42 protein-coding genes, 1 rRNA gene and 1 pseudogene (1 of these 44 running past the window's edge) are annotated in these 43,035 nt (G+C 74.6%); 18 read left to right on the forward strand and 26 right to left on the reverse strand.

The window, feature by feature from the left end; translation table 11 throughout:
* From AC5L34_RS26950 to AC5L34_RS26965, 4 genes are all read right to left on the reverse strand, one after another.
* Positions 1 to 94 carry the beginning of a hypothetical protein gene (locus tag AC5L34_RS26950; RefSeq protein ID WP_441177888.1) on the reverse strand. The gene continues 350 nt to the left of window position 1, outside the view, so only the first 94 of its 444 coding nucleotides appear in the window; its start codon is at positions 92 to 94; the stop codon falls past the left edge of the window.
* A gap of 54 nt (positions 95 to 148) precedes the next feature.
* Positions 149 to 946 (reverse strand): sugar phosphate isomerase/epimerase family protein, encoded by a 798-nt coding sequence (locus tag AC5L34_RS26955; protein WP_494827594.1) that lies wholly within the window; start codon positions 944 to 946, stop codon positions 149 to 151.
* A gap of 65 nt (positions 947 to 1,011) precedes the next feature.
* Complete coding sequence (locus tag AC5L34_RS26960; protein WP_494827538.1) at positions 1,012 to 2,166, reverse strand: dihydrodipicolinate synthase family protein; 1,155 nt, start codon at positions 2,164 to 2,166, stop codon at positions 1,012 to 1,014.
* Positions 2,167 to 2,222: 56 nt separating this feature from the next.
* Positions 2,223 to 3,374 carry a Gfo/Idh/MocA family protein gene (locus AC5L34_RS26965; protein ID WP_494827540.1) on the reverse strand — a complete coding sequence of 384 codons (1,152 nt, stop codon included), beginning with the start codon at positions 3,372 to 3,374 and terminating at the stop codon, positions 2,223 to 2,225.
* A gap of 275 nt (positions 3,375 to 3,649) precedes the next feature.
* Here AC5L34_RS26965 and AC5L34_RS26970 point away from each other — a divergent pair, with 275 nt between their 5' ends.
* Both AC5L34_RS26970 and AC5L34_RS26975 read left to right on the forward strand, forming a co-directional pair.
* Positions 3,650 to 4,714 carry a LacI family DNA-binding transcriptional regulator gene (locus AC5L34_RS26970; protein ID WP_494827542.1) on the forward strand — a complete coding sequence of 355 codons (1,065 nt, stop codon included), beginning with the start codon at positions 3,650 to 3,652 and terminating at the stop codon, positions 4,712 to 4,714.
* A 443-nt stretch (positions 4,715 to 5,157) separates the two neighbouring features.
* Positions 5,158 to 5,568: a helix-turn-helix domain-containing protein gene (locus AC5L34_RS26975; RefSeq protein ID WP_494827544.1), complete on the forward strand. Its 411-nt coding sequence runs from the start codon at positions 5,158 to 5,160 to the stop codon at positions 5,566 to 5,568.
* A gap of 18 nt (positions 5,569 to 5,586) precedes the next feature.
* Here the strand turns inward: AC5L34_RS26975 and AC5L34_RS26980 are convergent, their stop codons facing one another.
* Positions 5,587 to 6,198: a phosphatase PAP2 family protein gene (locus AC5L34_RS26980; protein WP_357720398.1), complete on the reverse strand. Its 612-nt coding sequence runs from the start codon at positions 6,196 to 6,198 to the stop codon at positions 5,587 to 5,589.
* 258 nt (positions 6,199 to 6,456) lie between these two features.
* Here AC5L34_RS26980 and AC5L34_RS26985 point away from each other — a divergent pair, with 258 nt between their 5' ends.
* Together AC5L34_RS26985 and AC5L34_RS26990 are read left to right on the forward strand one after the other, a co-directional pair.
* Positions 6,457 to 6,939, forward strand: coding sequence for a hypothetical protein (locus AC5L34_RS26985; RefSeq protein ID WP_494827546.1), 483 nt, complete (start codon positions 6,457 to 6,459; stop codon positions 6,937 to 6,939).
* 13 nt (positions 6,940 to 6,952) lie between these two features.
* Entirely contained in the window at positions 6,953 to 8,185 is a 1,233-nt protein-coding gene (locus AC5L34_RS26990; protein WP_494827547.1) for an MAB_1171c family putative transporter, read from the forward strand.
* 6 nt (positions 8,186 to 8,191) lie between these two features.
* Here AC5L34_RS26990 and AC5L34_RS26995 read toward each other — a convergent pair whose 3' ends face one another.
* The gene (locus AC5L34_RS26995) at positions 8,192 to 9,442 is read right to left on the reverse strand and encodes a hypothetical protein (RefSeq protein ID WP_494827548.1); all 1,251 of its coding nucleotides are present in this window, start codon (positions 9,440 to 9,442) and stop codon (positions 8,192 to 8,194) included.
* Between the two features lie 289 nt (positions 9,443 to 9,731).
* Here AC5L34_RS26995 and AC5L34_RS27000 point away from each other — a divergent pair, with 289 nt between their 5' ends.
* Positions 9,732 to 11,291: an NAD(P)/FAD-dependent oxidoreductase gene (locus AC5L34_RS27000; RefSeq protein ID WP_494827550.1), complete on the forward strand. Its 1,560-nt coding sequence runs from the start codon at positions 9,732 to 9,734 to the stop codon at positions 11,289 to 11,291.
* Between the two features lie 170 nt (positions 11,292 to 11,461).
* On the opposite strand, the gene AC5L34_RS27005 is transcribed toward AC5L34_RS27000, so the two are convergent.
* The 3 genes from AC5L34_RS27005 to AC5L34_RS27015 are packed head-to-tail and all read right to left on the reverse strand — an operon-like array spanning position 11,462 to position 13,476.
* A complete protein-coding gene (locus tag AC5L34_RS27005) occupies positions 11,462 to 12,706 on the reverse strand; it encodes an RNA polymerase sigma factor (protein WP_494827552.1) in 1,245 nt (414 codons plus the stop codon).
* Positions 12,703 to 13,089, reverse strand: a complete 387-nt coding sequence (locus AC5L34_RS27010; protein WP_494827553.1) for a YciI family protein — start codon at positions 13,087 to 13,089, stop codon at positions 12,703 to 12,705. The genes AC5L34_RS27005 and AC5L34_RS27010 overlap by 4 nt, the downstream gene beginning before the upstream one ends.
* Before the next feature lie 24 nt (positions 13,090 to 13,113).
* Positions 13,114 to 13,476, reverse strand: coding sequence for a YciI family protein (locus AC5L34_RS27015; protein WP_441177878.1), 363 nt, complete (start codon positions 13,474 to 13,476; stop codon positions 13,114 to 13,116).
* A gap of 242 nt (positions 13,477 to 13,718) precedes the next feature.
* Between AC5L34_RS27015 and AC5L34_RS27020 the strand changes: the two genes are divergently transcribed.
* Positions 13,719 to 14,006, forward strand: coding sequence for a hypothetical protein (locus tag AC5L34_RS27020; RefSeq protein ID WP_231926050.1), 288 nt, complete (start codon positions 13,719 to 13,721; stop codon positions 14,004 to 14,006).
* A gap of 147 nt (positions 14,007 to 14,153) precedes the next feature.
* On the opposite strand, the gene AC5L34_RS27025 is transcribed toward AC5L34_RS27020, so the two are convergent.
* Complete coding sequence (locus AC5L34_RS27025; RefSeq protein WP_494827556.1) at positions 14,154 to 14,594, reverse strand: hypothetical protein; 441 nt, start codon at positions 14,592 to 14,594, stop codon at positions 14,154 to 14,156.
* Between the two features lie 226 nt (positions 14,595 to 14,820).
* Between AC5L34_RS27025 and AC5L34_RS27030 the strand changes: the two genes are divergently transcribed.
* The gene (locus AC5L34_RS27030) at positions 14,821 to 15,219 is read left to right on the forward strand and encodes an MmcQ/YjbR family DNA-binding protein (protein WP_494827557.1); all 399 of its coding nucleotides are present in this window, start codon (positions 14,821 to 14,823) and stop codon (positions 15,217 to 15,219) included.
* Positions 15,220 to 15,403: 184 nt separating this feature from the next.
* Here AC5L34_RS27030 and AC5L34_RS27035 read toward each other — a convergent pair whose 3' ends face one another.
* Positions 15,404 to 15,970 carry a hypothetical protein gene (locus tag AC5L34_RS27035; RefSeq protein ID WP_494827559.1) on the reverse strand — a complete coding sequence of 189 codons (567 nt, stop codon included), beginning with the start codon at positions 15,968 to 15,970 and terminating at the stop codon, positions 15,404 to 15,406.
* Positions 15,971 to 16,136: 166 nt separating this feature from the next.
* Here AC5L34_RS27035 and AC5L34_RS27040 point away from each other — a divergent pair, with 166 nt between their 5' ends.
* Positions 16,137 to 16,622, forward strand: a complete 486-nt coding sequence (locus AC5L34_RS27040; RefSeq protein WP_494827561.1) for a GNAT family N-acetyltransferase — start codon at positions 16,137 to 16,139, stop codon at positions 16,620 to 16,622.
* A 62-nt stretch (positions 16,623 to 16,684) separates the two neighbouring features.
* On the opposite strand, the gene AC5L34_RS27045 is transcribed toward AC5L34_RS27040, so the two are convergent.
* On the reverse strand, positions 16,685 to 17,530 hold the full coding sequence (locus tag AC5L34_RS27045; protein WP_494827562.1) for a siderophore-interacting protein: 846 nt from the start codon (positions 17,528 to 17,530) through the stop codon (positions 16,685 to 16,687).
* Complete coding sequence (locus AC5L34_RS27050) at positions 17,527 to 18,564, reverse strand: ABC transporter substrate-binding protein (RefSeq protein WP_494827564.1); 1,038 nt, start codon at positions 18,562 to 18,564, stop codon at positions 17,527 to 17,529. Before AC5L34_RS27050 ends, AC5L34_RS27045 begins: the two co-directional genes overlap by 4 nt.
* A 90-nt stretch (positions 18,565 to 18,654) precedes the next feature.
* On the opposite strand from AC5L34_RS27050, the gene AC5L34_RS27055 reads away from it, so the two are divergent.
* The 4 genes from AC5L34_RS27055 to AC5L34_RS27070 all read left to right on the forward strand — a co-directional run bounded on the left by AC5L34_RS27055 (position 18,655) and on the right by AC5L34_RS27070 (position 22,286).
* Positions 18,655 to 19,731, forward strand: coding sequence for a FecCD family ABC transporter permease (locus AC5L34_RS27055; protein WP_494827595.1), 1,077 nt, complete (start codon positions 18,655 to 18,657; stop codon positions 19,729 to 19,731).
* Positions 19,728 to 20,756, forward strand: coding sequence for a FecCD family ABC transporter permease (locus AC5L34_RS27060; protein WP_494827566.1), 1,029 nt, complete (start codon positions 19,728 to 19,730; stop codon positions 20,754 to 20,756). Before AC5L34_RS27055 ends, AC5L34_RS27060 begins: the two co-directional genes overlap by 4 nt.
* A gap of 47 nt (positions 20,757 to 20,803) precedes the next feature.
* On the forward strand, positions 20,804 to 21,631 hold the full coding sequence (locus tag AC5L34_RS27065; RefSeq protein WP_441177870.1) for an ABC transporter ATP-binding protein: 828 nt from the start codon (positions 20,804 to 20,806) through the stop codon (positions 21,629 to 21,631).
* 88 nt (positions 21,632 to 21,719) lie between these two features.
* Entirely contained in the window at positions 21,720 to 22,286 is a 567-nt protein-coding gene (locus AC5L34_RS27070) for a GNAT family N-acetyltransferase (protein ID WP_441177869.1), read from the forward strand.
* Between the two features lie 73 nt (positions 22,287 to 22,359).
* On the opposite strand, the gene AC5L34_RS27075 is transcribed toward AC5L34_RS27070, so the two are convergent.
* A complete protein-coding gene (locus tag AC5L34_RS27075) occupies positions 22,360 to 26,862 on the reverse strand; it encodes a HAMP domain-containing protein (RefSeq protein ID WP_494827596.1) in 4,503 nt (1,500 codons plus the stop codon).
* A gap of 353 nt (positions 26,863 to 27,215) precedes the next feature.
* Here AC5L34_RS27075 and AC5L34_RS27080 point away from each other — a divergent pair, with 353 nt between their 5' ends.
* Positions 27,216 to 28,331 carry an FUSC family protein gene (locus AC5L34_RS27080; RefSeq protein WP_494827568.1) on the forward strand — a complete coding sequence of 372 codons (1,116 nt, stop codon included), beginning with the start codon at positions 27,216 to 27,218 and terminating at the stop codon, positions 28,329 to 28,331.
* On the opposite strand, the gene AC5L34_RS27085 is transcribed toward AC5L34_RS27080, so the two are convergent.
* From AC5L34_RS27085 to AC5L34_RS27115, 7 genes are read right to left on the reverse strand one after another with little or no spacing between them, the layout of a single operon-like run.
* Positions 28,298 to 28,990, reverse strand: a complete 693-nt coding sequence (locus tag AC5L34_RS27085; RefSeq protein ID WP_494827570.1) for a RibD family protein — start codon at positions 28,988 to 28,990, stop codon at positions 28,298 to 28,300. The two genes, AC5L34_RS27080 and AC5L34_RS27085, sit on opposite strands and share 34 nt — an antisense overlap.
* The gene (locus AC5L34_RS27090; protein ID WP_494827572.1) at positions 28,983 to 29,639 is read right to left on the reverse strand and encodes a GTP cyclohydrolase II; all 657 of its coding nucleotides are present in this window, start codon (positions 29,637 to 29,639) and stop codon (positions 28,983 to 28,985) included. Before AC5L34_RS27090 ends, AC5L34_RS27085 begins: the two co-directional genes overlap by 8 nt.
* A gap of 11 nt (positions 29,640 to 29,650) precedes the next feature.
* On the reverse strand, positions 29,651 to 30,586 hold the full coding sequence (locus AC5L34_RS27095; RefSeq protein ID WP_494827574.1) for a lysylphosphatidylglycerol synthase domain-containing protein: 936 nt from the start codon (positions 30,584 to 30,586) through the stop codon (positions 29,651 to 29,653).
* Between the two features lie 58 nt (positions 30,587 to 30,644).
* A complete protein-coding gene (locus AC5L34_RS27100; protein WP_494827575.1) occupies positions 30,645 to 31,469 on the reverse strand; it encodes an SAM-dependent methyltransferase in 825 nt (274 codons plus the stop codon).
* The gene (locus AC5L34_RS27105) at positions 31,466 to 32,503 is read right to left on the reverse strand and encodes a glycosyltransferase family 4 protein (RefSeq protein ID WP_494827577.1); all 1,038 of its coding nucleotides are present in this window, start codon (positions 32,501 to 32,503) and stop codon (positions 31,466 to 31,468) included. The genes AC5L34_RS27100 and AC5L34_RS27105 overlap by 4 nt, the downstream gene beginning before the upstream one ends.
* Entirely contained in the window at positions 32,504 to 32,902 is a 399-nt protein-coding gene (locus AC5L34_RS27110; RefSeq protein ID WP_494827579.1) for a 6-pyruvoyl trahydropterin synthase family protein, read from the reverse strand. It lies immediately after the preceding gene.
* Positions 32,903 to 32,905: 3 nt separating this feature from the next.
* A complete protein-coding gene (locus AC5L34_RS27115) occupies positions 32,906 to 33,886 on the reverse strand; it encodes a zinc-dependent alcohol dehydrogenase (protein WP_441177861.1) in 981 nt (326 codons plus the stop codon).
* Between the two features lie 56 nt (positions 33,887 to 33,942).
* Here AC5L34_RS27115 and AC5L34_RS27120 point away from each other — a divergent pair.
* Positions 33,943 to 36,523: pseudogene (locus AC5L34_RS27120) on the forward strand (CDP-alcohol phosphatidyltransferase family protein).
* Positions 36,524 to 36,640: 117 nt separating this feature from the next.
* On the opposite strand, the gene AC5L34_RS27125 reads toward AC5L34_RS27120, so the two are convergent.
* The 3 genes from AC5L34_RS27125 to AC5L34_RS27135 all read right to left on the reverse strand — a co-directional run bounded on the left by AC5L34_RS27125 (position 36,641) and on the right by AC5L34_RS27135 (position 39,338).
* Positions 36,641 to 37,246, reverse strand: a complete 606-nt coding sequence (locus AC5L34_RS27125; RefSeq protein ID WP_494827597.1) for a GerMN domain-containing protein — start codon at positions 37,244 to 37,246, stop codon at positions 36,641 to 36,643.
* A gap of 65 nt (positions 37,247 to 37,311) precedes the next feature.
* Positions 37,312 to 38,667, reverse strand: coding sequence for a sensor histidine kinase (locus AC5L34_RS27130; RefSeq protein WP_441177858.1), 1,356 nt, complete (start codon positions 38,665 to 38,667; stop codon positions 37,312 to 37,314).
* A complete protein-coding gene (locus AC5L34_RS27135) occupies positions 38,664 to 39,338 on the reverse strand; it encodes a response regulator transcription factor (RefSeq protein WP_088999853.1) in 675 nt (224 codons plus the stop codon). Before AC5L34_RS27135 ends, AC5L34_RS27130 begins: the two co-directional genes overlap by 4 nt.
* A gap of 174 nt (positions 39,339 to 39,512) precedes the next feature.
* Here AC5L34_RS27135 and AC5L34_RS27140 point away from each other — a divergent pair, with 174 nt between their 5' ends.
* Genes AC5L34_RS27140 through AC5L34_RS27150 form a run of 3 tightly spaced genes read left to right on the forward strand, consistent with a single transcriptional unit; the run spans position 39,513 to position 40,886 of the window.
* Complete coding sequence (locus tag AC5L34_RS27140) at positions 39,513 to 39,887, forward strand: GlsB/YeaQ/YmgE family stress response membrane protein (protein ID WP_441177857.1); 375 nt, start codon at positions 39,513 to 39,515, stop codon at positions 39,885 to 39,887.
* On the forward strand, positions 39,884 to 40,540 hold the full coding sequence (locus AC5L34_RS27145; protein WP_494827582.1) for an STAS domain-containing protein: 657 nt from the start codon (positions 39,884 to 39,886) through the stop codon (positions 40,538 to 40,540). The genes AC5L34_RS27140 and AC5L34_RS27145 overlap by 4 nt, the downstream gene beginning before the upstream one ends.
* A 46-nt stretch (positions 40,541 to 40,586) precedes the next feature.
* On the forward strand, positions 40,587 to 40,886 hold the full coding sequence (locus tag AC5L34_RS27150) for a BON domain-containing protein (protein ID WP_494827584.1): 300 nt from the start codon (positions 40,587 to 40,589) through the stop codon (positions 40,884 to 40,886).
* 56 nt (positions 40,887 to 40,942) lie between these two features.
* Here AC5L34_RS27150 and AC5L34_RS27155 read toward each other — a convergent pair whose 3' ends face one another.
* Positions 40,943 to 41,692: a DNA-formamidopyrimidine glycosylase family protein gene (locus tag AC5L34_RS27155; RefSeq protein WP_494827586.1), complete on the reverse strand. Its 750-nt coding sequence runs from the start codon at positions 41,690 to 41,692 to the stop codon at positions 40,943 to 40,945.
* Positions 41,693 to 41,775: 83 nt separating this feature from the next.
* On the opposite strand from AC5L34_RS27155, the gene AC5L34_RS27160 reads away from it, so the two are divergent.
* The gene (locus AC5L34_RS27160; RefSeq protein WP_494827587.1) at positions 41,776 to 42,852 is read left to right on the forward strand and encodes a spore photoproduct lyase family protein; all 1,077 of its coding nucleotides are present in this window, start codon (positions 41,776 to 41,778) and stop codon (positions 42,850 to 42,852) included.
* 108 nt (positions 42,853 to 42,960) lie between these two features.
* Here the strand turns inward: AC5L34_RS27160 and rrf are convergent.
* A 5S ribosomal RNA gene (rrf, locus tag AC5L34_RS27165) occupies positions 42,961 to 43,035 on the reverse strand; the annotation flags it as partial.

The following is a 43,035-nucleotide window of genomic DNA, read 5'->3' on the forward strand; positions in this document are numbered from 1 at the left end:
CGCGGGCGAGGCGGTCGGCCAGGTCGCTGCTGTCCGCGTTGCCCTTGACGAGCCACGCGCCGAGGTCGTCGAGGTGTACCCGTCGGTCGGTCACCTCCTCATCCTCGCCCGGATCCCGGCCGGCCGCCCGACCGGCCGGGACCCGTCGTCAGGCGACGTGGCGCAGGTATCCCGCGACCGAGGCGTCCAGCACCTCCCGCCCCGGCCGTTCCCACACCTCGGCCGAGAAGACCTCCACCTCGACCGGCCCGGAGTAGCCGGCCGCGTCGACGGCCTCCCGCAGCCGGCGCAGCTCGATGCAGCCGTCACCGGGCAGGGCCCGGCCGAGCAGCACCCCCTCGGGCAGCGGCGTCACCCAGTCGCACACCTGGAACGCGGCGATCCGCGCCCCGGCCCGGGCGATCTGCGCGTACACGGTGTCGTCCCACCACACGTGGTAGGCGTCGACGACGACCCCGACCACGCCCGGGTCGAACCGTTCGGCGATGTCGAGCGCCTGGCCGAGGGTGGACACCACGCAGCGGTCGGCGCAGAACATCGGGTGCAGCGGCTCGATCGCCAGCGTCACCCCCGCCGCGGCGGCGTGCGGCGCCAGCTCGGCGATCGCGTCGGCCACCCGGCGGCGGGCGCCGTCGACGTCCCGGCTGCCCGCCGGCAGACCGCCGGAGACCAGCACGAGAACCGAGGTGCCGAGGGTGGCGGCCTCCTCGATGGCCCGCAGGTTCTCCTCCCGCCAGCCGTCGGCGGTGAAGAAGCCGCCCCGGCACAGGGACGTGACCTCGAGGCCGGCGTCGCGGACCAGCTTCGCGGCGCGCGCCAGCCCGTACGCGGCGACCGGCTCCCGCCACAGCCCGATGCCCGGCACGCCGGCGGCCACGCAGCCGGCGACCACCTCGGGCAGCGGCCAGTGCTGCGACGTGGCCTGGTTGAACGAGAACCGTTCCAGCCCACTCACTGGGCCGCCTTCCGTTCGCGAATGCGGGGCTCGCAGGACCGGCTCACTCCTCGCGCTCACTGGTCCACCCCCGCCACGGCGAACAGCGCCCGGGCACGGGCCGCCGCCAGCTCCGCGTCGGGCAGCAGCCCGGCGGCGTCGGCGAGGGTGAGCAGGGTGCCCAGGTGCGCCGGCGAGCGCCCGGACTGGGCCCCACCGACCATCGTGAAGTGGTCCTGGTGCCCGGCCAGCCAGGCCAGGAAGACGATGCCCGTCTTGTAGTGCCAGGTGGGGGCCGCGAAGATGTGCCGGGCCAGGGGCACCGTCGGCGCGAAGACCGCGTCGTACGACGCCAGGTCCCCCCGGTCCAGCGCCGCGAGCGCCGCGGCGGCGGCCGGCGCGATCGCCGCGAACACCCCGAGCAGCGCGTCGGAGTGTCCGCCCGCGTCGCCCCGGATCAGCTCCGGGTAGTGGAAGTCGTCGCCCGTGTAGAGGCGCACCCCGGCCGGCAGCCGGCGGCGCAACGCCACCTCGCGGTCGGCGTCCAGCAGGGAGACCTTGATCCCGTCCACCCGGGTGTCGTGGGCCTTGATCAGCTCAACCACGGCGTCGGCGGCCGCGTCGAGGTCGGTCGAGCCCCAGTAGCCCGCCAGCGCCGGATCGAACATCGGACCGAGCCAGTGCAGCACCACCGGCTCGTCGGCGGCGGTCAGCAGCTCGTCGTACACCCGCAGGTAGTCCTCCGGGCCCCGGGCGGCGGCGGCCAGGTGACGGCTGCACATCAGCACCGGGCGGGCACCGGCGGCCCGCACGTCGTCGAGCTGCTCGCGGTAGGCGCGGGCGACCTCGGCCAGACCGGCCGGACCAGGCGGGAGCTGGTCCGTGCCGACCCCGGCGACGATCCGCCCGCCCACCGCGCGGGCCTCGGCGGCGCTGCGTCGGATCAGCTCGCGCGTGGCCGGGTAGTCCAGGCCCATGCCGCGCTGCGCCGTGTCCATCGCCTCGGCGACCCCGAAGCCGTACGACCACAGGTGGTGCCGGAAGGCCAGGGTGCGCTCCCAGTCGAGCACCGCCGGGGCGCCCGGCACGTTCTCGGCCGTCGGATCGGCCACCACGTGCGCGGCGGCGTACGCGATCCGGCTGGTCGGCGGCCCGGCGGGGCGCGGGAAGCCGGCGCCCCCGCGCAGCCGGTACCGCCGCCCGCCGGGAAGCACCACGTCGGCCGCGCTCACGGGTCCGCCTTCCGTTCGCGGCTGCGGGGCTCGCAACCCCGGCTCACTCCTCGCGTTCACAGGTCCAGCTCCGGGATGTCCAGCCGGGCCCCCTCGCGCGCCGAGCGCAGGCCCAGCTCCGCGAGCTGCACGCCGCGCGCGCCGGCCAGGAAGTCCCACGGGAACGGCTCGCCGGCCACGACGTGCCGCAGGAACGCCTCCCACTGCACCTTGAAGCCGTTGTCGAACTCCTCGTTGTCCGGCACCTCCGTCCACTGCGACCGGAACGCCTCGGTGACCGGCAGGTCGGGGTTCCACACCGGCTTCGGGGTGACCGCCCGGTGCTGCACCCGGCAGCCGCGCAGCCCCGCCACAGCGCTGCCCTCGGTGCCGTCGACCTGGAACTCGACCAGCTCGTCGCGGTGCACCCGTACGCACCACGAGGAGTTGAGCTGCGCGACCACGCCGCCGTCGAGCTCGAAGATGCCGTACGCGGCGTCGTCGGCGGTCGCCGGGTAGGTGCGGCCCGCCTCGTCGACGCGCTGCGGCACGTGCGTGGCGGTGACGCAGCTGACCGTGCGTACCCGGCCGAAGAGTTCCTCCAGCACGTACTGCCAGTGCGGGAACATGTCCACGACGATGCCGCCGCCGTCCTCGGCGCGGTAGTTCCAGGACGGGCGCTGGGCCGGCTGCCAGTCGCCCTCGAAGACCCAGTAGCCGAACTCGCCGCGCACCGACAGGATCCGGCCAAAGAAGCCGCCGTCGATGAGCCGCTTGAGCTTGCGCAGCCCGGGCAGGAAGAGCTTGTCCTGCACCACCCCGGTACGCACCCCGGCGGCGCGCGCCGCCCGGGCCAGGTCGAGGGCGCCCTCGGTGTCCTCGGCCAGCGGCTTCTCGGTGTAGACGTGCTTGCCGGCCTCCAGCGCCCGGCGGATCGCCTTCTCCCGCTGCTGGGTGACCTGGGCGTCGAAGTAGATCTCGACATCGTCGCGGGCCAGGGCGGCGCTCAGGTCGGTCGTCCAGTCGGTCAGGCCGTGCCGCTCGGCGATCTCGCGGAGCCTGGTCTCGTTGCGCCCCACCAGGACGGGCTCGGGCCAGATGGACGTGCCGTCGGTCAGGGGCACGCCGCCCTGCTCGCGGATGGCGAGCAGGGAGCGCACCAGGTGCTGCCGGTAGCCCATCCGGCCGGTGACGCCGTTGACGATGATCCCTATCGACCTGCGGGTCATGGTGTTCCTTCCCTCCGCGGGCGCCGCCGAGCGGCGGGCGACGACCTGTGCCACGCCTGCTCCGCCGCGGGAGGTCCCCGACGGCACATCTCAGGCAAGCGCTTTCCTGGGCAGCGTAGGGAACGCCTCCCGCCTCAGGCAAGGGGCCGTACGGCCCCGTCGCGCGGCGGGCGCCGCCGCCGGGGCGCCGGGGCGGGCAAGGGCTTTCGCTGCGGTACGGTGACGGGTGGCCGGCACCCGGGCACGGCCGTCGAGAAGCGACCGAGGGGGCGGCTGTGGCGACCCTGTCCGACGTGGCCCGGCGGGCGGGGGTCTCGCCCGCGACCGCCTCCCGGGTGATCAACGGCAGCAGCAAGCCCGTCACCGAGGAACTCCGCGAGCGCGTGCTGCGCGCCGTCGCCGAGTTGCAGTACGTGCCCAACGCACACGCCCAACTGCTGGCCCGCTCGCACCGCGTCGCGGTGGGCGTCATCGTGCACGACGTCTCCGACCCGTACTTCGCCGAGATCACCCGGGGCCTGCAACGGGTCGCCACCGACCAGGGGCGGCTGCTGACGATCTGCAACAGCTACCGCGACCCCGACCGCGAGCTGGAGTACGTCGAGCTGCTGCGCGGCCAGCAGGTCGCCGCCATCATCCTGGCCGGCTCGGGCTACCACGACGCCACCTTCACCCGCCTGCTCAACGAGAAGCTCGCCGCGTACGAGGCGACCGGCGGACGGGTCGCGGTCATCGGCCGGCACGAGCACTCCGGCGACGCCGTGATGCCGGACAACCGCGCCGGCGGCCGGCTCGTCGGCGCGGAACTGTACGAGCTGGGGCACCGGGAGATCGGGGTGGTGGCGGGGCCGGCGGTGCTGACCACGACCACCGACCGGCTCACCGGGCTACGGGAGTCCCTCGCCGCGCACGGACTGAGCCTGCCCGAGCACCGCGTACGCCACGCCGAGTTCGACCGCGACGGCGGCGTCGCGGCCACCGCCGCCCTGCTGGACGCGGATCCGGGGCTGACCGCCATCGTCGCGCTCAACGACTCGATGGCCATCGGCGCGCTGGCGCTGTTGCGCGCCCGGTCGGTCCCGGTGCCCCGGCAGGTGTCCGTGATCGGCTTCGACGACATGCCGATCGCCCGGGACGTCACCCCGGCGCTGACCACCGTCCGGCTGCCCCTGGTCGAGATGGGGGCCCGCGCGATGTCGCTGGCGCTCGACCCGGGGGCGGCGGCGCCCCGCGTCGAGGTGCTGCCCGCCGAGGTGGTGCGCCGGGACAGCACCGGGCCGGCCCCCGAGGTCACCCCGGTCCGCCCACGGGCGGCCGGATCCGGCGCGTCAGCCGGCTGACGCCCCTCCGGCCGCCGACGGCCGACCGGCCACCGTGGACACCTGTGGTCGGTGGCCCCGGGCGTGGGCGCCCGGGGCCACCTGGCGCCAGGCCGCTCGGAGGGACGGCCCCCCGGATGCGCGCGGCCGTACCGGCTGCGGCCCCCCTGCCGGCTGCTTCTCGGCGTGCGGTGAGGTGCGCGCCCTGAGCGGCTTGCGCATCCCCCGATTCCGTCCCCCCGTGCCGCGCCTGGCGGTCATCGGCCGACGCGCCGGCGCGGAGTCGACACGTGCCGGCGGGTGATCTGTCACACACTATGGTTGTCCGCTACGGTGTCACTGCCACAACAGTGGTCGGCGTGGTCAGTCAAGCACGGTCCGCCACGGCCCGCAACCATTGTGGCGGCGCTGCGGCGTCCAACCACTATGGTGGGCGCCCTCGGGTCGGAGCAGGAGGGGTGGTCATGGCCGACGGCAGCAAGGCCAACGGATCGACGTCCTTCGCCGACCGGCTGCGGCACCTGTTCGAGACGCATCGCCGGCCCGGCGGCGACAAGCCCTTCTCGCCGGACGAGGTCGCCAGGGCCACGGGGCTCTCGACGAGCTACGTCAACTACCTGCTGAGCGGGGAGCGGGACAATCCCACCCGGTCGGCGATCCAGCAGCTCGCCAACTTCTTCCGGGTGCCCCCGGGCTACTTCTTCGACACGGTGGCCGCGGACGGCGAGGGCGAGGGCGACCCCGACCTGGAGACGATCACCGTCCTGGCGCGCCGGATGCCACCGGGGGCGCCCAGGGCGAGCCTGCGCGCCATCGTGGAGCAGGTCGCGGCGCTGGAGGCACGCAACAAGACCACGGGGCGGGGCCGGGCGTAGGCGGGCTCCCGCCACCGGTCACCGCAGCAGGAGGAACGTGGGGGCCGCGATGAGCGTCCCCACGACGGTGCCGGCGGCCACCTGTCCGACGGTGTGGTCGCGCAGGCGCACCCGCGACCAGCCGACCAGCGCCACCACGGGCGCCGAGGCGAGCAGCGCCGGTCCGAACTCGATCACCAGCACGGCCGCCGCGCCCGCCGCCACGGCCGCGTGGATGCTGAGCTTCCACGCCAGGTTGACCACGGTCACGGCGAGGCCGAGGGCGAACATGACGACGACCATCGCCAGGACGGGGCGGGGGGCGCCGAAACCGATCATCACGGCGAGGCCCACCAGCACGGACAACAGCCCGTACGCCAGCGGCCGCCGGCGCTGTTCCCGGCGCCTGATGTGGTGGTCGGTCAGCCGGCCCCGGCGTACGCCCCACCAGATCAGGCTGTTGGGGATGATCGAGCAGAACAGGGAGCCGACCAGGGCCCAGGCGAGGCCCACCCCGACAGGCGACGCGCCGTGCAGGCCCACGACGACGGGCATCAGCGCGGCCAGCAGCGCCGGGGCGAAGACCTCGGTGGCGGCCCGGGCGAGCCACCTGCTGGTGCGGCGGTCGGGGCGGTCGATGACGTCGTGCACGGCCCACATTCTGCCGACCGCCCCGGACAGCGGGCACACCGCGGGCGCGACCTGTCACGCTCCGCCCCGCTCGGGCGTCACAGTGTCGTCGCGCTTGGCTATGCTGCCCGCACCTGTGCCGTCGCGGCCGGCACGAGCGTCGACCGTCCGGGGTGGACGCGGCGGGGCGGGTGACACGACACGGGGGTCTCTCGGGCTGGCGGCCCGGCGGGAGGGTGATGGCAGGCGATGTGGCACCGGCGGCGTCGGAGACAGCGGTTGTTGCGCCAGCTCGACGTGGACCTGCCGACGCCGCTGACGGTGCGGGGCCTGGTCTCCGCGCTCGAGACCACGCGCGGCCGGCGCATCCAACTCGCCGCGATGAGCGTCGACGGGCGGGCCGGGCCCTGCGGGCTGTGGGTGGCGACGTCCGGGACCGACTACGTCCTGTTCAGCCGCGACGCGCCGCCCGTGCTGCGCGTCCAGACGATCCTGCACGAGCTGATGCACATCGCCCTGCGGCACACCGCGCGGGCGGTGACGTCCGGGCCGCCCGGCGGGACGGGTGAGACGGCGGCTGCGCACGGGATGCTCGCCCGCTCCCCGGCCACGTTCGACGAGCAGCAGGAGCACGACGCGGAGTTGCTGGCGACGTACCTGGGGGCACGGCTCGACGGCGGCGGCGAGGCCGTGGCCTTCGACGAACTGGGCGGCGTCACGGCCGCCGTCATGCACCGCATCGCCGCGACGTTGACGGACTAGGCGGGAGATCCGCATGCTCGTCACGGTCGGTCATCTGGTCGCCGCATTCGTCGCCGCGGTGGCGTTCCTGGTGAAGCTGAGGGCGTTGGGCCGAGACCCGGCGAACCCCAGGATCCTGGCGAGCGCGGGGATCTGCCTGGGGATGGGGGTGGCCGTCACCGCCGGGTGGGCCCCGGTGCACAGCCTGATCGACCGCGTCTCGGGCGAACCCAACCTCGCCAAGCTGGTGGAGCACGGCTCGGCGCTGCTCGCCGCGGCGGCGATCCAGTTCCTCTTCCTGCACCTGGGCGACCCGGGGCGGGCACGCCGGCTGATGGCGCGGCGAGGCGTGTTCCTCGCCGTCGCGTTCGGCGTGATGGTCGCGGCGTTCTCGCGGGCCGACTTCCCCGAGTCCGAGCCCCTGCACTTCGCCGAGCGGTACGGCGACCTGCCTCCGGTCGGCGTCTACATGCTCGCGTTCCTGACCTGCCTCGGAGTGACGGTCGTGGACATCCTGCGGGTGTCCGCCGGATACGCGCGCTACGCCGGCGCCCGGCTGAGGACCAGCATGCGGCTGCTCAGTGCCGGTGCGGCCTTCGGTGCGGGGTTCGTCGCGCACAAGGCCCTGTTCATCTGCCTCAAGCTGGCCGGGGTGGCGCCACCGTGGCCCGAGCCGGCCGCGACGCAGACGCTGATCATGCTGTCGGTGTCGCTGATCGGGGCCAGCTTCGTGCTGGCGACGGTACGCAAGGCGGCCGACGGCGTCCGCGCCTGGCCGCGCAGGTACGCGACGCACCGCGACCTGCACGCGCTGTGGTACCTGCTGTACCGGGCGATGCCGACCATCGCCCTGCATCCCCCGCGCCGACCGGAGGCCGACTCCCGGTGGGCGTGGCGCCTGGGCGAACGGCTCTACCGCCGCTGCGTCGAGATCAGCGACGGCCTGCGTACGTTGGGCCCGCTCGACGAGTCCGTGGCGGGCGCGGCCCGGCAGCGGGCGGTGGCGGCCGGCTGGAGCCGCGAGCGTGCCGACGCCGCCGGCGACGCCGCGGCCATCCTGGTGGCACTACGGCGCTTCGCCTCGGGGGCGACGGCGACGCAAGAGGTCGATCCGGCCCTGGAGTCCCAGAGCATGGCGGTCGCACAGGCCGACGTGCAGGCCGACGCGAGTCGGCTGGCGCTGGTCTCGACCGCGCTGTCCGAGGAGCTGGTGCGCGCGGTCGCCGCCCGTACGCTGGACGCCCCGGCGGGCGGGCAGCAGGCGTAGGCGGGCTCAGATGATGAAGTGGGTCCAGTAGGCGAGCCAGGTGACGAAGAGCGCGCCCTGCAGCAGGGCCAGGGCGGCGGTCAGCCAGGCGTCGGCGCCGGCGTGGCGGGCCCAGCGGGCCAGCACGAGGCCGACCGGGAAGACGGCGATCAGGTAGCGCAGCAGGCTCTTGTACACCGGCGGCCCCATCGACAGCGGCACCATGACCATGGTCAGCCCGTACACGAGGTAGGGCAGCCCGAGCCGGCGGGCGCCCGCGACCAGCACCACCAGCACCAGCACGGCGACCCACACCCGCAGGGCGTCGCGGGACGGGCTGTCGGTGAGGCCGTGCCAGAGCACCGCCAGCGGGTTCTGCACGCGGATGCCCCAGCCCTTCTCCTGGGCGTGCTTGTAGGCGAACCAGTCGCCGCTCTGCCACCGGCAGAACGCCATGAAGGTCAGCCAGCCGGCGGGTAGCAGCGCCAGCGGCCAGCCCGCGCGCACGTACCCCCACCAGGCGCGCGGGCCCAGCCGGTAGCCGTGCTGGCGCAGCAGCACCAGGGCCAGCGGGAGCACGACGAAGAACCCGACCGAACGACTCAGGGCCAGGAAGAAGCCGACCACGCCCACGAGCAGCCAGCGCCGCCGCTCGGCGTAGTGGAAGGTCGCGAGCGCGAGACAGAGGAACAGCGACTCGGTCAGCGCCGCCTGGAAGAGGAACCCGGCCGGCAGCAGGACCAGGTAGCGGACGAACCGGCGGGCGGCGGCGTCGTCGCCGAGCAGCCGCTCGCCCAGCCGGTGGGCGTAGAAGAGCATCAGCAGGAACGCGACGTTGGCCACGAGCAGCAGCGCCAGCGCGGTGTCCCCGCCCAGCAGCGGGGCCAGCGGGCGGGCCAGGAACGGATAGAGCAGGGGGAAGCCGAAGTCGCGCCACGGCTCGTCGAGCGGAAGCTGCGCCAGGTGGTCGTAGAGGAAGGAGTCCCAGGCGAACCAGAGCGCGAGCGCGCGGTGCCCGGAGATCGCGCGCTGCTGCTCGCGCATCGTCGTTTCGTCCGGCGGGGGCGCCCAGGGCACCTCGTCGAAGGCGCTCAGCGCGAGCACCCCGACGGCGCTGAGCACGATCTTCGTGCCGAGGAAGACGCCGACGACGTACAGCCAGGGCGCCGGCACCCGCCCGGCGGCCCGCGCCGCCGCCCGGCGCAGGTCGAGCCCGCGCGCGGCCAGCCGGACGGACACCGCGCGCCACCGGCCCGAGACGGCCTGCCCACTGTCCATCACGCGTCTCCCGATCCGGCCGTCCGACCCGGTGCCACATCCCCGTTCCGGCCCCGTTGACACGTCGCCGCGACCGCGCGCCCGTCAACGAGGCGGCGGGGCGGCGGGACGACGGGACGACGGGACGACGCGGGAACGCACGGCGACGCGGCGCCCGCCGTCGCCGTGAGCCGGGCCGGATCGCCGCCGACGGTCCGGCTGGCGGGGACGGACGGGAATCCGGGGTGAATTCCGGCCGCCGCCGGGTAAGCGGGCCGCCTCCGGGAGGCGGAAGCAGGGGGCGACAGGCATGGGCGAGGAACGCGGCACGGTGGTCATCGGCGCGGGGCCGGCGGGCCTGACCGCGGCGTACGAGTTGCTGCGGCGGGACAGCCCGGTGCGGGTGTTCGAGGCCGACGAGGTGGTGGGCGGGATCAGCCGCACCGTCGAGCGCGACGGGTGGCGCTTCGACATCGGCGGGCACCGGTTCTTCACGAAGGTGGCCCGGGTCGAGGAGTTCTGGCACGAGATCCTGCCCGACGAGGACTTCCTGCTGCGGCCCCGGATGAGCCGGATCTACTACCGGGGGGCCCTGTTCGACTACCCGCTGAGCGCGGCGAACGCCCTGCGCAACCTCGGCGTACGGGAGGCCGTGCTGTGCATGGGCTCGTACGCGCGGGCCCGGCTGCGCCCGCCGAAGGACCAGTCGCACTTCGAGGGCTGGGTCTCGGCCCGGTTCGGCTGGCGGCTGTACTCGATGTTCTTCAAGACGTACACCGAGAAGGTCTGGGGGATGCCGGCCGACCGGTTGCAGGCCGACTGGGCCGCGCAGCGGATCAAGAACCTGTCGCTGGCGAAGGCCGTGCGCAACGCGGTGCTGCCCCGGCGCAACCGCAAGGACGTGACGAGCCTGATCGAGGAGTTCCAGTACCCGAAGCTCGGCCCCGGCATGATGTGGGAGCGCTGCGCCGAGGAGGTCAGCCGGCGCGGCGGCCGGGTGGAGACCGGCACCTGGGTCACCGCCGTGCACCGGGACCTGGAGCGGCGCCGGGCCGTCGCCGTGACCGTCGACGGGGCCGGCGGGCGGCGCACCGAGCCGGCCGCGCACGTCGTCTCCTCGATGCCGATCTCCGAGCTGGTCGCCGCGCTGCGCCCGGCGGCCCCGCCGGAGGTGCTGGCCGCGGCCGCCGACCTGCGGTACCGGGACTTCCTGACGGTCGCGCTGGTGGTGCCGGCGGAGTTCTCGTTCCCCGACAACTGGATCTACGTGCACGACCCGGCGGTGAAGGTCGGCCGGATCCAGAACTTCGGCTCCTGGTCGCCGCACCTGGTCAAGGACGGGCGCACCTGCCTGGGCCTGGAGTACTTCGTGTTCGAGGACGACGAGACCTGGCGTACGCCGGACGCCGAGCTGGTCGCCGCCGCGACGGCCGAGCTGGAGCGGCTCGGCCTGGTCCGGCCGGGGGTGGTCGAGGCCGGGTACGTGGTGCGGATGCCGAAGGCGTATCCGGTCTACGACGAGCGCTACCAGCACAACGTGGACGTGATCCGGGACTGGCTGGCGCGCGAGGTGCCGAACGTGCACCCGGTGGGTCGCAACGGCATGCACCGCTACAACAACCAGGACCACTCGATGCTGACGGCGATGCTCACCGCCGAGAACATCGCCTGCGGCACCCGGCACGACGTGTGGTCGGTCAACGTGGAGCAGGACTACCACGAGGAGTCGAGCCACGACGGCGACGGCCACCGGGGCACCGGCCGGGACGCGCCCGTCGTACCGGCCCGGCCCGCCGTTCCGGTCGGCACGACGCTCGACGGCACCGGCAGCGCCCGGCCCGAACGGCCGGCCCACGTGCGCCTCGGCTGAGCCGCCGACTGCGCGTTCGGCACCGTCGGCGGATGCCGCGGTCGGCGCCAGTTGCGGCAGGTGGAACGGACCCCACGGCGCGTCCGACGGCACGCGGTCGCCGGTCGTCCTGGCGTCATGCGGGCCGGGTCGCGTGGTCGGTGCGCGAACGGGCTGGCTCCACGTGGCGGTCAGCCGGCGAGCTGGTCGCGGCGGCGGGTGAGGTAGGCCCGCTCGGCGGGGTTACCGGCGAGACCGATGGCCCGGTCGTACGCGGTCCGCGACTCGCCGCCACGCCCGAGTCGCCGTAGCAGGTCGGCGCGCGCGGCGTGGAAGGCGTGGTAGCCGTCGAGGACGGCGGCGAGTCGGTCGATCTCGGCGAGCCCGACCCCGGGGCCGTCGACCTCGGCGACCGCGACCGCCCGGTTGAGCCGCACGATCGGTGAGGGGTCGAGCAGCGACATGCGGCCGTAGAGGGCGACGATGGTGGACCAGTCGGTGTCTCGGGCGGACGGGGCGTCGGTGTGGACCGCGTTGATCGCGGCCTGCAGTTGGTAGCGCCCGGGTGGGTCGCCACCGGTCGCCACCGCCTCGACCCGCTCGCGGAGAAGGGCGTTGCCCTCGGCGATGAGGGTGCGGTCCCAGGCGCCGCGGTCCTGCTCGGCGAGGATCACCAGCTCCCCGGTGCGGGACACGCGCGCCGGCCGTCGGGCGTCGGTGAGCAGCATCAGGGCGAGCAGGCCGGCCACCTCCCCGTCGTCCGGGAGGAGGGTCCGGAGCAGGCGGCCGAGGCGGATCGCCTCGTCGGTGAGGTCGACGCGCACCGGGGCGTCCCCCTCGCTGGCGAGATAGCCCTCGTTGAAGACGAGGTAGACGACGGCGAGGACGCCGGCGAGGCGCTCGCGGATGTCGTCGGCCGAGGGCACCCGGTAGGGGATGTGCGCCGCCTTGATCTTCGCCTTGGCGCGGGTGATCCGTCGCGCCAGGGTGGTCTCCTGCACCAGGAAGGCGCGGGCGATCTCGGGCACGGTGAGGCCGCCGAGCAGACGCAGGGTGAGCGCGACCCGGGCCTCCACCGCGAGCGCGGGATGGCAGCAGGTGAAGATCAGTCGGAGCCGGTCGTCCTCGACCGGGCCGGTCGGCTCAGCAGGGGTGTCGTCGTACACGATCCGGGCCGCCTGGTGTTTGGCGTCGCGCTGTGACTCGCGACGGAGCCGGTCGATCGCCTTGCGGGTCGCGGTGGTGGCGAGCCACCCGCCGGGATTGGACGGTACGCCCTCGCGCGGCCACCGCTCCGCGGCCGCCACGAACGCTTCGGCCGTCGCCTCCTCGGCGACGTCGAGATCGCCGAAACGACGCGCGAGGCCGGCGACCACCCGCGCCCACTCCTCGTGGTGGGCACGGGTGATCGCCTGCTCGACGGTGAGAACGGTCATGGCTCCAGCAGCGCTCGGACGGATCCCCCGCTTCGGAAGGGACGCACCTCGACCGTACCGCGGCACGCTCTCGACCCCTCGGCGGCGAGGGCCAGGGCCACGTCGAGGTCGGCCGCCTCGATGACCCAGAAGCCGTCGAGGTGCTCCCTCGTCTCCAGGTAGGGCCCGTCGGTGAGGACCAGCTTCTCACCCTGACCGTCGACCGTGGTGGCGGTCGTCGCGGGCGCCAGGCCGTCGGTGAAGACGAGGTGACCGTCCCGCCGGAGCCTCTCGTCGAAGGCGCCGGTGTCGGCGAACGCCTGCGGCACGGCCTCCTGGGAGGGGTGGGCGCCGAACTCGGTGCGCTCGGCCGGTCCGTAGACGGACAGTAGGTATCTGGGCACCACGCTCACTTCTCCCCGGAGCCGTTACGCCGGGCGCGCCCCGGGGCCTCGGAACCGGTGCACCTCCTGTGGCCAGTCGAGCGCGGTCGCGAGCCTGCCGGCCCAGTATCGCGCCGCCTCGTCGTCGGGCACGTCCACGACGGCGAAGCCGCCGAGGTGCTCCTTGGTCTCGACGTACGGGCCGTCGGTGAAGACGGGCTTGCCGTCGACCGATTCGACGCTGCACACCGCGGTGGACCGGTCGAGCCCCCCGTTGCTGAAGAGCAGGACGCCCTCGGCCTGCATCTCCCCCATCACGGCCCAGCTGGCCTTGCTCTTCTCGCGAATCTCCTCCGCCGTGTGTTCGGGCACCCACTCGTCGTTGAAGGTGATCAGGTACTCCGTCATGGTCGTCTCCTCTCGGTCCCGGACGAGGGCCTTGCCCGGCTCCTCGTGTCCGGCGGCCCAGCCGGCCGCCGCACACTGGTTCCACGAACGGCCACGCCTCGATACGACACCATCTTCGGAGAAATCGAGGTCCAGGAGGCGACACGAGGGTGGGACGAGGTCACGGTCGTTTCGAAGCCGTTCGCGTTACCCGGCGGTTGTGGTGGCGCGAACGGGCACGGTCCGGGATAGCCTTGTCGCATATGGCTACCTATCGCAGCGCCTCAGTGCTCCTCTCCTCCGACGGCACCCGGACCCCCGGCACCGCCGCACTCTTCGCCGAGCCTGCCCGCAGGGGCGGGACCCCGCCGTGGGCAGGCGACTTCCGACCCGCCAACAGCGCCGGCAACGGCCCCAAGAACGCGGTCGGGAAGACCTTCACGTTGGAACTGCCCGACGGCAGCACCGGCAAGGTCGTGGTCCAGGGCCTCAAGAGTGGAAAGGGAGGCGTCGTGCTGGCGTTGATGGGCGAGGACGCACCCCCCTTCTGACCAGAGACTGATCGCCGCCGACGCCACCGGCTGGAGACGGCCGGCACGCGCGGTGCGCAGCAGCGCTGGTGGCGGCTCGGGCCCCGGGCTGCCGGACACCTACGGATGGCCCCTGGCCGGCGACGACACGCCGACCAGGGGCACCGGTCAGCGACGGCCAGTGGCCAGGGCGACGAGGTACTGTCCGCCGCCCGCGTCGACGCTCGCGGTCACCGGCAGCCCGGGGACCAGCCGGGAGAACCGGTCGACCAGCCAGTCCGCCGCCTCCTGAGCGTCCTTCCTGCTCGGACAGCGAGCGACCAGCTCGCGGCCGCCCTTGCGTTCGAGTCGCTCGGCGACGGTGATCAGTGGCGCGGGCTCCACCACGTGCAGATGATCCGGCCAGGCGATGACCACCTTCACAGCGCCCTTGCGGGTGTTGCAGGCCCGGTGCGCGAGTCGCTCGGCGACCTTGGCCTTCCTGTCGGCGGTACGGCTGTCGACGCTGGGACCACGCGGGTCGTTCACCGACATGTCGGGGTCGACCGGCTCGTCGCACACCCAGCATCGCCAACCGTCACGGCTCGCGACGTCATCGAGGAGACTCATCCGAGCAAACTAGCCTGTCAGCCGCCGGCCAACGCCGACCACGGCGGCGGCTAGCCCCGCCGGTCCGGCAGGAGCGGCCTCGCGCACGCCGTGTTCTCCAGGGTCTTCAGTGTGCCCGGGAGGCAGCACAGCACGACGGGGCAGGCCCTCGACCGAATGACCAGATCTGACGCGAAGCGCGTGGTGCAGGGCGCCGTGGCCGCCCAGGATGTGCTTACCTTCTGACATGCCGCATCCCATCATGTTCGACGAGGCAGACCCGCTCCTGGGCCGGTTGCGGACGCTCGCCCTGGCCTTTCCCGACGCGGCCGAGAAGGTCTCCCATGGGCGTCCCGCCTTCTACACCACCAAAGTCTTCGCCTACTACGGGGGTTCGGTGAAGGTCGACGGCGTCAATCAACAGCACGAACAATCGATGATCGTCCTGGTTGACCCCGACGAGCGCGCAGCGCTGCTGGCGGAAGACCGTTGCTTCGTACCGGCCTACCTGGGCGCCTATGGGTGGGTCGGGGTGGACCTGACCGATGGCATCGGCTGGGACGAGGTCAGCGAGCTACTCGACGCAAGCTACCGACGTACGGCCGGGGCACGCAGGATCGCGCTGCTCGACTCCCGGCGGCCCTGAGCACCCCGCAGCTGCTCGGCAGCTCAGTCGAAGGCACCGAGAGCGTCCACCCGCGCCATGCTTCGGATGGTGGGACCCGATTCTGTCACCCTGATCGCCCTTGATCCGGTGCCCGCACATGCCGTCGATCGTGCGCAAAGGGCTGTCGGTGAGTCGTCAGCAGCAGACAGTGGTTGCAGCCCCATCAGGCGGGCTGGGAGTCCCACCATCGCGGCGGGTCGACGAGCGAAGCGTCCGGATCGAGGAAGCTGAAGGGGACAGCGAGATCGTGCGCCACCGCCGAGCCCTTGTGCGTCGCTTCGGCGGCTGCCGGCATGTGTGGACCAGTACCGGTGAACGTCGGCGCGTCGCGACCGTCAACGAACGTCAGCTCCTGCTCGTCGAACTGCGGGTGGCGCGCGCTGGGCCGGTGCACGATGGCAAGGAGGAGTACGCCCCACCTCGCCGTATCACCGTCCCACAGTGCCTCGATCGCCACGACCGGGTCGGTGATGGTTCTGGCCTGCTCGATGAGCCGCGACGCCGGCACGGGCGGTGACGGAGGGTCCACCCGGCCCAGCGCCATGAGCTCGCAGCCACGTTCCTCCACGACGTTCAACGCATCAGGGATCGAAACCGGGCCTGCGGGACCGGCTCCCTCCCGCACCAGTTTCACCGCGCTGACCTTGCTGCGTCGACAGATCAAGTCGTCGACCCCCGCACGGACCTGCTCAGGTAGAGCCGCCCAGATTCGATCGTTGTCACCGGTCACATCGGCCATCGTGCACGACGTGGGCTCGGTGCCGGCGACCGACAACCCCCCGGCCCGTCCACCCGCGTGTCAGACCCGGGCTTGCACCTCAACAAGCTATCGGATCTGCCGCGATCCGCGCGTAAATGCTTCGCCGCCGTGCCGTGGCGCCCCTAGCATCCGCCGGGTGTTGATCCGCGAGTTCCAGGAGCCCGACTGGCCCCAGGTGTGGCCGATCGTCCACGAGGTGGTCCGGGCGCGGGAGACCTTCCCCTACGACCCGGAGCTGACCGCCGAGCAGGCGTACGGCATGTGGGTGGAGGCCGCGCCCGGGCGGACGGTGGTCGCGGTCGACGGCGACGCGGTGCTGGGCACCGCGAAGATGGGCACCAACCGCCCCGGGCCGGGCTCGCACGTCGCCACCGCGAGCTTCATGGTGGCGCGCGCGGCGCGGGGGCGCGGCGTGGGGACCGCGCTGTGCCGGCACGCCGTCGACTGGGCCCGCGAGCGGGGGTACGCCGGCATGCAGTTCAACGCGGTCGTGGCGAGCAACGTCACCGCCATGGAGCTGTACCGGCGGGAGGGGTTCGCCGTGGTGGGCACCGTGCCCGGCGCGTTCCGCCATCCCACCCTCGGTCGGGTGGGCCTGCACGTCATGTACCGGGAGTTCTGACCGGCACGACCGACGCCGGATCCCACCCCGGCGGGGCGGGATCCGGCACGCGACGGCGTCGGTCAGGCGGCGGCCTTGACGGCGGCCTCGGCGCGCAGGTCCTCCTCGGAGGCGCCCCGGCGCCAGTAGCCGGAGAAGGTGACGTGGCGACGGTCCAGGCCGCGCTCGCCCACGAGGTGCCGGCGCACCGAGCGCACCATCGAGGACTCGCCGGCGATCCAGGCGTACGGGGTGGCGGTGGGCAGCCGGGCGGCGCGCACCGCGTCGGCCAGCAGGGTGCTGCCGGGGGCGGTGGCGCCCCGCACGAGCCAGCGCACCTCGGCCCGCGCCTCGGTGGGCAGCTCCTGGATGTCCCCCGCGTCGGGGACCTCGATCCAGGCCCGCACCGGGGTGCCGGCCGGCAGCCAGGCCAGGATGCCGGCGGCGGCCGGCAGCCCCGTCTCGTCGGCCACCAGCAGGACCGAGTCGGTGCCGACCGGCGGGCGGAAGCAGACGCTGCGGTTGTCGTGCACGGCGGGGCCGAGCAGCACCACCCGGTCGCCCGGCAGGGCGTGCCGCGCCCAGCGGGAGGCGGGGCCGGTGTCGCCGTGGCTGACGAAGTCGATGTCCACCTCGGCCAGCTCGGGCCGCTGCTCCCGGATGGTGTACGAGCGCATCACCGCGCGCACGTCGGGGTCCATGGCCCGGTAGGCGCCGAACCAGTCCTCCCCCGCCGCGACGGGCAGCACCGGCTCCGGCTGGCCGGGGTGCGGCAGAAACAGCGAGACGCTCTGGTCCCGGCCGCCGCCAGCGAAGTCGGCCAGCTCGGGGCCGCCGAACGTGACCCGGACCAGGGACGCGCCGACACGGCGGGCGCCGACGACCTGCGCGGCGAAGAGGCGGTACTGCACGGCGACGGCGGTGGTCACGAGGTGACCTTCTTCGCGCCCTTGATGGCGGTGGCCAGGTTCTCCAGCAGCGGCGCCGCGCCGGCGTACGAGAAGCGGGGCACCGCGTCCCAGGCGGCGACCTGGTTGGCCTTGACCGCCGGCAGCTGCTGCCAGGTCGGCTTGGCGGCCAGGTCCTTGGGCTGAAGGGCGGTGCTGCGGTTGTCGAGCAGGAGCAGGTCGGCCGGGAACTTGCCCGCGTTCTCCCAGCTCAGCGCCTCGAAGTAGTCGCCGGCCTCCAGCTTGGTGGGGACGACGATGTCGACGCCCAGCTCGGCGAAGTACATCAGGTCGGTGCTGACCTTGGGGTTGGAGGCGTAGAACAGGTCGGGGCTGCCGGAGCAGGCGAGCACCTTGATGCCCGGGTTCGCCTTGACCGCCTGGCGGACCGACTCGGCGGCGGCCTCGAAGCGGACCTTGGCGTCGGTGACCTTCTTGGCGGACAGGTCGGCGCCGAGGGACTCGGCGAGCTGCGCGTACCGCTCGATCGGCTTGGTCATCGGCACCCGGGCGGTGGTGACGGTGACGGTGGGGGCCAGCGGGAGGATCTTGCCCTTGCTCTCGTCCGGCACGTACCAGAAGGCGCCCGGGTCGTACATGTGGGTGACGAGCAGTTCGGGCCGCAGGGCGGCGTACTTCTCCAGGTTGAACTCGCCCCAGACGTTGCCGAGGATCTCCACGGACTCGACGTCGAGGTCGCCCGCCTGCGGGTCCTTGCTGCCGTCGGAGCGCTTCGTCTCGCCGAACACCCCGACGATCTGCTTGTCGATCCCGAAGTCGACCAGCGCGGCGGCGACCCCCGTGAAGGCGACCACCCGAGTCGGCCGGGCGGGGGCGCTCACCTTCTCGTTACGGTCGTCCGTGAACGACCACGGCCCTTCGGAGCCCTTGGCGGCGGGGGTGGCGGAGTCCTCGTCCCCGCCGCAGCCGGCGAGCAGGGCTGCCAGGGTGGCGGCGCCACCGGCGGCGAGCAGGCCCCGGCGGGAGAGGCGGCGGGCGGACACGGGATGCGGCATGGCGGTGTCTTTCGATCAGGGTCGGGCGAATGACCATGGACAGCGGGGTTAGGTTAACCTAACCTAAACGGCTGTCAAGTCCCGTTCGGAATTCCGCACCAATCGGAGCCCACACTGTCCGCCACCCTCTCCCCCCGCGTCGGCGCCCCGCCGGCACCGCCGGCCGTACGCCGGCCCGGCCGGGCCGCGCCGCGCGCCGCCGGGCTCGCGGCGTCGGTGCTGCTGCTCGCGGTCGTCGCGGTGCTCAGCATCGCCGTGGGCGCCAAACAGCTCCCCCTCACCGACGTGTGGCAGGGCCTGCTGGACCGCGACGCCGCCGAGTACGCCGTCGTGCACCGGATGCGACTGCCGCGTACGCTGCTCGGCCTGCTCGCCGGGGCGGCGCTCGGCGTCGCCGGCGCGGTCATGCAGGCGCTGACCCGCAACCCCCTCGCCGACCCCGGCCTGCTCGGCATCAACGCCGGCGCCGCGGCGGCGGTGGCCACCGGGGCGCTGCTGTTCGGCATCGGCGGCGTCGGCGGGCAGGTGTGGTTCGCGCTGCTCGGCGCGGCTGCCGTCACCGCCGCCGTGTACGCGGTCGGCGGCGGGCGCGGGGCCACCCCCGCCCGGCTGGCCCTGGCCGGCGCGGCGCTCAACGCCACCCTCTACTCGTACGTCAGCGCGGTGATGCTGATGGACACGGCGTCGCTGGAGCGGCTGCGGTTCTGGACGGTCGGCTCGCTGGCCAGCGCCGAACCGTCGACCGTCCGCACGGTCGCGCCGTTCATGGCGGCGGGCCTGCTGGTCGCCCTGGCCGTCGCCCGACCGCTCAACGCCCTCGCCCTCGGCGACGACGCGGCGCGCGCCCTCGGCGCCCGGCCCGCCGTCGTCCGGGGCGCGGTCATCGCGGCGATCACGCTGCTCTGCGGCGCCGCCACCGCCGCCTGCGGGCCGATCGTCTTCGTCGGGTTGCTGGTGCCGCACCTGGTGCGCGCGCTCACCGGGCCGGACCTGCGCTGGCTGCTGCCGTACTGCGCGGTGCTGGCGCCCGCGCTGCTGCTCGGCGCCGACGTGCTGGGCCGGGTGCTGAGCCGCCCGGGCGAGCTCCAGGTCGGGCTCGTCACCGCCGTGGCGGGCGGACCGCTCTTCCTCTGGCTGGTGCTGCGCGGGCGGGTGGCCCACCCGTGATCACACTTCGTGTCCGCGACGGACTGTCGCTGCGGCTGCGTCCCCGCGCCATCGCCGTCGGCGTCACCTGCGTGCTGCTGGCCCTGGCGCTGAGCGTGCTCGCCATCGGCAGCGGCGACTACCCGATGAGTTCCGCCGACGTGCTGCGTACCCTCACCGGCCAGGGCACCCCGGCCGAGGAGTTCATCGTCACCGAGCTGCGGCTGCCCCGGGTGGTCACCGCGCTCTGCGTCGGCGCCGCGCTGGCGTTGGCCGGCGCCGTCTTCCAGTCGCTGGTGCGCAACCCGCTGGGCAGCCCCGACATGCTCGGCTTCACCCAGGGCGCGGCGACCGGGGCGCTCGTCGTGGTGGTGCTCGGCGGCAGCAGCCTGGCGCTGGCCTCGTCGGCGGTGGTCGGCGGGCTGGTCACCGGCGCGCTGGTCTACGGGCTGTCCTGGCGGCGCGGCGTGCACGGCTACCGGCTGATCCTGGTCGGCATCGGCACCATGGCGATCCTCACCGGCGTCAACGGCTGGCTGCTCACCCGGGCCCCGCTGATGGACGCCGCCCGCGCCGTGCTCTGGCTCACCGGCAGCCTCGACGGGCGCGGCTGGTCGAACGCGCTGCCGCTGCTGATCGCGCTCGGGGTGCTGGTGCCGCTCATGCTGGCCGGCTACGGGCCGGCGATGCGGCTGGTCGAGATGGGCGACGACACCGCCGCCGCCCTCGGCGTACGCGTGGAGCGGCTGCGCCTGGTCGTGCTGGCGGCGGCGGTGCTGCTGGTCTCCCTCGCGGCGGCCGCCGCGGGGCCGGTGAACTTCGTGGCCCTCACCGCGCCGCACCTCGCGCGGCGGCTGACCCGGGCCCCGGGGCCGAACCTGCTGCCCTCGGCGGCCGTCGGGGCGGTCCTCCTGGTCGGCGCCGACCAGCTCGCCCTGCGGGCCTTCCCCGGGCACCAGCTGCCGGTCGGCGTGGTGACCGGCGTGCTCGGCGGCGCCTACCTGGTCTGGCTGCTGGCCACCGAGCGCCGGGCCGGCCGGCTGTGACCGGGCCCGGCCGACGGCCCACCCATGACGAGAACGGAGCACCGAGCATGCAGTCCCGGCTGAGCGGCACCGCGATGACCCTCGCCTACGAGCGGCGGACCATCGCGCAGGACCTGAGCGTCGCCGTGCCCGACCGCTCCTTCACGGTCATCATCGGCCCCAACGCCTGCGGCAAGTCGACCCTGCTGCGGGCCCTGTCCCGGCTGCTGAAGCCGACCGCCGGGGCGGTGCTGCTCGACGGCGAGGACATCCACCGGCAGCCGGCCCGCGCCGTGGCGCGCACCCTCGGCCTGCTGCCGCAGACGTCCGTCGCGCCGGACGGCATCGGCGTCGCCGAACTCGTCGCCCGCGGCCGGTACCCGCACCAGGGGCTGCTGCGGCAGTGGTCGCGCGAGGACGAGCGGGTGGTCACCGAGTCGATGGCCGCCACGGGCGTCGCCGACCTGGCCGACCGACCGGTCGACGAGCTCTCCGGCGGGCAGCGGCAGCGGGTGTGGATCGCGATGGCGCTGGCCCAGCAGACCCCCCTGCTGCTGCTCGACGAGCCGACCACCTACCTGGACATCGCCCACCAGATCGAGGTCCTCGACCTCTGCGCCCGGCTACACGAGGAGCAGGGCCGCACGCTGGTCGCCGTGCTGCACGACCTCAACCACGCCGCCCGCTACGCGACGCACCTCATCGCGATGCGCGAGGGGCGGGTGGTGGCCGCCGGCGCGCCCCGGGAGGTGGTCACCGCCGAGCTGGTCGGGGAGGTCTTCGGGCTGCCCTGCCGCGTGATCGACGACCCGGAGTCCGGCACCCCCCTGGTGGTTCCGGCCGCCCGCCGCCGGGCCGGCGCGAGCGCTCCGCCGGTCGCCGTCGCCAGCGGCTGACGGGCGTACGCGGCGTCGGCGCGGCCGGCGCCGCGCCGGGGGTCGACCTACTCGCGCATCGACCGGAATCACCGTACGGTGGCACACGATGCGTGATCTCGCCAGCACCTACCGCCAGGACGTCGACGGCTTCGGCCGGGTGACGATCCGCCCCCTCGACCCCGACACCGACATCGACCTCGTCCACTCCTGGGTCAGCCAGGAACGCGCCCGGTTCTGGGGCATGCGCGACGCCGGTCGGGAGCGCGTCGAGGAGATCTACCGCTACCTCGACTCGCTGCCCACCCACCACGCCTGGCTGACGCACCGCGACGGGACGCCCGTCGCGCTGTTCCAGACCTACGAGCCGGCCGCCGACCCGGTCGGCGAGTGCTATCCGGTCCAGCCCGGCGACCACGGGGCCCACCTGCTGATCGGTCCGCCCGACGCGGTCGAGCGGGGCTTCACGGGCACCCTGCTGCGCGTGTTCCTCGACTTCGTCTTCGCCGACCCGCGACACCGGCGCGTCGTGATGGAGCCGGACGCGCGCAACGAGAAGGCGGTCGACCGGCTCCTGCGCACCGGCTTCGTCGCCGGGCCGCTGATCGACCTGAACGGCAAGCGGGCCCGGCTGCTCTTCCTCGACCGGGAGACCTTCGAGGCCGGCCGGTCCTGAACGTGCGCCGACCGGTGCTCCCCCGGCGGTCGCCCGCCCGGGGAGCACCGCGAAGCGTCCGCCCGGGCAGGCCTCAGCCGTGCAGCCAGCGGTGGATGCACTGCAACAGGTCGGCGGCGTCGACCGGCTTCGTGACGTAGTCGCTGGCGCCGGAGGAGATGCTCTTCTCCCGGTCGCCGTGCATCGCCTTCGCGGTCACCGCGATGATCGGCAGGTCGGCGTAGCGGGGCATGGCGCGGATCGCCGCCGTCGCGGCGTAGCCGTCCATCTCCGGCATCATGACGTCCATCAGCACGAGGTCGATGTCGTCGTGGCGCATCAGCGTCTCGATGCCCTGCCGGCCGTTCTCCGCGTAGACCACGTCGAGCCCGTGCAGCTCCAGGATGTTGGTCAGCGCGAAGACGTTGCGCGCGTCGTCGTCCACCACCAGCACCTTGCGGCCGGCCAGCTCGCCGGGCAGGGCGTCGACGGCGGGCCGGACGTCGGGCAGCACCGGGGCGAACGGCAGCACCCGCTCCGGGGTCACCGCCGTCAGGTGCAAAGCGATCCGCTCGCGCAGGTCGTCCAGGCTGCGCAGGATCTCCAGCGGCCGCTCGTGGGCCAGCGCCTGCAACAGGGCCTGCGAGCCGGACGGCAACGGGTGCCCGTGGTACGCCAGCACGGGCACCCCGCGCAGCGCCGGATCGTCGTGCAGCGCCTTGATCAGGGTCGTACCGCCGTCGTCGGGCAGGTCGAGCTGGAGCACCAGGACGTGGTGCCGCCCGCCGGCGAGCGCCTCGACGGCCGAGGGAACGTCCACGGCGGTGCAGACCTCCACCGGCGGGTGCGCGTCACCGAGGTCCGCCGCGACACCCTGCGCGAGCAGCGTCAGCAGCCCCTTGTCGTGGCGTTCCAGCACCAGCATCCGACGCGCCTCGCCCGGCTGGAGCGTCACGGCCGGCGGCAGCGTGGCCGGCGGCGCCCAGGGCAGCGCGCCGGCCCGGCCGGGTGCCGCGAACGGGCCGGCCGGGCGGTCCGCGGCCGTCGCGTCGCCGGTCGCGGCGGGCACCGGCCCGACGGGCAGGTAGAGGGTGAACGTGCTGCCCCGCCCGAGCACGCTGCGCGCCTGGATCCGGCCGCCGAGCAGGTGGGCGATCTCCCGGCTGATGGACAGCCCGAGGCCCGTGCCCCCGTAGCGCCGGCTGGTCGTGCCGTCGGCCTGCTGGAAGGCGTCGAAGATGGCGGTCAGGTGCTGCTCGGCGATGCCGATGCCGGTGTCGATCACCCGGAACGCGATGACGGTGTCGGTCTCGGCGAGGCCCTCGGGCAGCTCCCCCGGCGCGGCCCGCTCGATGCGCAGCCGCACCCGCCCCTTCTCGGTGAACTTCACCGCGTTGGAGACCAGGTTGCGCAGCACCTGCCGCAGCCGCTGCTCGTCGGTGTGCAGCTCCGTCGGCACGCCCGGCCCCGTGCTGATCTCCAGCTCCAGGCCCCGGGGCGTGGTCAGCGGCCGGAACGTCGCGTCGACGTAGTCGCGCAGCGCGGCCAGCTCGAAGGTCTCCGGGTTGATGTCCATCTTCCCGGCCTCCACCTTGGACAGGTCGAGGATGTCGTTGATGAGCTGGAGCAGGTCGGTGCCGGCCGAGTGGATGACCGTGGCGTACTCGACCTGCTTGGGGGTCAGGTTGCGGTTCGGGTTCTGCGCGAGCAGCTGGGCGAGGATGAGCAGCGAGTTCAGCGGCGTACGCAGCTCGTGGCTCATGTTGGCGAGGAACTCCGACTTGTACTTGGAGGCGAGCGCGAGCTGCTGGGCGCGGGTCTCCAGCTCCTGGCGGGCCTGCTCGATCTCGGAGTTCTTCGTCTCGATGTCGTGGTTCTGCCGGGCCAGCAGGGCCGCCTTGTCCTCCAGTTCGGCGTTGGAGCGCTGGAGTTCCTCCGAGCGGGCCTGCAACTCCTCCGAGCGGGCCTGCAACTCCGCGGCGAGGCGCTGCGACTCGGTGAGCAGCACGTCGGTACGGGCGTTGGCGACGATGGTGTTGACGTTGACGCCGATGGTCTCGGTCAGCTGGTCGAGGAAGTCGCGCTGCACCTCGGTGAAGCGGCTCATGCTGGCCAGCTCGATGACCCCGAGCACCTGGTCCTCGAAGAGGATCGGCAGCACCACCAGGTGCAGCGGGGCGGCGGCGCCGAGGCTGGAGGAGACCGTGACGTAGTCGGCCGGTACGGCGTCCACCACGATGGCCCGCTTGCTCACCGCGGCCTGCCCGACGAGGGAGTCGCCGAGGGCATACCGGCGGCCGGAGGTGTCGTGCCCGTACCCGCCCACCACCCGCAGGCCGGCCCGGTCCGGGCCGTCGTCGACCAGCAGGAAGGTGCCGAGCTGCGCGGAGACCAGCGGGGCCAGCTCGTTCATCACCAGGCCGGCGACCACGTCCAGGTCGCGGTGGCCCTGCATGAGGCCCGAGATGCGGGCCAGGTTCGTCTTGAGCCAGTCCTGTTCCTGGTTGGTCCGGGTGGTCTCGCGCAGCGACTCCACCATCGAGTTGATGTTGTCCTTCAGCTCGCCGACCTCGCCGGGGGCGTCCACGGTGATGGAGCGGGTCAGGTCGCCGGTGGCCACGGCGCTGGTCACCTCGGCGATGGCGCGCACCTGGCGGGTGAGGTTCCCGGCCAGCTCGTTGACGTTCTCGGTGAGCCGCTTCCAGGTGCCGGAGACGCCCTCCACCTCGGCCTGCCCGCCGAGGCGGCCCTCGCTGCCGACCTCCCGGGCCACCCGGGTCACCTCGGCCGCGAACGACGAGAGCTGGTCCACCATCGTGTTGATGGTGGTCTTGAGTTCCAGGATCTCGCCGCGCGCGTCGACGTCGATCTTCCTGGTCAGGTCGCCCTGGGCCACCGCGGTGGTCACCTGGGCGATGTTGCGTACCTGGCCGGTGAGGTTGTTCGCCATCGAGTTGACGTTGTCGGTGAGGTCCTTCCAGGTGCCGGCCACGTTCGGCACCCGGGCCTGGCCGCCGAGGCGGCCCTCGGTGCCGACCTCGCGGGCCACCCGCGTCACCTCGTCGGCGAAGGCGCCGAGCGTGCCGACCATCGTGTTAATCGTCTGGGCGAGCACGGCCACCTCGCCCTTGGCCTCCACGGTGATCTGCCGGCTCAGGTCGCCCTGCGCGACGGCGGTGGCGACCAGCGCGATCGAGCGCACCTGGTTGGTGAGGTTGTTGGCCATCTCGTTGACGTTGTCGGTGAGGTCCTTCCAGGTGCCGGCCACGTTGGACACCCGGGCCTGACCGCCGAGGCGGCCCTCGGTGCCGACCTCCCGGGCCACCCGCGTCACCTCGTCGGCGAACGCCGAGAGCTGGTCGACCATCGTGTTGATGGTCTCCTTCAACGCCAGGATCTCGCCGCGCGCGTCGACGCGGATCTTCTGGGTCAGGTCGCCCTTCGCCACGGCGGTGGTCACCTCGGCGATGCTGCGTACCTGGGCGGTGAGGTTGTCCGCCATGACGTTGACCGACTCGGTCAGGTCCTTCCAGGTGCCGGAGACGCCCTTGACGTCGGCCTGGCCGCCGAGGCGACCCTCGGTGCCGACCTCCCGGGCCACCCGCGTCACCTCGTCGGCGAACGACGACAACTGGTCCACCATCGTGTTGATGGTGTTCTTCAGCTCCAGGATCTCGCCGTGGGCGGTGACGGTGATCTTCTGCGACAGGTCCCCCCGGGCCACCGCCGTGGCCACCTGGGCGATGCTGCGCACCTGGTCGGTGAGGTTGACCGCCATCGAGTTCACCGAGTCGGTGAGGTCGCGCCAGGTGCCGGCGACGCCGCTGACCTGCGCCTGACCGCCGAGCCGCCCGTCGGTGCCGACCTCCCGGGCCACCCGCGTCACCTCGTCGGCGAACGACGACAACTGGTCCACCATCGTGTTGATCGTGCTCTTGAGCTCCAGGATCTCGCCCCGGGCGTCGACGGTGATCTTCTGCGACAGGTCGCCCCGGGCCACGGCGGTCGTGACCTGGGCGATGTTGCGTACCTGGCTGGTCAGGTTGCCGGCCATGAAGTTCACCGAGTCGGTGAGGTCGCGCCAGGTGCCGGCCACCCCGGGCACCTCGGCCTGGCCGCCGAGGCGGCCCTCGCTGCCGACCTCCCGGGCCACCCGCGTCACCTCGTCGGCGAACGACGACAACTGGTCCACCATCGTGTTGATGGTGATCTTCAACTCCAGGATCTCGCCGCGCACGTCCACGGTGATCTTCTGCGACAGGTCGCCCCGGGCCACCGCCGTGGCAACCTCGGCGATGTCGCGCACCTGATCGGTCAGGTTGCCCGCCATGGCGTTGACGGAGTCGGTGAGGTCCTTCCAGGTGCCCGACACCCCGGGCACCTCGGCCTGGCCGCCGAGCTGGCCCTCGGTGCCCACCTCCCGGGCCACCCGCGTCACCTCGGAGGTGAACAGCGACAGCTGGTCCACCATGCCGTTGAAGACGGTGGCGATCTCCCCGAGCAGGCCGTCGGCGTCCTCCGGCAGGCGGGTGCCGAAGTCACCGTCGCGCACCGCCGTCAGGCCGGCCAGCAGTTGCCGCAGCCCCGGGTCGGCCATCGCCGCGGCGCCACCGGCCGTCGGGTTGCGCCGCGACGCCGTCTTCTCGACCACCACAACCACCTCGCGCAGCAGCCGGGGGCCCGCCCGCCGGCACAACATCGACCGCGCAAGTATGCACAGCCCGCCCGCCGCCCGCGCGCGCACCGCCGCCGGGCCACGGCTGGCCCGCCGCGGCGCGGTGACCAGCACGGTTACCGAACGCCCGGCGCGGGTAGAGGCGACGCTCGAACCGGTGTGACCGGGACGGGGACTCGCCGGGCGGTCCTCCACGCCGGCCCGGCGAGCGGGTCCGGTGTGGAGCCCGCCCCGCCGGAAAAGGGGTACGGACGGTGCGGCAGTGGTGGCGGGGCGTGGGTGGGCGGATCCGGCACGACGGCAGGTCGGTGGTCGAGCTGACGCTCGCCGCGACCGTCGCCTGGATGCTCGCCGCGCGGGTGATCGGTCACCCGGACCCGTTCTTCGCGCCCACGGCCGCGTTGGTCGTCCTGGGCGAGGCGCGGGGGCGGCGGGTCCGGCAGACGGTGGAGATCCTGCTCGGGGTCGCGGCCGGCGTGCTCGTCGCCGAACTGCTCGTGTACGCGCTCGGCCCCGGCACCGGCACCGTCTTCCTGGTGCTGACGCTGACCACCGGCCTGATGGTGGCGATCGGGGCGCGCACCACCCTCGTGGTGCAGGCGGCGGTCTCCGCCATGTACCTGGTGGCGGTCGCCGCGCCCAGCGGCACGCTGATGCCCTTCCGGTTCGTCGACGCGCTGATCGGCGGCGCGGTCGCCCTGGCCGCGAGCCAGCTCCTGGCGGCCCGCGACCCCCTCGCTCCGCTGGTCGGCCAGGCCCGGCAGAGCTTCGCCGACCTGGCCGACGTGCTCGACGAGCTCGACGGCGCGCTCGCCCGCTGCGACGAGACCGCCGCCCGGGCGGCGCTGGAGCGGGCCCGGGAACTGGACGACTGCGTCGACCAGCTGCGCACGGCGGTCCGGGCCACCGGGGAGACGTTGCGGTTCCACGTCCGCCGGCGGCGGCACGTCGGGCAGGTGCGCGACGTGGAGGCGACCACCCGGCAGCTGGACTACGCCGTCCGCAACGTCCGGGTGCTGGTCCGCGCCGGGGTGACGCTGACCCGGCTGTGCGCCGGGACGCCGCCGGAGCTGGGCGACGCGCTGCCCGCCCTGGCCGCCGCCGTACGCGCCGCGGGCGAGGCGGTGGCGACCGACCTCACCGGCGAGGACGCCGACCGCCACGCGGCGCGCGCCGACGAGGCGGCCATGACCGCGGTCCGGGTCGCCGGTCGACTGCTCGCGGCCGACCCGGCGCTGCCCGTCACGATGATCGTCGGCCAGATCCGGGCGACCGCCATCGACCTGCTGCGCGGCGTCGGCCGCGACGACGTCGCCGTGTTGGAGCGGGTGGACGAGGCGCTCGGGGTGGTGCCCGCTCAGCCCGCGTCGCAGCGCTCCGACAACGCGTAGCGGACCAGCACCACGTCGCCGATCTGGCGGGTCTCCGCCACCCGGGCCCGGTGGCCGGGATGCCAGGGGAAGCTGCCGTCGCCGACGAACCTCGGAGCCCGCCCGTCGCCGACGAAGAACGGGGCCAGCACCAGGTGCAGTTCGTCGGCGAGGCCGGCGGTGAGGAACTGCCCGAGCACGTTCGCCCCGCCCTCCACCATCAGCCGGTCGACGCCCCGGGCCGCGAGGTCCGCCAGCGCCCACGCCGGGTCCACCGGTTCGCCCGCGTCCACCACGGTGGCCCGGCCGGCCAGCCGCTCCCCCGTCTTCTCCACCGCGGGCGTGGCACAGTAGACGATCCGCTCGGCGTCGCCGGTGGTGAAGAAGCGGGCCGCCGGATCCAGGTCGCCACAGCCGGTCACCGTCACCTTGGTCGGTGAGGCGGGCAGGCCCCGCGCCACGCGTTCGGCGCGCCGCCGCGCGGAACGGACCAGTAGCCGGGGATCGTCGCGGCGGACCGTGCCCGCGCCGACCAGGATCGCGTCGCAGCCGGCCCGCACCTCGTCGACCCGGTCCAGGTCGGCCTCGTTGGACAGCAGCAGCCGCTGCCCGCTGGCGTCGTCGAGGTAGCCGTCGAGTGACGTCGCACAGCTGAGCAGGACGTACGGGCGCTCAGTCACGGACGAAGGGCAGGTCGAGGGCGTGCCCGCCACGCCCGGCCTTCGCCGCCAGGTAGCCGGCGTTCGCGCCCGACAGGTACACCCCGGTGGGTACGCGCTCGGCGACGGCGACCCCGAGCCGGGTCAGCTGCGCGGCCTTGTCCGGGTTGTTGCTGAGCAGGGCGACCCGGTCCACGCCCAGCGCGGCGAGCATCTGCGCGGCCACCGTGTAGTCGCGTTCGTCGGGCCGGCGCCCCAGCGCCAGGTTCGCCTCGTAGGTGTCCAGCCCCGCGTCCTGCAACGCGTACGCGTCGAGCTTGGCGTACAGGCCGATGCCGCGTCCCTCCTGCCGCAGGTAGAGCAGGTAGCCGCCGGCGGCAGCGACGCGTTCGACCGCCTCCCGCAACTGTGGGCCGCAGTCGCAGCGCCGGCTGCCGAACACGTCCCCGGTCAGGCACTCGCTGTGCGGGCGCACCAGCGGCGGCCTCGGGGGTGCCGCGTCAGCGTCGACGGGGCCGGTCCGGTCGCCGAGGCCGAACGCGAGGTGTTCCCGGCCGTCGACGAGACCGTCGAAGGAGAACACCCGGGCGGTGGCACGGTATCCGTCGGGGAACCGCAGCGGCACCGTGACCTGCGTGCGGACGGCGGCGGCGGGCGGGGCTTCGGACATCGGGCTCCTCGTCAGACGGTGTCGGCGGGCACACGGGCACGGCGGACCAGCAGGACGGCGGCGCCAGGCAGGCTCGCGGCGAGCACCAGGGCCCCGTACACCGTGGCGGTGGCGACGCCCTCGGCGGCGCCCAGGCCGGCGGCGCCGAACGCCCACGCCGCCACGCCCTCGCGGGGACCGAAGCCGGCCACGTTCGCCGGCACCCCCATGGCCAGCAGCGCCAGCAGCGTCAGCGGCACCAGCAGGGCCAGCGGCGCGGTGGAGCCGGCGGTGCGCGCGGCCAGCACGAAGGTGGCCAGGTGGCCGGCGACGGCCACGGTGGAGGCCACGACCACGCCCAGCCAGGCGCGGCGGCCGAGCAGCCCGGCCCGGACGTCGGCCGCCGCCGCGCGCGCCGCACGCGCCCACCGCGACGCGCCGGTGGTGGGCAGCGCGCGGGCCAGCAGGACGACGCCCAGCCCGGCCGCCGCCAGCAGCCCCGCCACCGCCGGCAGGTGGGGCCGCACCGGCGACGGGAAGACGGCGAGCACGACCACCGCCACGACGGCCAGCACGACCTGCCCGGCGGCGCGTTCCCACACCACCGCGCGCACACCCCGGCCGACGTCGCCGACGTCGCGGCCGTGCCGCACCGCCCGGTGCACGTCGCCGAGCACACCGCCGGGAAGCGTCGCGTTCAGGAACACCGCGCGGTAGCAGTGCGCGACCGCCGTCGGCAGCGGCAGCCGTACGCCCAGCCCGCCCGCCACGAGGCTCCACCGCCAGGCGCAGCAGCCCGTGGTGAGCGCTCCGATGCCGACGGCGGCGGCCAGCGCCGGGGCGTCGATCAGGCGCAGCCCGGCGAGGAACGGGCCGGTGCCGAGCCAGCCCAGCAGGACGGCCAGCAGTCCCCCGCCGCCGACCAGCCGTGCCCACGGCCAGAACCGGCGCGTCGTGCCCGCCGCCATCCCGGTCCTCCCCCGACGATCGCCCCGCCCATCGGCACGCACGGGCGGGGCGTGCGGTTCACCCACCGCCGGCCAGCAGGTCGAGGTGGTCGACCAGCACGTCCAGCCGGCCGGCGGCGATCTCGGCGCGGCGCCGGCGGGCGTACGACCGGGTCGGGCCGGTCAGCTCGGGCCGCTGTGCGCAGGCGGCGTCGAGCCAGCCGGTGAACCACTCGCCGACCAGCTCCGCCTGCTGCGGGCCGAGCCGCCACGGGCTGGGCCGCACGAGCACGTCGAGGCCGTGCCGGGCGAAGGCCGCCGCGCAGGCGCGAACGGCGTCCGGCCCGAGCAGGGCCCGTCCGTCGACCGTACGACGCTGGTGGTCGTTGAACGCGGCGGCGATCCGCCCGTCCCACGGGTCCGCCGGGGTGAGCCGCACCCGGCCGGTCACCGACAGGGCCAGCAGGGTCGGGCGGCCGGCGGCGGCACAGGCCGCCACGAGCCGCTCGATCTCCTGCGCGGTGAGCATGTCCAGCAGGGCGGACGCGGTGACCAGCGACGCGTCGGACAGGTCGGCGGCGGTCAACCGGGTGAGGTCGCCGGCGCGGGCACCGGCGGTGACCGGGGCGCCGTCACCGGCGGCGGCGGGCATCCCGGCGGCCGCGCGGGCGAGCAGGTCGGCGTCGCGGTCGTGCAGGATCCAGTGCTGCGGGCCGGGCAGCAGCGGCGCCAGCCAGCGACCCATGGAGCCGGTGCCGGCGCCGAGGTCGTGCACGACGAGCGGCCCGGCGCCGGCCAGCCGGCAACGCACGACATCCACCAGGTCCACGGCGCGGGCCGCCGCGTCGGCGGGCTCCCGCAGCGCCAGCCAGGCCGCGAAGTGCGGCGGCAACTGCCCGGTCATGCCGCCATCACCCCGGCCAGCACCGCGCCCGCGACGGTCGCGGGCACGGCCCAGTCGTCGAGCGTCTGCCGCCGCGCCCGCGCCGCCCGCCGCAGCGCCCGGCGCAGGGCGGGCTCGCCGAGCCAGCGCCGCAGCGCGCCGGCCAGGGCCGTCGGGTCGTCGGGCGGTACGAGCAGGCCCGGCGCCGCCCCGCCGGGCGCGCGGCCCAGCGCCTCGGGCAGCCCGCCGGCCGCCGTGGCCAGCACCGGCACGCCCCGCGCGAGGGCCTCGGTGACCACCATGCCGTACGTCTCCCGGCGCGAGGGCAGCACCAGCAGGTCGGCAGCGGCGTACGCGGCGTCCAGGGCCGCCCCGGTGCGGGGGCCGACCAGGCGCACCCGGTCGGCGAGCCCGCGCCCGCCGACCCGCCGGCGCAGGGCCGCCACGAACCCCGGGTCCCGGGTCAGCGGCCCCACGCAGACGCAGCTCCAGGGCGGGTCGGCGACGGTCGACAGCGCCTCCACCAGCACGTCGTGGCCCTTGTGCGGGGTGAGGGCGGCGACGCAGAGCAGGTTCCCCCCGGCCGGTGACCCTGGCGCGGGCGGGGCCGGGTCCACGCCGGGCCGGGCGACGTGCACCCGGTCGGGCGGCAGCGCGTACCGGTCCAGCAGGCGCCGCCGGGTCCACTCGCTGGTGGTGACGACCGCGACGGCAACGGACAGGGCGGCGGCCTCGGCGTCGTGCTCCAGCGGCAGGTGCACGAGGACGACAACGCGCAGCCGCCGGGCGTGCGGGGTCAGCACCTCCGGCACGCACGAGGCCACCAGCCCGTCGAGCAGGACGGGCGAGGCGTCGGGCAGCGCCGCGAGCACTTCGGCGAGCCCGGCGCGCGCGGCCCGGTCGGGGTGGGGCCAGTCGCCGGGCACGGCGTGCTCGCGGACCGTCCAGCCGGCCGCCGCGAGGCCCCGGCAGAGCCGGCGGTCGTAGCCGTTGCCGCCGCTCGGCTCGGCCGGGTCGTCGATGTCGTTCGGCAGCACGACGTGCACCGTCGCCATTCACAGCGACCGTTCGTAGCTGGCCCAGGCGACGTGCGACTCGTGCAGCGTGACGGTGATGCCGGCCAGGGCGCGGGCGCCCGCGCCGAGGTCACCGGCGCGTACCCGCTCGGCCAGGCGGTCGGCGACCGCGCGGGCCAGCACCTCGGTGGTGGTGTTCACCCCGGCGAAGGCCGGCTCGTCGTCGAGGTTGCGGTAGGTCAGTCCCCCGAGCACGGCCCTGAGCTGGGCGGTGGCCAGCCCGATGTCGACCACCACGCCGTCGGCGTCGAGGTCCCGGCGGCGGAACGTGGCGTCGACGACGAACGTGGCCCCGTGCAGGCGCTGCGCCGGGCCGAACACCTCGCCCCGGAAGCTGTGAGCGATCATCATGTGGTCTCGGACGGTCACGCTGAACACGGGTCACTCTCCGTCGTAGGTGATGAGGTGGCACAGGGCGGGGAGGCTACCGGCGGTCAGCCGGGCCAGCACGTCGGGCAGCTCCGCGAAGCGGGACCCGCCGGTGAGCAGCGCGTCGAAGGCGGGATCGGCGAGCAGGTCCAGGGCGAGCCCGAGCCGGTCGGCGAAGCTGCGGCTGTCCCGCCGGGCCGGCGCCACGGCGCCCACCTGGCTGGCGCGTACGGTCAACCGGCCGGAGTGGAACGCCCCGCCCAGCGCCAGCGCGACGGTGCGGTCGCCGTACCAGCTCAGCTCCACCACGGTGCCCTCCGGCCGGAGCAGTTCCAGGGAGCGTTGCAGACCGGCGGCCGTCGCGCTGGCGTGCACCACGAGGTCCCGTCCGCCGGTCGCCCCCTGCGGCAGCGCGAACCCGACGCCGAGTGCGGCGGCCACCTCCGCCCGGGTCGGGTCGGTGTCGACCAGCTCCACCCGTACGCCGGGGAAGCGGGCCAGCAGCGCCGCCACGCAGCAGCCCACCATGCCGGCGCCGACCACGCTCACCCGGTCGCCGACCAGGGGCGCGGCGTCCCACAGGGCGTTCACCGCCGTCTCCACCGTCCCGGCGAGCACCGCGCGGGCGGGCGGCACCGCGTCGGGCACGGGCACCACCGCCTCGGCCGGTACGACGTACGCGCTCTGGTGCGGGTGCAGGCAGAACACGGTCCGGCCGCGCAGCTCGGCGGGGCCCTGCTCGACCACTCCCACGTTGAGGTAGCCGTACTTCACCGGCCCCGGGAAGTCGCCCTCTTGGAACGGGGCGCGCATCGCCGCGTACTGGTCGGCGGGAACCCGGCCGGCGAAGACGAGCGTCTCCGTGCCGCGGCTGACCCCGGAGTACCGGCTGCGCACGAGCACCTCACCCGGGCCGGGGGCGGCCAGCGGCACCGACCGGATCTCCCCTCTGCCGGGCGTACGCAGCCAGAAGGCGCGCGCCTCACCGGTCACCGGCTCCTCCTCACCCGTGTCCGCAGCGAACCGAACGGCGGTGTTTCCCGTAGTTCCTGTCGGAAGTCGTCGACCATAGACACGGAGGCACGGTGCCCACGGTTCGAAAAGGCCCGGCGATCGGGTTGATCGTCCAGATTGTCCTGTTGGCGGGGCTGGCCGCGACGGTCGGCCTCGGCCCGGCGGGCTGGCTCGCCGGGGGCGCGTACGGGGCGGTGCTGTGCCTGACCCTCGACCGGGGGCTGCGCGGGTCGGGCTCGCACGCCCTGGGGCCCGCCGACCGGGTGACCCTGGCCCGGGCGCTCCTCGTCGGCGCCGTGACGGCGCTGACCGGCGACGCGCTCGTTTCGGCCGGCGTCGACCGGCCCGCTCCGGCCGGGACGCTGGTCGCCCTGACCGCCGTGGCGCTGGCCCTCGACGCCGTGGACGGGTACGTGGCCCGGCGTACCGGCACCGCCAGCGCGCTGGGGGCCCGCTTCGACATGGAGGTCGACGCGTTCCTCATCCTCGTCCTCGGGGCGGCCGTCGCGCCGGCCGTGGGCGTCTGGGTGCTCGCCCTCGGCGCCATGCGGTACGCGTTCGTCGCCGCCGGGTGGGTGCTGCCCTGGCTGCGCCGGCCGCTGCCGGCGCGGTACTGGCGCAAGGTCGTCGCGGCGGCGCAGGGCGTGCTGCTGCTGGTCGCGGCGGCCGGGGTGCTGCCCGGGCCGGGCGACGCGCTGGTGCTGGCGGTCGCGCTGGCCCTGCTCGTCGAGTCGTTCGGCCGCGACGTCGCGTGGCTGTGGCGGCACCGCTCCGCGGGGGCGGCGCCGCCGGCCGTCGCGCACCGCCGGGTCCGGCCCGCGCCGGTAAGCCCCGACCTCGCCGCCGCCCGTGACTGACCCGACGTCGCCGCCGCCGGTGACCCACCCGAACCCGCCGCGCGAAGCCGAACCGAACCCGCCGCGCGGGGCCGAACCGAACCCGCCGCGCGGGGCCGGACCGAGCCCGTCGCCGGACGGGCGTGGCCGGCCGGCTGTCGGGATGCGCGGCCGTGCTCCCGACGCAGCGGACGGGCGGCGACCGGGTACGGCGTGGGCGGGGACCGCACTGGCCGCCCTGCTCGTGCTGGCCGCCCTGACGGCGCCCCACCAGCCCGCCCAACTCACGCCCGGCGCATTCGTGCGGGTACCCCTCGAAGGGCTGCTCGTCGTCGCCCTGCTGCTCGCCCTGCCGACACGCGCGCGGCGGCCGGTGGCGGCGCTCGCCGGCGCGTCGCTCGGGTTGCTGGCCGTGCTGAAGCTGGCCGACCTCGGCTTCCTCGCGACGCTCGGCCGCCCCTTCGACCTCGTGCTCGACTGGGCCCTGCTCGACGACGCGCTCGGGTTCCTCACCGACTCGGTGGGCCGGGCGGGCGCCGCCGGCGCGGTCGTCGTAACCGTGCTGCTGCTCGCCGCCCTGCTCCTCGCGACGACGCGGTCGGTGCTGCGGCTGGCCCCGCTGCTCGCCCGGCACCGTGCGGCCACCCGGCGTACCGTCGCGGCGCTGGTGGTCGTCTGGCTGGCCTGCGCCGCGTTCGGCGTGCGGGTGTCCCCGGGCGTGCCGGTTGCCGACGTCGCCGCGACCGACCTGGTCGGCGCCCACGCGCTCCAGGTGCGCGCCCGGCTGCGCGACCGGGAGGTCTTCGCGGCCCAGGTCGGCGACGACGCGTTCCGGGACACGTCCGGCGAGCGCCTGCTGGGCGCGCTGCGCGGCAAGGACGTGGTGGTCGCCTTCGTGGAGAGCTACGGGCGCGACGCGGTGCAGGACCCGGAGTACGCCCCTGGCGTGGGTGCCGTGCTGGCCGACGGGGACCGCCGGCTGCGGGCGGCCGGCTTCGCCTCCCGCAGCGGATACCTCACCTCACCGACCACCGGCGGCGGAAGCTGGCTGGCCCACGCGACGCTGCTGTCCGGGATGTGGGTCGACAACGACCAGCGGCACCGCAGCCTGCTGGCCAGCGACCGGTTGACGCTGGGCGGCGCCTTCGGGCGGGCCGGGTGGCGCACCGTCGGCGTGATGCCGGCCGCCAACCGCCCCTGGCCGGAGGGGGCCTTCTTCGGCTACCAGCGCTTCTACGACGGCCGCAGCCTCGGCTACCGGGGACCGAAGTTCGGCTACGCGCCGATGCCCGACCAGTACACACTGGCGGCCTTCGAGCGCCTGGAACGCGCACGGGCGGACCGCGCCCCGGTGATGGCCGAGATCGCGCTGGTGTCCAGCCACTCCCCCTGGACGAGGATCCCGCGCCTCGTCGACTGGGCCGAACTCGGCGACGGGACCGTCTTCCACGACGCGAGCACCGGCAACCCGTCGTCGCAGCCGCGCGCCGGCTACCGCCGGTCCGTCGAGTACTCGCTGTCCACCCTCGTGTCCTACCTGGAGACCCACGGCGACGACGACCTGGTGCTGGTCTTCCTCGGCGACCACCAGCCCGCCCCGGTCGTCACCGGTGCCGGGGCGGGCCGGGACGTCCCGGTCACCGTCGTCACCCGGGACCCGGCGGTGCTCGACCGGATCTCGGGCTGGGGCTGGGACGAGGGCCTCCGGCCGGGTCCGCGCGCACCGGTCTGGCCGATGGACGCCTTCCGCGACCGGTTCCTCGCCGCCTTCAGCGGCTGACCCGCCGGACCCGCACCGGTGGTCGGCCACCGTCCGCGCGCCGACGGCAGGCGTCCGAACGGCCGACGGGGCCGCCGCCGGGAAGGCCGAACGGAGCCCCGCCGTCGGGGCGGTCCGTCAGCGGGGGGCGACGAGGCCGGCGTAGTCGTCGGCGGCGAGGGGTCGCCGCGACAGCGAGCCGTCGGCGCGCGGCACCCCCAGCGGGGCACCGCCCCGGAGGAAGGCCACGGTGTCGACGTCGGAGCGGGCGGTGAGGGTGCAGACGATCTGGCCGAAGGCGAGGACCTCGTCGCTGCGGCCCGTCTCGTCGCCGGTTCCGCCGAGTTCCACGTCGACCTCGGTGCCGCGTGGCCGGGCGGTGGCCGCCGGCACGGCCCCGGGCAGGGCCGTCGTGAGCCCGGTCTCGCGTTCGGCGGGGGTCGGGCCGGCCAGCAGGTGCTGGAGCTGGGCGTCGACGGTGGGCGTGCCGTCGACGCGACGCTCGACGCGGACCAGCCGGTCGTCGCGGACGAAGCAGAGGACCGCGGTCGTCCGACCCGTCGCCAGAGTGGGGCTCGGCGTCGCGGCGACCGTCCCCGGCGAGGGGAACGGGCCGGGCGGAGGCGCCACGGTGCGCGGGACGTCCTCGGTCGGTACGCCGCAGCCGGCCAGCAGCCCCAGGACGACGAGCGCACCGCCGACGCCGCGCCACCGGCCCGACCGCCACGCCCACCGGCGGGGCACCGGCGACGGGCTCGCGGGCGGGCGGGCGGTCACGGCGGGCGGCCGGCTCGCGGGCGTACGGGCGGTCACGACAGCGCTCCGGGCAGCTCGACCCGGAAGCAGGCGCCCCCGCCGGGGCGATCGCCCGCGCTGGCCCGCCCCCGGTGCGCGGCGACGTGCTCGGCGACGAGCGCGAGCCCGAGCCCCGTGCCGTCGCCGTCGGCGCGCGAGTGCGCGGCCCGGCCCCGGACGAAGCGGTCGAAGATGATCTCCCGATCCTCCGGTGGCACACCCGGCCCCTCGTCGTCGACCTCGACGATCCCCGTGCCGTCGCGCTGCGACAGCCGTACGGCCACCGGCCCGCCGCCGTGGCGCAGCGCGTTGTCGACCAGGTTGGCCAGGATCTGCTCGACCCGACGCTCGTCGACCAGCCAGGTGGGGGCGACGTCCCGCTCGACCCGTACGAGGGTGTCGGGCAGCCCGCGTGCCTGGCAGGCCCGGCGGGCCAGCGCCGCCACGTCGACCGGCGTCCGGTCGACCGGCTGGTCGCTGCGGGCGAGCTGGATGAGGTCGTTGACGAGCTGCTGGAACCGGGTGATCTCGTCGGCCACCAGCCCCGCCGCGGTGGCGGTGCGCTCGTCGAGGTGCGCCCGGCGACGGGCCAGGACGCTGGCGGCGGCCGACAGGGTCTGCAACGGCGAGCGCAGCTCGTGGCTGACGTCGGCGGCGAAGCGGCGGTCCCGCTCGATGCGGCGCGAGAGCTGGTCGACCATGTGGTTGAAGGACGTGGAGAGCCGGGTCAGATCGGGGTCGGTGGTCGCCGCGAGCCGGGCGGAGAAGTTGCCCGCCGCGATCTCCTGCGCGGCGTCCGCCACCGCCGTCAACGGCCGCAGGCTGTGCCGGGTGGCGTACCAGCCGAGGGCGGCGCCGGAGCCGGCGACCACGATGGCCACGGCGGTCAGCGCGAGCGCGAGGACCCGCAGGGTCTGGTCCAGCTCCCGCAGCGACGTCAGCTCGTAGTAGCTGGTGGAGGGCGCCAGCGGCAGGCCGACGAGCAGGGTGGGCTGGCCGTTGACCCGGACCCGCTGCACGGCCGGTTCGCCGGCGTGGACGAGCCGTTGCAGGTCGACGGGGATGGCGGCGGTCAGGCCGGCGTCGGCCGTACGGGCGTACCAGTCGTCCCCCCGGTGCAGCAGCGGGCGGCGGACCCCGCCGGTGTCGAGCGACCGCAGCACCTCCACCACGTCGGGGCTCTCCGTGTCCAGGCCGGTACGCACCACCGCCGCGTCGAAGTACGCCGCCCGCACCGCCGTGCGCTCCCGCTCGTCGAGCAGCGACCGCCGGGTCAGCTCGTACGAGACCAGCGCCATGGAGGCCGACAGCAGCAGCGCGCCGACGGCGAAACCGGCGGACACCCGGGCCCGCAGTCCGAGCCGCCTCACCGGGTCAGCTTGTAGCCGAGGCCGCGCAGGGTGACCAGGTGCCGGGGATTGCCCGGATCGTCCTCGATCTTCTGCCGCAGCCGCCCGACGTGCACGTCGACGAGCCGCTCGTCGCCGGTGTCGTAGCCCCAGACCCTTTGCAGCAGCTGGTGGCGCGACAGCACCCGGCCGGCGTGCTCGGCCAGCTCGCACAGCAACCGGAACTCCGTACGCGTGACCGGCACCGGCTGCCCCGCCAGGCGTACCTCCCCGGCGTCCGGGCTGATCTCCAGCTGCCCGAACGTGAGCACCGGGACGGGGTCGGGCGCCGCCCGGGCCCGGCGCCGCAGGGCGCGCAGCCGCGCCGACAGCTCCTTGATCGCCACCGGCTTGACCACGTAGTCGTCGGCCCCCGCCTCCAGCGCCGCGACGATGTCGTGGGTGTCGTCGCGGGCGCTGACCACCACGATCGGCACGTCGTCCTCGCGGCGCAGCCGCCGGATGCACTCGAAGCCGTCCAGGCCCGGCAGCATCAGGTCGACCAGGACGGTGTCGGCCGGTTCCTGGCGCTGCCTGAGCAGTCCCTCCTCGGCGCTGGCCACGCCCCGGACGCGGTAGCCCTCGTCCTCGAGCGCGAGCAGCAACGCCAGACGGATCCGGTCGTCGTCCTCGATCACCAGTACGTCCGTCATACCGGCATCATCCCCAAGGCGACGAGCGCCGCCCAACCGTGTCCGGCGTTCAGCGGTTTTGTCACGCAACTGTCATACAACCGCGTGGCCTGCGCCACGGGCGACGCCGAGGGTGGTGGGGCACGCCCGTGGTCCGGCCCTGCCGGCCGACCGGTCCCGGAGGAGGGGATCAGAATGACCGTCGCCGGTATCGTCACCGCGCTCGCCGTCGGTCTCCTCGTCGCCGGGGTGGGCTGGCGGATCACCCCGCGCCGGCGGGAGGTGCCGCTCTGGCTGGCCCTGGTGGCGGGGATCGTCACCGCGCTGCTCGGCGTCATCCTGGCCCGCATCGTCGGCCTCGACACCGACCGGTCCGGCGCGTGGCGCGTCGCCGTGCCGGCCGGTTCGGCCGTCCTCGGCGTCGTCCTCGTGGCCGCCACGGCCTGCGGCCCGCGACGCGCCGCCGCCGCGCCGCGGGGCACGGGGCCGGACCTCGACACCGCCCAGACGCCGCCGGTCGCGGGCCGGCGGATGGCACGGCCCGACCTCCCGTGGAGGAAGACACCATGACCGTCGTACCGGACGAGCACCTGATGACGTTGATCTGCGACAACTGCGGGGACACGGCCACGGGCACCGCGTGCGTCCTGCCCGACGCCGAGGTCGTCTGGACCCTGGTGGCCGAACACGGCTGGAGCGGCTCGCCGTTCGCCACGGGCCCGCACCGCTGCCCCCGGTGCAGCCTGCCGGGTCTCGACGTCGGGGGCGACACGGTCGGGCAGGGCGGGCAGCCGGGCGGCGGGGTGCTGGGCGTCGACCACCTCGACGACGTCGCGGTGGTCACGGCCGCCGGGGACATCGACGCCGACGCCGCCGACGAGCTCCGGTCCGCCCTGCGGCAGGCCGTGGACGTCTGCGGGCACGTGGTGGTGGACCTGACCCGCGTCCATCTCATCGACGCCGCCGGGCTCGGGCTGCTCGTCCGGGCGCACCGCGACGCCCGCGAGCGCGGTGCCGTGCTCTGCCTGGCGGCCCCGTCCCGCTTCATCCGCACCGTGCTGCACACGATGCGGCTCGACGGGCTGTTCCCGATCTTCGCGAGCCCGCAGGAGGCCCTGCGCCGGCTGTCCCCCGGCGGGGCCGGCGAGCTGGCGGCCGTCGTCGCCGGGCCGGAGCCGCGCGGGCTCTCCCCGGCGGTCATGACCGACGCGTCGTCCCGCTGACCGATCCCGGCCCCCGGGGCCGGCAGAGCACCGAGAGGAAACACCCATGCTCATCCCCTGGCCGTACCCGGACGAGGGCGCGTCCCACCCGCAGCCGCCGGACCCCTCGCCGGACGACGAGGACGGCCGGCTGGCGGCCCTGGTCGCCCAGCGGTTGAGCAGCGACTGGACCACCCGCCGCCAGCAGATCGTGGTGACCGTGCAGAACCGCGTCGTCATCCTGGCGGGCATCGTGGCCGGCCCGGACACCCGGCGGGTGGCCGGCGAGATCGCCTGGGACGTCGGGGGCGTCGTCGACGTGTGCAACGCCCTGCGGCTCGCCGACTCCCGTCGGTTCCGCCGCTGACCGTCGGCCCGTCGCCGCCGGCCCCGCCGCCGGCGACGGGCGGGCGCGGAGGCGGGTCACGCGGCGGGCTGGTCGACCGGGCAGGCGTACGCCGTGCGACCGCCCAGCTGCCAGGTGCGCACCGGCGCGCCGCAGCGCCGGCAGGCCGGGCGCTTGTACACCCACCGCTCGTCGGGTGCCGCCGGGTCGCTGACCACCTGCCCGGCGTCGCGCCCCAACGCCAGGTACCCGACGGCGAGCTCCCACAGCAGGCGGGCCGACGCCGCCCCGACCGCCCGGGTGTCCGGGTCGAGGCCCGCGAGGAAGAGCAGTTCCGCCCGCCAGGCGTTGCCGAGGCCCGCCCACACGGCCTGGTCGAGCAGGGCCGCGCCGACCGCGCCGCGGGCGGCGCAGAGCCGGCGTACCGCCTCCTCGGCGTCGGCGTCGGCGCGCAGCGGGTCGGGGCCGAGGGAGGCCCGCAGCGCGCGTTCGCCGTCGTCCGGCAGCGGTTCGCAGCGGATGGGCGCGATCAGGTCGTACGCGACGCCGGCGCCGGCCAGGCGCAGCCGGACTCCCGTGCGGGGCGGGACGGTCGGGTCGCCGTGGCGCAGGAACAGCCCCCGCATGCCGAGGTGCACGTGCAGGGCCGGCGCGTCGTCGACGTGGTAGAGCAGGTGCTTGCCGTACGCCTCGACCGCGCGCAGCCGTCGCCCGTCGTACGGCCGGACGTCCAGGCGGCCCTGCGGGCTGGACGCGGCGAGGACCTGCCCGGCGAGCGCGGCGTGCTGCTCGCGCGCGTACCGGTGGATGAGGTGGCCCTCGGGCATGCGTACGGGTACCCGGGGGTGGGACACGAAAACGGCAGGTCGGACGGGGGAACACCGGTGCCGGATCCGCAGTTGTCCCCTTCGTGACCGACGCTGTCCCGCACCCACGGCTGTTCGACATCCGGCGGATCTACGTGGAGCCGGAGGCCGCCGCCCTGCCCCGTGGGCGGGCCGTGCTGGAGCGTTTTCCCGACGCGGAGCGGGTGGAGGTCGACAGCCACTCCCGCATCCCCGAGCTGTACGGGGACGAGACCAACGTCGCCCGCTGGGTACGGATCAAGACGGAGGCGCTGGTGCTGGGGGTCAAGAAGTCCCTCACCGCCCGCCCGAACGGCCGCTCGGCCGACTTCATCGCCCCGTCGACCGCGAACGGCTGCGCGATGGCGTGCGCCTACTGCTACGTGCCTCGACGCAAGGGCTACAGCAACCCGGTGACGGTCTTCGCCAACATCGACCGGATCGGCGGCTACCTGCGCCGGCACGTCGGCCGGCAGGGCGTCAAGGGCGAGCCGAACCAGTGCGACCCGGCCGCCTGGGTCTACGACATCGGCGAGAACTCCGACTGTTCGCTGGACGCCCGGATCTCCGACAACGTACGGGACCTGGTGACGCTGTTCCGGGACCTGCCGACGGCGAAGGCCACGTTCGCCACGAAGCACGTCAACCGTGACCTGCTCGACTGGGATCCGCGGGGCCGCACCCGCGTCCGGTTCTCGCTGATGCCGGCCCGGGACGCGAAGCTGCTCGACATCCGCACCTCCCCGGTCGCCGAGCGGCTGGCCGCCATCGACGACTTCGTCGCGGCCGGCTACGAGGTGCACGTCAACTTCAGCCCGGTGGTGGTCCGTGACGGATGGCTGGACGACTGGGCGGAGCTGCTCGACCAGCTCGACGACGCGCTCGGGCCCGCCGCCAAGGCGCAGCTCGCCGCCGAGGTCATCTTCCTGACCCACAACGACCGGCTGCACGAGGTGAACCTCGGCTGGCACCCGAAGGCCGAGGAGCTGCTGTGGCGGCCCGAGATCCAGCAGCCGAAGCGGTCGCAAAGCGGCGGCTGGAACGTCCGCTACCGCACCGGCGCCAAGGGCGCCTACGTGGCGGCGCTGACGGACCTGATCGCCGCGAAGGCGCCGTACTGCCGCGTCCGCTACGCGTTCTGACGGCCCTTCTGCCGTGCCCGGTCGAGCTTCGGCTTTCGGCCCGCGTGCGAAAAGGGTCCGTAACGCAGTTCAGGGCCACCCCGAAGGGTGACCCTGAACCGAAAGATTGTCCGGCGGTGTCCTACTCTCCCACACCCTCCCGAGTGCAGTACCATCGGCGCTGGAGGGCTTAGCTTCCGGGTT

It is taken from the genome of Micromonospora sp. ZG13 (assembly GCF_059359355.1).

Excerpts from the sequence above, each read along its gene's own strand:
- AC5L34_RS26990 (WP_494827547.1), top strand. The coding sequence starts at position 6,953 with ATGCTCGTCACGGTCGGTCATCTGGTCGCCGCATTCGTCGCCGCGGTG.
- AC5L34_RS27015 (WP_441177878.1), bottom strand. The coding sequence starts at position 13,476 with ATGACGGAGTACCTGATCACCTTCAACGACGAGTGGGTGCCCGAACAC.
- AC5L34_RS27140 (WP_441177857.1), top strand. The coding sequence starts at position 39,513 with ATGACCGTCGCCGGTATCGTCACCGCGCTCGCCGTCGGTCTCCTCGTC.
- AC5L34_RS27005 (WP_494827552.1), bottom strand. The coding sequence starts at position 12,706 with ATGACCGTTCTCACCGTCGAGCAGGCGATCACCCGTGCCCACCACGAG.
- AC5L34_RS27150 (WP_494827584.1), top strand. The coding sequence starts at position 40,587 with ATGCTCATCCCCTGGCCGTACCCGGACGAGGGCGCGTCCCACCCGCAG.
- AC5L34_RS27135 (WP_088999853.1), bottom strand. The coding sequence starts at position 39,338 with ATGACGGACGTACTGGTGATCGAGGACGACGACCGGATCCGTCTGGCG.
- AC5L34_RS27100 (WP_494827575.1), bottom strand. The coding sequence starts at position 31,469 with ATGACCGGGCAGTTGCCGCCGCACTTCGCGGCCTGGCTGGCGCTGCGG.
- AC5L34_RS26965 (WP_494827540.1), bottom strand. The coding sequence starts at position 3,374 with ATGACCCGCAGGTCGATAGGGATCATCGTCAACGGCGTCACCGGCCGG.
- AC5L34_RS27105 (WP_494827577.1), bottom strand. The coding sequence starts at position 32,503 with ATGGCGACGGTGCACGTCGTGCTGCCGAACGACATCGACGACCCGGCC.
- AC5L34_RS26995 (WP_494827548.1), bottom strand. The coding sequence starts at position 9,442 with ATGGACAGTGGGCAGGCCGTCTCGGGCCGGTGGCGCGCGGTGTCCGTC.
- AC5L34_RS27145 (WP_494827582.1), top strand. The coding sequence starts at position 39,884 with ATGACCGTCGTACCGGACGAGCACCTGATGACGTTGATCTGCGACAAC.
- AC5L34_RS27155 (WP_494827586.1), bottom strand. The coding sequence starts at position 41,692 with ATGCCCGAGGGCCACCTCATCCACCGGTACGCGCGCGAGCAGCACGCC.
- AC5L34_RS27025 (WP_494827556.1), bottom strand. The coding sequence starts at position 14,594 with ATGAGTCTCCTCGATGACGTCGCGAGCCGTGACGGTTGGCGATGCTGG.
- AC5L34_RS27095 (WP_494827574.1), bottom strand. The coding sequence starts at position 30,586 with ATGGCGGCGGGCACGACGCGCCGGTTCTGGCCGTGGGCACGGCTGGTC.
- AC5L34_RS27050 (WP_494827564.1), bottom strand. The coding sequence starts at position 18,564 with ATGCCGCATCCCGTGTCCGCCCGCCGCCTCTCCCGCCGGGGCCTGCTC.
- AC5L34_RS27075 (WP_494827596.1), bottom strand. The coding sequence starts at position 26,862 with ATGGCCGACCCGGGGCTGCGGCAACTGCTGGCCGGCCTGACGGCGGTG.
- AC5L34_RS26975 (WP_494827544.1), top strand. The coding sequence starts at position 5,158 with ATGGCCGACGGCAGCAAGGCCAACGGATCGACGTCCTTCGCCGACCGG.
- AC5L34_RS27065 (WP_441177870.1), top strand. The coding sequence starts at position 20,804 with ATGCAGTCCCGGCTGAGCGGCACCGCGATGACCCTCGCCTACGAGCGG.
- AC5L34_RS27030 (WP_494827557.1), top strand. The coding sequence starts at position 14,821 with ATGCCGCATCCCATCATGTTCGACGAGGCAGACCCGCTCCTGGGCCGG.
- AC5L34_RS27000 (WP_494827550.1), top strand. The coding sequence starts at position 9,732 with ATGGGCGAGGAACGCGGCACGGTGGTCATCGGCGCGGGGCCGGCGGGC.
- AC5L34_RS27070 (WP_441177869.1), top strand. The coding sequence starts at position 21,720 with ATGCGTGATCTCGCCAGCACCTACCGCCAGGACGTCGACGGCTTCGGC.
- AC5L34_RS27090 (WP_494827572.1), bottom strand. The coding sequence starts at position 29,639 with ATGTCCGAAGCCCCGCCCGCCGCCGCCGTCCGCACGCAGGTCACGGTG.
- AC5L34_RS27020 (WP_231926050.1), top strand. The coding sequence starts at position 13,719 with ATGGCTACCTATCGCAGCGCCTCAGTGCTCCTCTCCTCCGACGGCACC.